The following is a 55083-nucleotide window of genomic DNA, read 5'->3' on the forward strand; positions in this document are numbered from 1 at the left end:
CACCGCCGGTGACTTCGCCTCCGCCAGGGAGATGGGCTGCACCATCAAGCTGCTCGCCATCTGCGAGCGGGCCGAGGACGGGGCGTCGGTCACCGCGCGGGTGCATCCGGCGATGATCCCGCTCAGCCATCCGCTGGCCTCCGTGCGCGGCGCCTACAACGCGGTGTTCGTCGAGTCGGACGCCTCCGGGCAGCTGATGTTCTACGGGCCCGGTGCCGGCGGTGCGCCGACCGCCTCCGCCGTGCTCGGTGACCTCGTCGCCGTGGGGCGGAACCGGATCGGCGGGACGACCGGACCCGGTGAGTCCGCGTACGCCGCGCTGCCCGTCTCGTCGATGGGCGAGGTCGTCACGCGGTACCACATCAGCCTCGACGTGGCCGACAAACCGGGTGTTCTCGCCCAGGTCGCGACCGTGTTCGCCGAACACGGTGTCTCGATCGATACGGTTCGCCAGTCGGGCAAGGACGGTGAGGCCTCCCTCGTCGTCGTCACCCACCGTGCGTCCGACGCGGCCCTCGGCGGGACCGTCGAGGCGTTGCGCAAGCTCGACACCGTGCGCGGTGTCGCCAGCATCATGCGGGTTGAAGGAGAGTAACCAGCAATGACCCACCAGTGGCGCGGAATCATCGAGGAGTACCGGGACCGGCTGCCGGTATCCGACACCACGCCGGTCGTGACGCTCCGCGAGGGCGGCACGCCGCTCGTGCCCGCGCAGGTGCTCTCCGAGCGCACGGGCTGCGAGGTGCACCTCAAGGTCGAGGGCGCGAACCCGACCGGGTCCTTCAAGGACCGCGGGATGACCATGGCCATCTCCAAGGCCAAGGAGGAGGGCGCGCAGGCCGTCATCTGCGCCTCCACCGGCAACACGTCCGCCTCCGCCGCCGCCTACGGCGTGCGCGCCGGCATGGTCTCCGCCGTCCTCGTGCCGCAGGGCAAGATCGCGCTCGGCAAGATGGGGCAGGCGCTGGTCCACGGGGCGAAGATCCTCCAGGTCGACGGCAACTTCGACGACTGCCTCACGCTGGCCCGCGCGCTGAGCGACAACTACCCGGTGGCGCTGGTCAATTCGGTCAACCCGGTGCGGATAGAGGGGCAGAAGACGGCCGCCTTCGAGATCGTGGACATGCTGGGCGACGCGCCCGACATCCACGTCCTTCCGGTGGGCAACGCGGGCAACATCACCGCGTACTGGAAGGGGTACAAGGAGTACGCCGCCGACGGGATCAGCACGAGGACGCCGCGCATGTGGGGCTTCCAGGCCTCCGGCAGCGCGCCGATCGTGCGCGGCGAGGTCGTCAAGGACCCGTCGACCATCGCCACCGCCATCCGCATCGGCAACCCCGCCTCCTGGGACTTCGCGCTCGCCGCGCGGGACGAGTCGGGCGGCGCCATCGACGAGGTGACGGACCGTGAGATCCTGCGCGCCTACCGGCTGTTGGCCTCGCAGGAGGGCGTCTTCGTCGAGCCCGCGTCCGCCGCGTCGGTCGCCGGTCTGCTGAAGGCCGCCGAGCAGGGCAAGGTCGACCCGGGGCAGAAGATCGTGTGCACCGTCACCGGCAACGGTCTGAAGGACCCGGACTGGGCCGTCGCCGGCGCCCCGCAGCCGGTCACCGTCCCCGTGGACGCCGCGACCGCCGCCGAGCGGCTCGGTCTGGTCTAGTACCTGATCCAGTGCCTGATCCAGTGACTGGCCCGGTACCGGGCCAGTACCCGGTCCGGTACCGGCGCCGCGACCCGCGACGCCGTCCGCAAAACGGGCGTAAGGGCGCGTCCACCTGGGGAAGTTCTCCACAGGGGGTGCACGGGGGGCTTGCGACACGCATCGTGCGCCTCCTGTGCGCCCTATGTCGCCACTGAACCTTCCTTCGATAGGCTGTACCGAACCCGCCCGCCGCATATGCCGCGGTATCGCGGCGTCTCCGTGGTCCGGAAAGCGGCCCGGAGCGGCCCGGAGAGCGGCCGGCCATCCCGGTCGGCGGCGATCCCGGGAGTCGACCCCGGAGGGTTGACCCAGGGGGTTTCGTACGCCCTCGAATGTCCATCGAATGCACTCGAACGTTCATCGAATGTCATTCGACAGTCACGCAGCTCAAGGAGAGTCTTCGAGCGATGGCCGGTCCCGCGTTCCGCGCCGCCGCCGTCCGGGTGCGCGTCCCCGCCACCAGCGCCAACCTCGGCCCGGGCTTCGACGCCCTCGGCCTCGCGCTGGGTCTCTACGACGACGTGGTCGTCCGGGTGGCCGAATCCGGACTGCACATCGACATCGCCGGTGAGGGCGGCGAGACCCTCCCGCGCGACGAGCGCCATCTCCTCGTACGCTCCCTGCGCACCGCCTTCGACCTGCTCGGCGGACAGCCGCGCGGCCTGGAGATCGTCTGCGCCAACCGCATCCCGCACGGCCGGGGCCTCGGCTCCTCCTCCGCCGCCATCTGCGCCGGGATCGTCGCCGCCCGCGCCGTGACCATAGGCGCCGAGGCCAGGCTCGACGACACCGCGCTGCTCGAACTCGCCACCGAGATCGAGGGCCACCCCGACAACGTCGCGGCCTGTCTGCTGGGCGGTTTCACCCTGTCCTGGATGGAGCGCGGCGCGGCCCGGGCGATCAGGATGGAGCCCGCCGATTCCATCGTTCCGGTGGTTTTCGTGCCCGGGAAGCCGGTTCTCACCGAGACCGCGCGCGGTCTGCTCCCGCGCACCGTGCCGCATGTCGACGCCGCCACCAACGCGGGCCGTGCCGCCCTGCTCGTCGAGGCCCTGACCAGGCGCCCCGAGCTGCTGCTGCCCGCCACCGAGGACCGACTGCACCAGGAGTACCGCGCCCCGGCCATGCCCGAGAGCGCCGCCCTGGTGGAGCGGCTGCGGGGGGACGGGATCCCCGCGGTGATCTCCGGCGCCGGACCCACGGTCATGGCGCTGGCGGACGCGGAAACGGCCGACAAGGTCGAAGCGCTGGCCGGCAACGACTGGGCCGCAAACCGGCTCGGTCTCGACGCTCAGGGCGCGAGCGTGCTTCCGCTCGCCACCTGACACACGGTTGCCGGATTTGGAGAGGGGGAATGTTTGTTGGATCCGGTAGTGTTAACCTCAAGTCTGCACCCGACCCCACCATGGCGAGGTGCCTCGTGTCCCCGTCCGGGACAGACATTCTTCCGGGAGCCCCCCAAGCCGCACTGTGTTCTCTGCTACGTACGCGGGCAGTACGTCGTACGCGGACGCTGAACGGCCCGCGGGGCGGGCTTCGGAACCGGTGCGACCACGCCACGTGACACTGGATGCCACGGCTCGGGGAAGCGCCATCACCAGATATCTCTTCCGCCGCTCAGGCGGACAACCGCCCCGGCACGGTTCACACAGCAAGGACCGATGCCGGACAGCACAACCGGTCGCCGAGCCAGACAGGCCGACGTCCGCTCCAGGGAAGGACCCTTCGTGAGCGACACCACCGATCTGATGGGCGCACGTGTCGAGGAGACCGCTGCCGCGCCCGCCACGGACGCTTCCGCGCCTGCCACCGGTGCCGGCTCCCGGCGGCGCCGCGGTACCGGCCTCGAGGGCATGGTGCTGGCCGAGCTGCAACAGGTCGCGTCCGGCCTCGGAATCAGGGGCACCGCGCGGATGCGCAAGAGCCAGCTGATCGAGGTCATCAAGGAGGCGCAGGCCGCCGGAGGCGCCGCCCCGGCCAAGGCCGAGTCCGCCGCCGAGACCAAGCCCAAGCGCCGTGCCACCTCCCGGACCCGTACGGGTGAGGCCGCGGAGAAGAAGGCCGACGCCAAGGCCGAGCAGGCCCCCGCCGAGAAGGCTGCGGCCCAGCAGCAGATCGAGATCCCGGGCCAGCCCTCCCCGAAGGCCTCCGGCCAGTCCGAGCAGGCCGAGGAGGCCGCTCCCGTCGAGCGCCGCCGCCGTCGCGCCACCGCCGAGGCGGGCGCCCCGGCCGCCGCCGCGGCCGAGACGGTCACCGCCGAGGCGAAGGCCGAGCCCAAGGCCGAGACCCCGGCCCAGCAGCAGGGCGACGCCAAGTCCGACCACGACGGCGAGGGCCGCCGCCGCGACCGCCGTGAGCGCGGCCGCGACCGTGACCGCGGTGAGCGTGGCGATCGCGGTGAGCGTGGCGACCGCGGGGACCGTCGCGGCAAGGGCGACGACCAGCAGAGCCAGGGCGGCCAGGGCCGTCAGCAGAACCAGCAGGGCGGCGGCGGCCGGCAGGACCGTCAGCAGCACGACGACGACGACTTCGAGGGCGGCCGTCGTGGCCGTCGCGGGCGCTACCGCGACCGCCGTGGCCGTCGTGGCCGCGACGAGATGGCCTCCGAGCCGCAGCTCACCGAGGACGACGTCCTGATCCCGGTCGCGGGCATCCTGGACATCCTCGACAACTACGCGTTCATCCGGACCTCCGGCTACCTGCCCGGTCCGAACGACGTGTACGTCTCCCTCGCCCAGGTCCGCAAGAACGGCCTGCGCAAGGGTGACCACGTCACCGGCGCCGTGCGCCAGCCCAAGGAGGGCGAGCGCCGCGAGAAGTTCAACGCGCTGGTCCGCCTGGACTCCGTCAACGGCATGGCGCCCGAACACGGCCGTGGCCGCCCGGAGTTCAACAAGCTCACCCCGCTGTACCCGCAGGACCGCCTCCGCCTGGAGACGGACCCCGGTGTCCTCACCACCCGGATCATCGACCTCGTGTCGCCGATCGGCAAGGGCCAGCGCGGTCTGATCGTGGCCCCGCCGAAGACCGGCAAGACCATGATCATGCAGGCGATCGCCAACGCGATCACCCACAACAACCCCGAGTGCCACCTGATGGTCGTCCTCGTCGACGAGCGTCCGGAAGAGGTCACCGACATGCAGCGGTCGGTGAAGGGCGAGGTCATCTCCTCGACCTTCGACCGCCCGGCCGAGGACCACACCACGGTCGCCGAGCTCGCCATCGAGCGCGCCAAGCGTCTGGTGGAGCTGGGTCACGACGTCGTCGTGCTGCTCGACTCGATCACGCGTCTGGGCCGTGCGTACAACCTCGCCGCCCCCGCCTCCGGCCGCATCCTGTCCGGTGGTGTCGACTCGACCGCCCTGTACCCGCCGAAGCGGTTCTTCGGTGCGGCCCGCAACATCGAGGACGGCGGCTCGCTGACCATCCTCGCCACCGCCCTGGTGGACACCGGGTCCCGCATGGACGAGGTGATCTTCGAGGAGTTCAAGGGCACCGGCAACATGGAGCTCAAGCTCGACCGGAAGCTCGCCGACAAGCGCATCTTCCCCGCGGTGGACGTCGACGCGTCCGGTACCCGCAAGGAGGAGATCCTGCTCGGCAACGAGGAACTGGCCGTCGTCTGGAAGCTGCGCCGGGTGCTGCACGCGCTCGACCAGCAGCAGGCGATCGAGCTGCTCCTCGACAAGATGAAGCAGACCAAGTCGAACGCCGAGTTCCTGATGCAGATCCAGAAGACGACGCCGGGCAACGGCGACTGACGTCGCGCTTTCCACCGGAAGGGCCGCTCCCGCGAGGGGGCGGCCCTTCCGCGTACGGCGAGAGCTCCGCCCGGTCCCGCGTTTTCCCGTCCGTCCCGACGGCGGGACGATGGATGTCGTACGGCGGTGAGGCCCGGGTCCGACACCGGGCGCGGGGGGTGGCCGACCGGGGACGAGCCGAGGAGCACATGTCTGGCGAGAGCACACCGGGCCACCGGGGCAAGGGGCGCCGGGGCCTGAAGGTCGCGGCCTGGACCGCCGCCGGCGTCGTCGCCCTCGGCGGCACCGGCGCCGGATACGTGTACGTCAAGCTCAACGGCAACATCGAGAGCCTCGACATCGACCGGGTCCTCGGCACCGACCGGCCCGAGAAGGCCGGCAACGGCTCCGAGAACATCCTCGTCCTAGGCTCCGACACCCGCTCCGGCGGCAACAGGGAACTCGGCGGCGGCACCGACGACGGAAGCGCCCGCTCCGACACCGCGATGATCGTGCACGTCCACGATGGCCGCACGAGGGCGAGTGTGGTCTCCGTCCCGCGCGACACCGTCGTCGACCGCCCCGAGTGCACCGACACCGACGGCGGCACCCACCCCGCGGCGCGCGGTGTGATGTTCAACTCCGCCTACGCCACGGGTGGGGCGGCCTGCGCGGTGAAGACCGTCGAGTCGATCACCGACCTGCGCATGGACCACTACCTGGAGGTCGACTTCACCGGCTTCCGCGAGGTCGTCGACGAACTCGGCGGCGTCGAGGTCACCACCGGCGAGGACATCGAGGACCCGGACAGCCACCTCGACCTGAAGGCCGGCACCCACCGGCTCGACGGCGAACAGGCCCTCGGCCTGGTACGCACCCGGCACGGCGTCGGCGACGGCTCCGACCTCGGCCGCATCCAGCTCCAGCAGGCCTTCGTCAAGGCCCTGGCACGGCAGGTCGGGGAGGTCGGCGTCCTCACCGGCCCCAAGAAGCTGTACGACCTCGCCGACACCGCCACCAGGACCGTCACCACCGACTCCGACCTCGGCTCGGTCAACGCCCTGATGTCCTTCGCGGCGGGCCTGAAGAACATCACCCCCGCCGGCCTGTGGATGGTCACCATGCCGGTGACCTACGACCCGGCGAACGGCAACCGGGTCCTGATCGAGAAGACCAAGGCCCAGCAGGTCTGGAACGCTTTGAAGAACGACCGGCCGATCCCGAGGAGCGCCACGGAGAACACGGCCACGGGTGAGGCGAGGGGCGTCGTGAGCGCCCCTTGACGGGCACGGGGCTGTATCGGTGTGCGGCTCCGCCGCGTGGGCGCGACAAGCCCCACCGGCCCGCAGGGAACAAAAAACGGCAACCCCCGGTTTTGGGAGAGGACGCCAGTCCTGGCAGACTGGTGAGTCGGCCCCGGTTCACGCCCCCGCACCCCGCGGCAGCGACCCGGTGCCCTCCCGAACCTAGGAGACACCTTGAAGCGCGACATCCACCCCGAGTACGTCGAGACGCAGGTCAGCTGCACCTGTGGCGCGTCGTTCACCACCCGCAGCACGATCTCCGGCGGCGCCATCCGCGCCGAGGTCTGCTCCGAGTGCCACCCGTTCTACACGGGCAAGCAGAAGATCCTCGACACCGGTGGCCGTGTGGCCCGCTTCGAGGCCCGCTTCGGCAAGGCCGCCGGCTCCAAGAAGTAGCGAGCCCCATTCCGCCGGTCCACGGCCGCGTCCCTCCCGGGGGACTCGCCGGGACCGGCGTTTTTGGTCGCCCGCCCTTCACCCACGTAATCGCAGGAGCCCAAGATGTTCGAGGCCGTCGAGGAACTCGTTGCCGAGCACGCCGACCTGGAGAAGAAGCTCGCCGACCCGTCGGTCCACGCCGACCAGGCCAACGCGCGCAAGCTGAACAAGCGCTACGCCGAGCTCACCCCGATCGTCGCCACGTACCGCTCCTGGAAGCAGACGGGCGACGACATCGAGACCGCGCGCGAACTGGCCGCCGACGACCCCGACTTCGCCGCCGAGGTCAAGGACCTGGAGCGGCAGCGCGAGGAGCTCACCGAGAAGCTCCGCCTGCTGCTCGTCCCGCGCGACCCCAGCGACGACAAGGACGTCATCCTCGAGATCAAGGCGGGCGCGGGCGGCGACGAGTCCGCCCTGTTCGCCGGCGACCTGCTGCGCATGTACCTGCGGTACGCCGAGCGCGTCGGCTGGAAGACCGAGATCATCGACGCCACCGAGTCCGAGCTGGGCGGCTACAAGGACGTCCAGGTGGCCGTGAAGACCAAGGGCGGGCAGGGTGCCACAGAGCCCGGTCAGGGCGTGTGGGCCCGGCTGAAGTACGAGGGCGGCGTGCACCGCGTGCAGCGCGTGCCGGCCACCGAGTCGCAGGGCCGTATCCACACCTCCGCCGCCGGTGTCCTGGTGACCCCCGAGGCGGAGGAGGTCGACGTCGAGATCAACCCGAACGACCTGCGCATCGACGTCTACCGGTCCTCCGGCCCCGGCGGGCAGTCCGTCAACACCACCGACTCCGCCGTGCGCATCACGCACATCCCGACCGGAGTCGTCGCCTCCTGCCAGAACGAGAAGAGCCAGCTGCAGAACAAGGAGCAGGCCCTGCGTATCCTGCGCTCCAGGCTGCTCGCGGCGGCGCAGGAGGAGGCGGAGCGGGAGGCCGCCGACGCCCGGCGCAGCCAGGTCCGTACCGTCGACCGCTCCGAGAAGATCCGTACGTACAACTTCCCGGAGAACCGCATCTCGGACCACCGCGTCGGCTTCAAGGCGTACAACCTCGACCAGGTCCTGGACGGCGACCTCGCCGCGGTGATCCAGGCCTGCGTCGACGCGGACTCCGCCGCCAAGCTCGCCGCCGCGTAAATCCCGTAGACAGCCCGGAGGACCGTCGTGAACCTGCTGCTCGCCGAGGTGGCCCAGGCCACCCAGCGGCTCGCCGACGCCGGCGTGCCCTCGCCGCGCACCGACGCGGAGGAGCTCGCCGCGTTCGTGCACGGCGTCAAGCGCGGCGAGCTGCACACCGTGAAGGACTCCGACTTCGACGCCCGGTACTGGGAGGTCACCGCCCGCCGCGAGGCCCGCGAGCCGCTCCAGCACATCACCGGGCGCGCGTACTTCCGCTACCTGGAGCTCCAGGTCGGCCCCGGGGTGTTCGTCCCGCGGCCCGAGACCGAGTCGGTGGTCGGCTGGGCGATAGACGCCGTCCGCGCGATGGACGTCGTCGAGCCCTGCATCGTCGACCTGTGCACCGGCTCGGGCGCCATCGCGCTCGCGCTGGCCCAGGAGGTGCCGCGCTCGCGCGTGTACGCCGTGGAGCTGTCCGAGGACGCCCTGAGGTGGACCCGCAAGAACATGGAGGGGTCACGGGTCGAGCTGCGCCAGGGAGACGCCCTGACGGCCTTCCCGGACCTCGACGGCCAGGTCGACCTGGTCGTCTCCAACCCGCCGTACATCCCGCTCACCGAGTGGGAGTACGTCGCCCCGGAGGCCCGCGACTACGACCCCGACCTCGCGCTGTTCTCCGGTGAGGACGGCCTCGACCTGATCCGCGGCCTGGAGCGCACCGCGCACCGGCTGCTGCGGCCCGGCGGGGTGGTCGTCGTCGAGCACGCCGACACCCAGGGCGGACAGGTCCCGTGGATCTTCGCCGAGGAACGGGGATGGGCCGACGCGGCCGACCACCCCGACCTGAACAGGCGCCCCCGGTTCGCCACCGCCCGCAAGGCGCTGCCGTGAGCACCCCGCATACTTCATTCCCCCAGCAGCACCCGTACGAGGAGGCCCGCTAGATGGCTCGGCGATACGACACCAACGACGCGACCGACCGCACGACCGGTCTGCGCGAGGCCGCGTCCGCCGTCCGCCGGGGCGAGCTCGTGGTGCTGCCGACGGACACCGTGTACGGGATCGGCGCCGACGCGTTCACCTCGGAGGCCGTCGCCGATCTGCTGGACGCCAAGGGCCGGGGCCGCAACATGCCCACGCCCGTCCTCATCGGCTCCCCGAACACCCTGCACGGCCTGGTCACCGACTTCTCCGAGCTGGCCTGGGAACTGGTCGACGCGTTCTGGCCGGGCGCGCTGACGCTGGTCGCCAGGCACCAGCCGTCGCTGCAGTGGGACCTCGGGGACACCCGGGGCACGGTCGCCGTGCGGATGCCGCTGCACCCGGTCGCCATCGAGCTGCTCACCGAGGTCGGGCCCATGGCCGTGTCCTCGGCGAACCTGACCGGGCACCCGGCGCCGGAGAACTGCGACGCCGCGCAGGAGATGCTCGGCGACTCCGTCTCCGTGTACCTGGACGGCGGTCCCACCCCGGGGAACGTGCCCTCCTCCATCGTCGACGTCACCCGGCCCGTGCCCGTGCTGCTGCGCGAGGGCGCGATCTCGCCGGAGGAACTGCGCAAGGTGGTACCCGACCTCGAGGTGGCGAATTGACGGCCCCTGAGTCGGGGCGTGGCATAGGCAACGGGGAATCCAGCGCGGAGATCACGACGACCTTCGGATTTCCGCGCGACACCTTCCGCATCCTCCACGTCAGTACCGGAAACGTGTGCCGCTCGCCCGTCACCGAGCGGCTGACCCGGCATTTCGTGAGCCAGCGGCTGGGGATCCTGGGCGGCGGGCTGATCGTGGAGAGCGCGGGGACCTGGGGGCACGAGGGTGCGCCCATGGAGGCCCACGCGGAGACCGTGCTGGCGGAGTTCGGGGCGGACGCTTCGGGGTTCGTGGGGCGGGAGTTGCTGGACGAGCATGTGATCCGGGCGGATCTCGTGCTGACCGCTACGCGGGACCACCGGGCGCAGGTCATTTCCATGGGGCATTCCGCGGGGCTGCGGACGTTCACGTTGAAGGAGTTCACGCGGCTGGTCAACGCGATCGATCCGGCGACGCTGCCTCCGCTGGACGAGGGGTTGGTCATGCGCGCCCGGGCGCTTGTGCGGGCTGCTGCGGCTCTGCGCGGGTGGCTGTTGGCGCCGACTGCCGAGGCGGATGAGGTGTACGACCCGTACGGGGCGCCGCTGACGTTCTTCCGGTCGATCGGGGACGAGATATTCGAGGCGCTGGACCCTGTGGTGACGGCGTTGACCGGGGTGCCTGCTCGGGCGTAGGCGTCCGGCTGCTGGGGTGGGTTCACAGGGCCTCCGGCGTTGTTCCGCTGTGCCCACCCGTTCCGCCCTGCGGAACGATTGCCCACAGCGGGGTGGCGGACGGTTGTCCACGGCGGGGTGGCGGGCGGTTGTCCACGGCGGGGTGGCGGGCGGTTGTCCACGGCGGGGTGGCGGGCGGTTGTCCACGGCGGGGTGGCGGACGGTTGTCCACGGCGGGGTGGCGGACGGTTGTCCACGGCGGGGTGGTGGGCGGTTGCCCGTAGCGAGGCGGTGGACGGTTGTCCACGGTGGGGCGGTGGACGGTTGTCCATGGTGGGGCGGGCGGTCGTAGCGGGGGCGTTTTCGGGGTGTTCGGCCTACATTGGGCGGTATGACGGTCGGGCATGCCCTTGAGGTCGATGCGGTGCGGCGGCAGGATCCCGAGCTGGCCGATGTGCTGCTTGCGGAGTGGGAGCGGCAGTCGAGTTCGCTTCAGCTGATCGCCGCCGAGAACTTCATGTCGCCGGCCGTGCTGGCCGCGCTCGGGTCGCCGCTGGCCAACAAGTACGCCGAGGGGTACCCCGGCAACCGGTACCACGGCGGCTGCGAGGTCGTCGACGTCGCCGAGCGCCTCGCCGTGGATCGGGCGAAGGCGCTGTTCGGCGCCGAGCACGCCAACGTGCAGGCGCACTCCGGCTCGTCCGCCGTGCTCGCCGCGTACGCCGCCCTGCTGCGCCCCGGCGACACCGTCCTCGCCCTCGGCCTGCCCCACGGCGGTCATCTCACCCACGGCTCGCCCGCCAACTTCTCCGGCCGCTGGTTCGACTTCGTCGGCTACGGCGTGGACGCGGAGAGCGGGCTCATCGACCACGACCAGGTCCGCGCCCTCGCGCACACGCGCCGCCCCAAGGCGATCGTGTGCGGCTCCACCACCTACCCCCGCCACATCGACCACGCGTTCTTCCGCGAGGTCGCCGACGAGGTGGGCGCGTATCTGATCGCCGACGCCGCACACCCCATGGGTCTGGTCGCCGGGGGAGCGGCGCCCAGTCCGGTGCCGTACGCGGACATCGTGTGCGCGACGACGCACAAGGTGCTGCGGGGTCCGCGCGGCGGGATGATCCTGTGCGGCGGCGAGCTGGCCGAGCGCGTCGACCGTGCCGTCTTCCCCTTCACCCAGGGCGGCGCCCAGATGAACGCCGTCGCGGCCAAGGCCGTCGTGTTCGGGGAGGCGGCGACACCGGCGTTCGCCGCGTACGCGCACCAGGTGGTCGCCAACGCGCGGGCCCTGGCCGCCGCCCTGGCCGCCGAGGGGCTGGCCGTCACCACCGGCGGCACCGACACCCACCTGATCACCGCCGACCCGGCGCCGCTCGGCGTCGACGGACGCACCGCGCGCGGCCGGCTCGCGGCGGCCGGGCTCGTCCTGGACTGCTGTGCGCTTCCGCACGACGACCGCGGGCTGCGCCTGGGCACGGCGGCGGTGACCACGCAGGGCATGGGGGCGAGGGAGATGACGTTCGTCGCGGGGCTGCTGGCGAGCGTCCTGCGGGGCGGTACCGAGCCCGCGCGGGCCCGGGAGGACGTACGGGAACTGGCCGCGGCGTTCCCGCCGTATCCCCGCTGAGCGGACCGGTTCCGGGGCAGGTGGCACGGATGCACAGTCACGCGTGCAACCATCGTCGCTACCCGGAAGTCCCCACTCGTATGCGTGCCTCGCTAGGGTGTGGGGCTGTGATGGCCAGCGAGACCTGTGGGGAAGCCCGTGCGTGAATACCTGCTGACGCTCTGCATCACGGCCGCGGTGACGTACCTGCTGACAGGGCCGGTACGGAAGTTCGCGATCGTGGCGGGGGCGATGCCGGAGATCCGGGCACGTGACGTGCACCGGGAACCCACTCCGCGGCTCGGCGGTATCGCCATGTTCTTCGGCCTGTGCGCGGGCCTGCTGACCGCGGACCACCTCACCAACCTGGGCCAGCTCTTCGAGAAGTCCAACGAGCCGCGGGCGCTGCTCTCCGGGGCCGCGCTGATCTGGCTGATCGGTGTGCTGGACGACAAGTTCGAGATCGACGCGCTGATCAAGCTGGGCGGCCAGATGATCGCCGCGGGCGTGATGGTCATGCAGGGTCTGACGATCCTGTGGCTGCCCATCCCGGGCGTCGGCACGGTCGCGCTGACCCAGTGGCAGGGCACCCTGCTCACGGTGGCGCTGGTCGTCATCACCATCAACGCGGTCAACTTCGTGGACGGCCTCGACGGCCTCGCCGCCGGCATGGTGTGCATCGCGGCGGCCGCGTTCTTCATGTACGCCTACCGCATCTGGTACTCGTACGGCATCGAGGCCGCCGCCCCCGCGACGCTGTTCGCGGCCGTCCTGATGGGCATGTGCCTGGGCTTCCTGCCGCACAACATGCACCCCGCGCGGATCTTCATGGGCGACTCGGGCTCGATGCTGATCGGTCTGGTCCTGGCGGCGGGCGCGATCTCCATTACGGGACAGGTGGACCCGGACAGCCTGTTCGGCGGGTCCGAGCGCAGCACGGTGCACCAGATGGTGCCGGTCTACATCCCGCTGGTGATGCCGTTGACGATCATCGCGATCCCGGCCGCCGACCTGATCCTGGCGATCGTGCGGCGCACCTGGCGGGGCCAGTCGCCGTTCGCGGCGGACCGGGGGCATCTGCACCACCGGCTGCTGGAGATCGGCCACTCGCACAGCCGGGCGGTACTGATCATGTACTTCTGGTCGGCGCTGATCGGCTTCGGCGCGCTGACCTACTCCGTGAACTCGGCGTCGATGTGGATCGTGCTGGGCGTCGTCATCCTCTCCGCGCTCGGCCTCGTCCTGCTTCTGCTGCCCCGCTTCACGCCGCGCGCCCCGCGCTGGGCGGAGGCCTTCGTCCCGCCGCGCTACCGGCGCCGCCGGCAGGCCGCCCCGGCCGCCGCCCCGGCCGCGTCGGTCCCGGCGGACCCCGAGTCCGACGACGAGGACCGCACCCCGGTCGCCGCGGGTGTCTCCGGCGTCAACGGCGCGACCGCCGTCGGCCCCCGCGCACGCCTGGTCGACCGATCACGGTCAAGGTAAGAATCCGACTAGAGCATTGCCAAGTCGTGGGGTCCCGATGGGACCCCATTGGGTGTGCGAACCGCCCCAATATCAGACAAAGGGGCCGTGTTCTCGCTCAGACGCGCAGATTCACTCTCATGTGTGACGGCGAGCACACCGGGCAGGTAAAGACTGCATCAAATAGTTTGTGATACCGTTCACGAGAACCCCGGAGAGAGCCAATGAGCCGCAGTGCGACGGCTCACCGGTGCGAGGAATTCTCACTCGGCCCGGGGGTCTACGCTCGTCCATGACGACACCCTGCCCCCTGTGAATTGCGGAGCTGCCGCCATGCCGTCCCAAGACGTCCGGATCCTGGCCCAGGCCGCCGTGCCCACGGCTGCCGTCGGCGCCGTAGCCGCGCTCGTCAGTGGCTTGACGGCCGGCGGCAAAGGCGCTGTCGGCGCGATCGTCGCGACCGTAGTCGTGGTCCTCTTCATGGGGATCGGTCTCTACGTGCTGCAGCGCACCGCCAAATCGCTTCCTCATTTGTTCCAGGCGATGGGGCTGCTGCTCTACGCGACGCAGATCCTCCTGCTGTTCGTCTTCCTCGCCGTGTTCAAGAACACCACGCTGTTCCATCCCAAGGCCTTCGCGTTCACGCTCGTCGCCGGCACCCTCGCGTGGATCGCCGCGCAGACGCGCGCCCACATGAAGTCAAAGATTCTTTACGTCGAACCCGAGTCGACGACGGACACGAAGTCCGAAAAATCGGGGCACTCGTCGTGACGGGTAGGGCCGGGATAAAGAGGCATGCAAGACCCTGCTATCGTCCGGTGCCAACTGCGGCATCGCGGGCGCGGGCATCTCGACTGACGCCTGCACCATCGCGAGGCGAGATGCCCCCCAGCCGCCCCCACATCCGTAAGACCAGTCCCGTGCCGAACCGCGGCTCAGCGCCGCGCCGACACAACGAGGTTGCCGTACCTATGCGCCACGCTGAAGGAGCCCGCGGTGAGTGCTGACCCGACGCAGGTGCTCGCCTTCGACACCAACTGCCACCTCTTCGACGGGTGTGGCTTCGCCGACGTGTCCCCGGGCCTGCACTCGTTCATGTTCCAGCCCCTGTGGGGTGACGGCGACAGCAACCTGTACTTCAACAAGACGATGCTGCTGGCGCTGCTCGGCTCGATCATCATCGTCGGCTTCTTCTGGGCCGCCTTCCGCCGGCCGCAGGTCGTCCCCGGCAAGCTCCAGATGGTCGCCGAGGCGGGCTACGACTTCATCCGCCGCGGCGTCGTCTACGAGACGATCGGCAAGAAGGAAGGCGAGAAGTACGTCCCGCTCGTCGTCTCGCTCTTCTTCTTCGTCTGGATGATGAACCTCTGGTCGATCATCCCGATCGCCCAGTTCCCGGTCACCTCGATCATCTCGTACCCGCTGGTCCTGGCCCTCCTCGTCTACATCACGTGGGTGGTGCTGACCTTCAAGCGGCAGGGCTTCGTCGGCTTCTGGAAGAACGTCACCGGCTACGACAAGTCGCTCGGCCCGGTGCTGCCGCTGGCCATGCTGATCGAGCTCTTCTCGAACCTGCTGATCCGGCCGTTCACGCACGCGGTGCGACTGTTCGCGAACATGTTCGCGGGCCACACCCTGCTGCTGCTGTTCACGATCGCCAGCTGGTACATGCTGAACGGCATCGGCATCGCCTACGCGGGTGTCTCGTTCGTGATGGTCATCGTCATGACGGCCTTCGAGCTGTTCATCCAGGCCCTTCAGGCGTACGTGTTCGTGCTGCTGACCTGCACGTACATCCAGGGCGCTCTCGCCGAGCACCACTGAGCCACCGCCCTCCCACCTCCACAGATCGTCCGGTGGCCAACCCCCACCGGTCCGTAAAGAAAAGGAAGAACTGGCATGTCCCAGACCCTTGCTGCTGTCGAAGGCTCCCTCGGCTCCATCGGTTACGGCCTCGCCGCGATCGGCCCGGGCGTCGGCGTCGGCATCATCTTCGGTAACGGCACCCAGGCCCTGGCCCGTCAGCCCGAGGCCGCCGGCCTGATCCGTGCCAACCAGATCCTCGGCTTCGCCTTCTGTGAGGCGCTCGCGCTGATCGGTCTGGTCATGCCGTTCGTCTACGGCTACTGAGCCACCAGACCAGTCCAGCCGACTAGACGAAAGGCACTCACATGAGCCAGCTGCTCATCGCGGCGAGCGAGGGGGAGAACCCCCTCATCCCGCCGATCCCTGAGCTTGTCATCGGCCTCCTCGCCTTCGTCATCGTCTTCGGCTTCCTCGCCAAGAAGCTCCTCCCGAACATCAACAAGGTTCTGGACGAGCGTCGCGAGGCCATCGAGGGCGGTATCGAGAAGGCCGAGGCCGCGCAGACCGAGGCCCAGAGCGTCCTTGAGCAGTACAAGGCTCAGCTCGCCGAAGCCCGGCACGAGGCCGCGCGTCTGCGCCAGGAGGCGCAGGAGCAGGGTGCGACGCTCATCGCCGAGATGCGGGCCGAGGGCCAGCGTCAGCGCGAGGAGATCATCGCCGCCGGTCACGCGCAGATCGAGGCCGACCGCAAGGCCGCCGCGTCCGCGCTGCGCCAGGACGTCGGCAAGCTCGCCACCGACCTGGCCGGCAAGCTCGTCGGCGAGTCCCTCGAGGACCACGCCCGGCAGAGCCGCGTGATCGACCGCTTCCTCGACGAGCTCGACCAGAAGGCCGAGGCCACGCGATGAACGGAGCGAGCCGCGAGGCCCTGGCAGCCGCACGCGAGCGTCTCGACGCGCTGACGGACTCCACGTCCGTGGACGCCGGCTCGCTCGCCGCCGAGCTGGCCGCCGTCACCACGCTGCTCCACCGCGAGGTATCGCTGCGTCGGGTCCTCACCGACCCGGCGCAGGCCGGTGAGGCCAAGGCCGACCTGGCCCGGCGCCTGCTCGGCTCGCAGGTCAGCGGCCCGGCCGCGGACCTGCTGTCCGGCATGGTGCGTTCCCGCTGGTCGCAGTCGCGCGACCTGGTGGACGCGCTGGAGGAGCTGGCCGATGTGGCCGACCTCACCGCCGCCCAGAAGGCCGGCGCGCTCGACGACGTCGAGGACGAGCTGTTCCGGTTCGGCCGGATCGTCTCCTCCAACACGGAGCTGCGCGCCGCGCTGACCAGCCGGAGCGCCACCGCCTCCGCCAAGGGCGAGCTGCTGCGCAGCCTGCTCGGGGGCAGGGCGAACGCGGCCACCGAGCGTCTGGTCACGCGCCTTGTGACCGCGCCGCGGGGACGTAGCCTGGAGTCGGGACTGGAGTCCCTGTCCAAGCTCGCCGCCGAGCGCCGTGACCGCATGGTGGCCGTCGTCACCTCCGCGGTGCCGCTGAGCGACCAGCAGAAGCAGCGCCTGGGCAACTCCCTGGCGAAGCTCTACGGCCGCCGGATGCACCTCAACCTCGACGTCGACCCCGAGGTCGTCGGCGGGATCCGGGTGCAGGTCGGTGACGAGGTCATCAACGGCTCCCTGGCGGACCGGCTCGAGGACGCCAGCCGTCGGCTGGCCGGCTGAGCAGCACATTTCTTCATAGCAGTACGTTAATTACGGCCCTGGTTGGGCCGTGCAGAGGATTCACCTCGTATCGGGGGGAGTCCCCATACCCCCCAAGTGAAACTTCGGGCCCAACAAGGAGAGCAGGGAACTCAGATGGCGGAGCTCACGATCCGGCCGGAGGAGATCCGGGACGCGCTGGAGAACTTCGTCCAGTCGTACAAGCCGGACGCGGCCTCGCGCGAGGAGGTCGGTACGGTCACCCTTGCCGGCGACGGCATCGCCAAGGTCGAGGGCCTTCCCTCGGCCATGGCCAACGAGCTGCTGAAGTTCGAGGACGGCACCCTCGGCCTCGCCCTCAACCTCGAGGAGCGCGAGATCGGTGCCATCGTCCTCGGTGAGTTCAGCGGCATCGAGGAGGGCCAGCCGGTCACCCGTACCGGCGAGGTGCTGTCCGTCGCCGTCGGCGAGGGCTACCTCGGCCGCGTGGTCGACCCGCTCGGCAACCCGATCGACGGCCTCGGCGAGATCGAGACCGAGGGCCGCCGCGCCCTCGAACTGCAGGCCCCCACGGTCATGCAGCGCAAGTCGGTGCACGAGCCGATGGAGACGGGCTACAAGGCCGTCGACGCCATGACCCCGATCGGCCGTGGTCAGCGCCAGCTGATCATCGGCGACCGCCAGACCGGCAAGACCGCCCTGGCCGTCGACACGATCATCAACCAGCGTGACAACTGGCGCACCGGCGACCCGAAGAAGCAGGTCCGCTGCATCTACGTCGCCATCGGCCAGAAGGGCTCCACCATCGCGTCGGTCCGCCGCGCGCTGGAGGAGAACGGCGCGCTGGAGTACACGACCATCGTCGCCGCCCCGGCGTCCGACCCGGCCGGCTTCAAGTACCTGGCGCCGTACACCGGTTCGGCCATCGGCCAGCAGTGGATGTACGAGGGCAAGCACGTCCTGATCATCTTCGACGACCTGTCGAAGCAGGCCGACGCCTACCGCGCCGTGTCCCTGCTGCTGCGCCGCCCGCCGGGCCGTGAGGCCTACCCGGGTGACGTCTTCTACCTGCACTCCCGCCTGCTGGAGCGCTGCGCCAAGCTCTCCGACGAGATGGGCGCGGGCTCGATGACCGGTCTGCCGATCGTCGAGACCAAGGCCAACGACGTGTCGGCGTTCATCCCGACCAACGTCATCTCCATCACCGACGGCCAGTGCTTCCTGGAGTCGGACCTGTTCAACGCCGGTCAGCGCCCCGCGCTGAACGTCGGTATCTCCGTCTCCCGAGTCGGTGGTTCCGCGCAGCACAAGGCGATGCGCCAGGTCTCCGGCCGTCTGCGCGTGGACCTCGCCCAGTTCCGTGAGCTGGAGGCGTTCGCCGCCTTCGGTTCCGACCTGGACGCCGCGTCGAAGGCGCAGCTGGAGCGCGGTCAGCGCATGGTCGAGCTGCTGAAGCAGAACCAGTACGAGCCGATGGCCACCGAGGACCAGGTCGTCTCCGTCTGGGCCGGCACCACCGGCAAGATGGACGAGGTGCCGGTCGCCGACATCCGCCGCTTCGAGAAGGAGCTGCTGGAGTACCTGCACCGTCAGGAGCAGGGCCTCATGACCTCCATCAAGGAGGGCGCCAAGATGTCCGACGACACGATCCAGGCGATCGGCGACGCCGTGGCGGAGTTCAAGAAGCAGTTCGAGACGAGCGACGGCAAGCTGCTCGGCGAGGACGCCCCGTCCGCCGCCAAGTGACGTAAGGAAGGGACCTGACTCATGGGAGCTCAGCTCCGGGTCTACAAGCGTCGCATCCGATCCGTCACCGCGACCAAGAAGATCACCAAGGCGATGGAGATGATCGCCGCCTCGCGCGTCGTCAAGGCGCAGCGCAAGGTGGCGGCCTCCACGCCGTACGCGCGGGAACTCACCCGCGCGGTCACGGCGGTCGGAACCGGGTCGAACACCAAGCACCCGCTCACCACGGAGGCGGAGAACCCGACCCGTGCCGCGGTCCTGCTCCTCACGAGCGACCGCGGTCTGGCCGGCGCCTTCAACTCCAACGCCATCAAGGCGGCGGAGCAGCTGACCGAGCGCCTGGAGCGCGAGGGCAGGCAGGTCGTCACGTACATCGTCGGCCGGCGTGGTGTCGCCCACTACAACTTCCGTGAGCGCAAGATCGCGGAGACGTTCACGGGCTTCACCGACGAGCCCTCGTACGCGGACGCCAAGAAGGTCGCGGCCCCGCTGATCGAGGCGCTCGAGACGGAGACGGCGGACGGCGGCGTGGACGAACTCCACATCGTCTACACCGAGTTCGTGTCGATGATGACGCAGACGGCGGTCGACTCCCGGATGCTTCCGCTGCGCCTCGAAGAGGTCGCGGAGGAGACGTCCACCAAGGGCGAGATCCTGCCGCTGTTCGACTTCGAGCCCTCGGCGGAGGACGTCCTCGACGCGCTGCTGCCGCGGTACGTCGAGAGCCGGATCTACAACGCGCTGCTCCAGTCGGCCGCTTCGAAGCACGCCGCCACGCGGCGCGCGATGAAGTCGGCCACCGACAACGCGGGCGAGCTGATCAACACGCTCTCCCGTCTTGCCAACGCGGCCCGCCAGGCCGAAATCACCCAGGAAATCAGCGAGATCGTCGGTGGCGCCAGTGCCCTGGCCGACGCGAACGCGGGGAGTGACAACTAATGACCACCACTGTTGAGACCGCGACGGCCACGGGCCGCGTCGCCCGGGTCATCGGCCCGGTCGTCGACGTGGAGTTCCCCGTCGACGCGATGCCGGAGATCTACAACGCCCTGCACGTCGAGGTCGCCGACCCGGCCAAGGAGGGTGAGCTCAAGACGCTGACCCTGGAGGTCGCCCAGCACCTGGGCGACGGCCTGGTCCGCACCATCTCCATGCAGCCCACCGACGGTCTGGTCCGCCAGGCCCCGGTGACCGACACGGGCTCCTCCATCTCGGTGCCGGTCGGCGACTTCACCACCGGCAAGGTGTTCAACACCCTCGGTGAGGTGCTGAACGTCGACGAGCAGTACACGGGTGAGCGCTGGCCGATCCACCGCAAGGCGCCCAACTTCGACGAGCTCGAGTCGAAGACCGAGATGTTCGAGACCGGCGTCAAGGTCATCGACCTCCTCACCCCGTACGTCAAGGGTGGAAAGATCGGTCTGTTCGGCGGTGCCGGCGTCGGCAAGACGGTGCTCATCCAGGAGATGATCTACCGCGTCGCCAACAACCACGACGGTGTGTCGGTGTTCGCCGGCGTCGGTGAGCGCACCCGTGAGGGCAACGACCTCATCGACGAGATGAGCGAGTCGGGCGTCATCGACAAGACCGCCCTGGTCTTCGGCCAGATGGACGAGCCCCCGGGCACCCGTCTGCGCGTGGCCCTCGCCGGTCTGACCATGGCGGAGTACTTCCGCGATGTGCAGAAGCAGGACGTGCTGTTCTTCATCGACAACATCTTCCGCTTCACCCAGGCCGGTTCCGAGGTGTCGACCCTGCTCGGCCGTATGCCCTCCGCGGTGGGCTACCAGCCGAACCTGGCCGACGAGATGGGTCTCCTCCAGGAGCGCATCACCTCGACCCGTGGTCACTCGATCACCTCGATGCAGGCGATCTACGTCCCCGCGGACGACCTGACCGACCCGGCCCCGGCCACCACCTTCGCCCACCTCGACGCGACGACGGTGCTCTCCCGTCCGATCTCGGAGAAGGGCATCTACCCGGCCGTGGACCCGCTGGACTCGACGTCCCGCATCCTCGACCCGCGGTACATCGCGGCGGACCACTACAACGCCGCGATGCGCGTGAAGAACATCCTGCAGAAGTACAAGGACCTGCAGGACATCATCGCGATCCTCGGTATCGACGAGCTCGGCGAGGAGGACAAGCTCGTCGTCCACCGTGCCCGTCGCGTGGAGCGCTTCCTGTCCCAGAACACCCACGTCGCCAAGCAGTTCACCGGCGTCGACGGGTCGGACGTCCCGCTGGACGAGTCGATCGCGGCCTTCAACGCGATCTGCGACGGCGAGTACGACCACTTCCCGGAGCAGGCGTTCTTCATGTGCGGTGGCATCGAGGACCTGAAGAACAACGCCAAGGAGCTGGGCGTCTCCTGAGCATCAGGCTCACCGTGAACCCCTGAGGTTCACACCTGAGGGGGCGGGTACGTCCCGCCCCCTCGTTCACGCCCCTTAGACTTGTAACCAACACCCGGCACAACCGCCGGGTGGTGACCCGAGGAGCCACCTTGGCTGCTGAGCTGCACGTCGCGCTGGTCGCGGCCGACCGAGAGGTCTGGTCCGGCGAGGCCACCCTGGTCGTCGCGCGCACCACGTCCGGCGACATCGGCGTCATGCCCGGTCACCAGCCGCTGCTCGGTGTGCTGGAGTCGGGCCCGGTGACCATTCGTACGCGTGAGGGCGGGACGGTCGTCGCCGCGGTGCACGGCGGTTTCATCTCGTTCGCGGACGACAAGCTGTCGCTGCTGGCCGAGATCGCCGAGCTGTCGGACGAGATCGACGTCCAGAGCGCGGAGCAGGAACTCGCCCGTGCGAAGGCGGAGGACGACGCGGAGGCCGAGCGCCGCGCGGACGTCCGTCTGCGGGCGGCGTCGGCAGGGCGCTGATACCGGCGCGGTGGGATGACGTCACTCAGCCGCGGCCGGCACCGGAGCGATCCGGAGCCGGTCGCGGCTGAGGCAGATCTGGATGATTTTTCCGTTCCGTTACCTAGGAGACGAGGAGGTCGGTGCCGATGGTCCTCGCTCTGACTGTGTGCGGAATCGTGGTGGCCCTCGTGGTGGTGGGGCTCTTCGTCTTCGGCCTGCGCCGCCGCCTCATCCAGCGTTCCGGAGGAACGTTCGACTGCAGCCTGCGCTGGGACGCGCCCGAGTCGGGTGACTCCGGCGGCAAGGGCTGGGCGTACGGGGTGGCACGTTACAACGGTGACCGGGTCGAGTGGTTCCGGGTCTTCTCCTACGCGCCCCGCCCGCGCCGCGTCCTGGAGCGTTCCGCGATCGAGGTGGCCGGCCGCCGGCTGCCCGAGGGCGAGGAGGAGCTGGCGCTGCTGTCGGACTCGGTGATCCTCGCCTGTCTGCACCGGGGCACGCGTCTCGAGCTCGCCATGAGCGAAGACGCGCTGACCGGTTTTCTCGCGTGGCTTGAGGCAGCCCCGCCCGGTCAGCGCGTCAATGTGGCTTAGCTGATCTACTTGAGTCCGCCGTCGATGGCGGTCACCAGCTCACCGTTCGTGGTGTCGCCGCTGAACTCCCAGAAGAAGGCACCGCCCAGGCCCTGGCTCTTGGCCCAGGCCATCTTGCTGTTGATGGTGGCCGGGGTGTCGTAGGACCACCAGTTGGTGCCGCAGTGGGCGTACGCCGTGCCGGCGATGGTGCCGGTGGCCGGGCAGGAGTTCTTCAGGACCTTGTAGTCCTCGATGCCCGGCTCGTAGGTGCCGGGGGCCGCGCCGGTCGCCGAGCCGCCGGGGGCGGACTGGGTGACGCCGGTCCAGCCGCGGCCGTAGAAGCCGATGCCGAGCAGCAGCTTGGCGGACGGGACGCCCTTCGACTTCAGCTTGGCGATCGCGTCGGCCGAGTTGAAGCCGGCCTGCGGGATGCCGTTGTACGAGGTGAGCGGCGAGTGCGGGGCGGTCGGGCCCTGCGAGTTGAAGGCGCCGAAGTAGTCGTACGTCATCACGTTGTACCAGTCGAGGTACTGGGCGGCGCCGCCGTAGTCGGCCGCGTCGATCTTGCCGCCGTTCGAACCGTCGGCGGTGATGGCGGCGGTGACCAGGTAGTCCTTGCCGAACTCGGCGCGCAGGGCCTGCGAGAGGTTCTTGAAGGCCGCGGGTCCGCTGCTGTCACAGGTGAGACCGCAGGCGTTCGGGTACTCCCAGTCGATGTCGATGCCGTCGAAGACGTCGGCCCAGCGCGGGTCCTCCACGACCTGCTTGCAGGACTTGGCGAACGCGGCCGGGTTCTGCGCGGCCTGGCCGAAGCCGCCGGAGTAGGTCCAGCCGCCGAAGGAGTAGAGCACCTTGATGTGCGGGTACTTCGCCTTCAGCTGGCGCAGCTGGTTGAAGTTGCCGCGCAGCGGCTGGTCCCAGGTGTCGGCGGTGCCGCTGACGGACTGGTCGGCGGTGTAGGCCTTGTCGTAGGCGGCGTAGGTGTCGTCGACGGTGCACTGGCCGTTCTTGACGTTGCCGAACGCGTAGTTGATGTGGGTGATCTTGGCGGCCGAGCCGGACGTCACCAGGTTCTTGACGTGGTAGTTGCGGCCGTAGACGCCCCACTCGGTGAAGTAGCCGAGCTTGACCTTGTCGCCGGTGGGCGGCGGCTCCTCGGTGGTGCCGGTGGTGCGGACCTTCACCGCGCCGCTCACCGGGCCGGTCTGGTCGGCGGTGTCACGGGCCTGCACGGTGTACGAGTAGTCCGTGCCCTTGCTGAGGCCGGTGTTCGTGTACGAGGTGCCCGTCACGGTGGCGACCTTGGCGCCGTCGCGCAGCACGTCGTAGTTCTTGACGCCCTTGTCGTCGGTCGCCGCCGACCAGGACAGCTTCACCGAGGTGTCGGTGATGTCCGAGGCGGTGGGGGTGCCGGGCGCGGACGGGGCCGCGTCGCCGGGGACGGAGGTGCCGTCGCAGCTGCCGCCGTTGAGCTTGCAGCCGGCGGGGGCGCCGGAGCCGCTGCCGTTGAAGCCGAAGGAGACCGACGCCCCGGGGGCGAGGGTGCCGTTCCAGCCGAGGTTCTTGGCGGTCCAGTGGTCACCGGAGTTGGTGACCGTGGCGTCCCAGGCGGAGGTGACCTTGGTGCCGGAGGGGAAGTCCCACTCGACGGTCCAGGAGCTGAGGCTCGTGGTGCCGGTGTTCTTCACCGTCCACTTGCCCTCGAAGCCGGAGCCCCAGTCCTGGGTCTTGGCGTAGGTGGCGGTCGCCGAGGTCGCGGCCTGGGCGGGGCTCGCGAGGGCGACGAGGCCGGAGAGGGGGAGCAGCAGGGTCGCGAACCCTGCGGCGGCTCTGTGTCTGAAGCGCATGCTGCGCCTCCTTATGGGGGAGAAGCCGTCGGGGGCGTGACTGAGCCATCACGCCCGCAGTGTCCGCGAGAATAGAAAGGTCTGGACCACGGGTCAATAGGTCTGGACCACTGTCCCCGGAACTCGTGCCGGCTTCCGTCAGATCCCCAACTCCTGAGCCAGCACCGCCGCTTGCACCCGGCTGCGCAGCTCCAGCTTGCCCAGCAGACGGCTGACGTGCGTCTTCACCGTCGCCTCGGCCATGTCGAGGCGGACCGCGATGTCGGCGTTGGACAGCCCTTCGCCGACACAGGACAGCACCTCGCGCTCGCGCCGGGTGAGGGCGTCCAGCACCGCCGGATCGGCGGTCGCCCGGGGAGCCGGCTTCGCGGCGAACTCCGCGATCAGCCGCCGGGTGACGGCCGGGGCGACGATGCCCTCCCCGCGCGCCACCGTGCGCACCGACGCGATGAGGTCCTTCGCGTCCGTGTTCTTCAGCAGGAACCCGGCCGCCCCGGCCCGCAGCGCCCCGAACACGTACTCGTCGAGGTCGAAGGTGGTCAGCACCAGCACGTCGGCGAGCCCTTCCCCGACCACCTGCCGGGTCGCCGACACCCCGTCCAGGCGCGGCATCTGTACGTCCATCAGCACCAGGTCGGGGCGGAGTTCACGGGCGAGGGCCACCGCCTGCTCGCCGTCGCCCGCCTCGCCGACCACCTCGATGTCGGGCGCGCTGCGCAGGATGAGGACCAGTCCGGCACGGACGGCGGACTGGTCCTCGGCGACCAGGACCCGGATCATTCCACTTCTCCTTGGGCGATGTCGGTGACGGGAAGGGAGGCGCGTACGACCCACAGTCTGCCGTCCGGGCCGCTCTCCGGCGCCGCCTCGAACGTGCCGTCCAGCAGGGCCGCCCGCTCCCGCATGCCGACGAGCCCGGCCCCGGACCCCGGCGCTCGCGGGGTGTCCCGGCCGCCGTACGGGCTGGCCACCCGGATGTCGAGGCCGCCGTCGAGGCGGCGCAGCAGCACGGTGACCCTCCCCGGCGCGGCGTGCTTCAGCGCGTTCGTCAGTGATTCCTGCACGATCCTGTACGCGGCGAGCTCGACCGGTGCGGGAACCGAGTCGTAGGTGGCGTCGAGGACGACGTCCAGGCCGTTGGCGCGGGCGCCCTCGACCAGCGCGCCGAGACTGTCGAGGGTGGGGGTCGCGGCCGGTTCCCGGTCGTCGGACCCGTCGCGCAGGATGCCGATGAGCCGTCGCATCTCGGACAGTCCCTGGACGCTGTTCTCCCGGATCACGGCGAGCGCGTCGCGGGAGGTCCTCTCGTCGTCCAGGGAGAGCGCGGCCGTGGAGTGGATGGCGATCGCGGAGAGGTGGTTGGCGACCATGTCGTGCAACTCCCGTGCCATCCGTGCGCGTTCCGCGATCACCGCCTGGGTGCGGTCCATCTCGGCGAGCAGCGCGGTCTGTTCGGCCCGCAGCCGGGCGGACTGGGCTGCCTCACGGTGATTGCGGACGATCAGGCCGGTCGAGGCGGGCGCGAAGGCCACCACACCGATCGCGAACCCGATCAGCAGCGCCTCGGGCACCCGCCACACCGCGTACGGCACCAGCGTCCCGGCGATGCTGAGCAGCCCGGCGATCCACGGGATGCGGCGGGCGGAGCCGGGCGTCCCGTACAGCACGGCGGCGTACACCAGGTCGGTGTACATCACGACCGTGGCGATGCTGCCCTGGGTCATCGTGTCCGCGGCCAGCGCCAGCGTGCCCGTCAGCAGCGCGGCGCGCGGAGCGGCGCGGCGCAGCAGCTCGCAGCCGGCCATCACGGCGAGCGGCACCAGGAGCGGCCAGCGGCCGTCGAACAGCACGATCGGGTCGCCGGCCCTCCGCACGCCCAGCCCGAGCCCCCACAGCAGCAGCCCGCCGGAGAGTCCGGCCAGCGCGGCCCACACGTCGAAGCGGTGGGGACGGGGCGGTCGTACGGCCATGGCACCATCCAACACGCTGCGCGCACCCGGCGCCTGATCCCCGCGGACGGTCCTGGACTGCATCTTTCGATGTACCGCGGGTTCATCGGTGGCGACGACGAAACGGGCCGCTTCGCACGGGAGCCTGAAAGGGTGACCGAAGGGAGCGAACCGTGATCGTCGCCTTGATCGCCGCCTGTGAGATCGGCTTCTGGGTGCTGCTGGCCGCCGGACTGGCCTGCCGCTACCTGCTGAAGATGCCCCGCACCGGTCTGGCGCTGCTGCTGTGCGAGCCGCTGCTGGAGGTCGTCCTGCTGGTCGCCACCGCGCTGGACCTGAAGAACGGCGCCGAGCCGAACTGGACCCACGGCCTGGCCGCGCTCTACATCGGCTACACCGTGGGGCACGGCCACCGCACGGTGAAGTGGCTCGACGGCCACGCCGCCCACCGGCTGGGCGGCGCCCCGAAGCCGTTGGGCCCGCCGCGCTACGGCACGGCCCGCGCCCGGCACGAGACCAAGGTGTGGCTGGGCACGCTGATCGGCGCCGCCGTGGCGACCGCGCTGCTCCAGCTCGCCATCCGGTACGTCGACGACCCGAGCCGCGTCACCTCCCTGGAGGACTGGCGCTTCGTGGCCTGGCGGGCGGCCGGCCTCCACGGCCTGGTGGCCCTGGCCTACTGGATCTGGCCGAAGAAGGCCCCGGCGGGCGGGTCCCCGGCCGAGCCGGACCTCGGCAAGGAGCGTGTCGGCCGATGAAGCGGGCTTCCAGGAACCTCCTCGCGGGGACCGCGACGCTGACGGCCGGCCTGGGGCTGTGGCTGTTCGCCGGGAGCGTGGACCTGCCGGCGGTCGATCCCGTCAAGGTCGGCGTGGTGATGACGTGCGTCGGCGGCGCCGAGCTCCTCCTGGGTCTGTACCGGGCCGCGCGCCGGTAGGCCTCAGCGCTCCCCGCCCGGCACCCACAGCACGTCCCCGGTCTCCTTGTTCGCGATGCGGGCCAGGATGAACAGCAGGTCGGAGAGGCGGTTGAGGTAGGTCGCGGTGAGCGGGTTCATGGTGTCGCCGTGGGCTTCCAGCGCCGCCCAGGTGGAGCGCTCGGCGCGGCGTACGACCGTGCAGGCCTGGTGGAGCAGGGCCGCGCCGGGCGTGCCGCCGGGCAGGATGAAGGAGCGGAGCTTCTCCAGCCGCTCGTTGAAGCGGTCGCAGTCCGCCTCCAGCCGGTCGACGTAGAACTGCTCGACCCGCAGCGGCGGGTACTCCGGGTTCTCCGCCACCGGTGTCGACAGATCGGCGCCCACGTCGAACAGGTCGTTCTGGACGCGGGTGAGGACCTGTACGACCTCCTCCTCGAGACCGCCCAGCGCGATCGCCGTACCGATCACCGCGTTCGCCTCGTTGGCGTCGGCGTAGGCGGAGATCCGCAGATCGGTCTTGGCGACCCGGCTCATGTCACCGAGCGCGGTGGTGCCCTTGTCGCCGGTCCGGGTGTAGATACGCGTCAGGTTGACCATGGGGCCAGCCTAGGGGGTGTCGTTTGGATCAGGCCGGCTCCGGTGAGCGGTGCTTTGCAGCTGAGCCGAGCGGGGTCTGGTGCCGTGCGTCACAAGGCGGAGGAGGGCGACAGGGCGGAGCCCTGGCAACCGACGACAACGCGGCGAGGTGTGGTGCCAGGGCCCGCGACTCCGGCAGGATCCAAACGGCACCCCCTGGTTACGCTCCGGCCGTCCGGAACACGCGTGTGCCCACTGTCAGGGCGAGGACCGCGAAGCCGACGGCGACGACGGCGCCGTACAGCATGTGGGCCGTCGCGTAGGCGCCGACGTAGGCGTCCCGTACCGCGTCGACCAGATAGCGGAACGGCATCAGGTGGGACAGCACGTCGAGCCAGGCGGGCCCCAGGGTCATCGGGAGCATCAGGCCCGACAGCAGCATCGACGGCATGGTCAGGGCGTTGATCGTCGGCCCGAACGTCTGCGGGGTGTCCATCCTCATGGCGAGTGCGTAGGACAGCGCGGCCAGGGACATGGTCAGCAGGGCGACGAAGGCGAAGCCGATCAGCACGCCGGCCAGTGGAGCCCGCAGCCCCATCACGAGCGCGGCCAGCACCAGCAGCACCGCCTGGAAGACGAACAGCGTGGCGTCCCGCAGGACCCGGCCCAGCAGCAGGGCGAGGCGGCTGACCGGCGTGACCCGCATCCGCTCGACCACCCCCTGCCCCTTCTCGATGATGATCGAGAAACCGGCGAACGAGGCCCCGAACAGGCCGAGTTGCAGCAGCAGCCCCGGCACCAGCAGTTGCCAGGAGCTGCCCTGTCCGCCGAGCGGCAGACCGGTCAGCAGCGGGCCGAAGAACAGCAGGTACAGCAGCGGCATCAGCACGCCGAAGAGCAGCGCGAAGCGGGAGCGCAGGGACTGGCGCAGATAGCGCCCGTAGATGAGCGCGGTGTCGTGGAGCAGCATCGTGGACGTCCTATACGGCTACGGGGGCGGCGTCGGCCGGGGAGGCACTGCGGCCCGTGATGGCGAGGAAGGTGTCCTGGAGCGAGGCGTCGACCGAGCCGCCGTACTCCAGCTTCAGGGCGCCCGGTGTGCCCTCGGCGACGACCGTGCCCCGGTCGACGACGACCAGCCGGTCCGCGAGGGCGTCCGCCTCGTCGAGGTAGTGGGTGGTCAGGAACACGGTGGTGCCGTGCTCGTCGCGCAGCCGCCGCACCAGGTCCCAGAGGCCGGCGCGGCTGCCGGGGTCGAGCCCGGTCGTCGGTTCGTCCAGGAACAGCACCTTCGGGCGGTGGGTGAGCGCCATCGCGATGTCCAGGCGGCGCCGCTGGCCGCCGGAGAGCGCGGCGCACTTGCGGTCCAGCAGCCCGGTGAGGTCCAGGTCGCGGGCCAGTTCCTCGGCGCGCTCGGCGGCCCGCGCCGTGCCGAGCCGGTACAGGCGGCCCTGGGTGACCAGCTCCTCCCGCACCGTGATCTGCGGATCGACCCCGCCGGACTGCGCCACATAGCCGCAGGCCCGCCGCACCCCGGCGGGGTCGGTCGCCAGGTCGTGGCCGGCCACGGTGGCCGCGCCGCCGGTGGGGGCGAGCAGGGTCGTGAGCATCCGCAGGGTGGTGGTCTTCCCGGCCCCGTTGGGCCCCAGGAAGCCGAGGATCTCCCCTTCGCGGACGGTGAGGTCGACACCGCGCACGGCCTCCACCGGGCCGCGCTTGGTCTGGAAGGTACGGGCCAGTCCGGCCGTACTGATGATTGCCATGACCCCAGAAAAACAGAGGGACTTAAATTTTGCAATGGCTCCAAAATTTCAGGAAGCCCAAGGATCATCGGGCCGACCTACGATGAGGGCATGGCAGAGGGGCTCAGGGAGCGGAAGAAGCGCGAGACCAGGCAGCGGATCTCGGACATCGCCACCGGACTGTTCCTGGAGCACGGCTTCGTGACCGTGACGATGGCGGAGGTGGCGGAGGCCGCCGACGTCTCCGTGAACACGGTCTACAACTACTTCCCCGCCAAGGAGGACCTCTTCTTCGACCGCTCCAAGGGCGTCGTCGACCAGCTCGCCCGCTGGGTCCGGGGCCGGGACGCGGGGGAGTCGGCCGCCCACGCCGTACTGCGCGAACTGCGCGCCGACATCGAGGCGGTGTCACCCCGGGTGGGCCTGCTGGAGGGCTACGACCGCTTCATGCGCGTCATCCACGACTCCCCGCAGCTCCGCTCCCGGCTGTGGAGTCTGCAGCAGGAGGTCCAGGACAGCCTGGAGGCGGCGCTCCGCGAGGAGACGGGCGCCGCCCCCGACGACCCGCTGCCGGGCCTGGTGGCCGGCCAGATCTGCTGGATCCACAGCACGGTGTTCACCGCGGTCGGCCGGGAGATGATGAAGGGCCGCGCACCGGCCGAGGTGTCCCGCGAGGCGCTCGTCCTGGTCGACGACATCGAGGAGCTGCTGAGCGACAGGGTGCTCGGTTACGCGGTGCGCGGCTGAACCGGGTTACGCCGGAGGGGTCGTGTGCAGGACGCACAGGAGGCCCCGCGCGCGGGTGCCGTCGGGCAGCTCCCACGCGCCGGCGACATGACCCGCCGCCCCCGGCCCGGGAAGCGGCGAGCCGTCCGGAGCGGGCAGCAGGGTGCGCAGGACCCGCAGGGCGGTGCCGTCCGGCGCGGACAGCTCGGTGTGCTCCGGGGTGTCCTCGACGGTGGTGAACTCCGCCGGGACCGGGGTCTCGCCCGCGCAGGCGCGGGTGACCTCCTCGTCCGGGGTGTCGCTGACGCTCTGGGCCTGGGCCCGCACGCGGCCCTCGATCAGCGCGGCCAACTCGGCGACGGCCACCGGGTCGTGGCAGCCGTCGTAGACCCAGCGCCGCCCGAGGACACCGTGTTCCGCGGTGCCGACGAGGGCGTGCTCCGCCCCGTCGAGCGGAGCGCCCCGGTAGGTGAGCGGCACCAGGTAGGCGGCCGGCTCGGCGCCGGAGGCGTCGGTGACGACCATGAACTCGACACCGACCTCCCCCTTCGGGTCGTCGAGCCGGAAACCGCCGGCCCTGGTCAGCCGCGGACCTTCCGTGCCCCCGTGGTACCAGGGGCGCGAGGGCAGCCAGGCGGCCAGCAGTTCGAGCTTGGTCGGCTCAAGGGTGGTGCGGTGGATCACGGCCATGCCGAGGTTCTCCTCCGTCGATCGGACACCGGCCCTCCTACCCTCGCATCACGGTGCGGCCCCTGACGGTCCGTCGGATCCACCGGCGCCTGCCGTCGGTGTGATGTCCGTCATGTGAGACGTGACGCGCGTTACTTACCGGTCACACAGGGCCCCGCGAACGCTAATGTCCGCTCCTGGAGAACAAGACAGCGCGTATCAGGGGAGTCGCACAGTGGCACGCAAGCTCGCCGTCATCGGGGCCGGTCTCATGGGGTCCGGCATCGCCCAGGTGTCCGCCCGGGCGGGCTGGGACGTCGTCCTGCGGGACGTCACCGACGAGGCGCTCACGCGCGGCACCGACGGGATCAAGGCGTCGTACGACAAGTTCGTGAGCAAGGGCAAACTGGAGGCGCACGACGCCGACGCCGCCCTCGCCCGGATCACCGCCACCACCGACCTGGACGCCTGTGCGGACGCGGACGTCGTGGTCGAGGCGGTGTTCGAGAAGCTCGAGGTCAAGCACGAGATCTTCCGGACCCTCGACAAGATCGTGCGTGAGGACGCCGTACTCGCCTCCAACACCTCCGCCATCCCGATCACCAAGATCGCGGCCGTGACGGAGCGCCCGGAGCGGGTCGTCGGCACCCACTTCTTCTCGCCGGTCCCGATGATGCAGCTGTGCGAACTGGTCCGCGGCTACAAGACCAGCGACGAAACCCTCGCCAGGGCCCGGGAGTTCGCCGAGTCGGTCGGCAAGACCTGCATCGTCGTCAACCGCGACGTCGCCGGCTTCGTCACCACCCGCCTCATCACCGCCCTCGTCGTCGAGGCCGCCAAGCTGTACGAGTCGGGCGTGGCGAGCGCCGAGGACATCGACGTGGCCTGCAAGCTGGGCTTCGGCCACGCGATGGGACCGCTGGCCACCGCCGACCTCACCGGCGTGGACATCCTGCTGCACGCCACCGACAACATCTACACCGAGTCCCAGGACGAGAAGTTCGCCGCTCCCGAGCTGATGCGCCGGATGGTTGACGCCGGTGACATCGGCCGCAAGAGCGGGCAGGGCTTCTACGAGCACTGACACCGCGCACTCGCCCCGGCGCGCATCACACGCCGGAGTGAATTCGGTATCGGTTCGCTTACAGGCAGCAACCTCGGACGCCGCCACGCAGTCAGAGGTTGCATCACCGGCCATTCGGAAAACGCGGAGCACGAGACGCATATCGGGGAGCGCATATGTACATCAAGGGCGACCACGCCGGGCTGGTCGTCGGGGGCCGCCTCGACGTCCGCAGCGCGGCGGACGCCCGTACGGTCCTGCACTCGGCCGTCGACGACGGAGTCGGCGACCTGGTGCTGGACCTGTCCGACCTGGACTCCTGGGACGCCACCGGACTCGGTGTGATCATGGGGGCCCACCGACGGGCCGGCCGCTGCGGCCGGCGCCTGGTGCTGCGGGACGTGCCGCCGCAGATGCAGCGCCTGTTGGTGGCCACCCGGCTGCACCGGATCCTGGCGATCGAGGGGGGTATCGGGGTGGAGACGCTGCCCCGCGTATGAGGGCGTACGGGTGCGGGACGGACGACCCCCGAGAACCCGGACCGACCTCGACGAACCCTTCGACGCGCGCACAATCCTCACGAGACCGTGACGTCCGGGACCGCGCGGTACCCCGGACTGTCGTAGATACTGGGCGAAGGTTTAGGGTTCGGCTGCCTGCTGCCCTGCAAACCCTGAGCGGGCCCGGACCAGAAGCGACAGCGCGGTGTGCGATGAGGCCGGGAGGGGCTTCCACCACACGACGCTTTTGGGGGGCTAGGACCTATGGACCCGAACAACCCGGGACCCGAGGAGTACGGCCACGAGGGTGACGGCCGTGCGCCGCGCCAGCGTCCGCCCCGGGAATCCCTCACTTCCGACTTCGGACAGCACGCGCCCGCGCTCGCCCGCACGGTGCAGCTCGTCTCCGGCGACTTCCTGCTGACCGTCAACCCGGTCGACGGCAGCGAGATCGAGCCCTGCCCGCCCGCCGAACGGCCGGCCCGCCCCGCGAAGCTGCCCGAGGCCGAGCGCGCCGAGGCCGAGCGGGCCGCCAGGCCGCCCGTCCCGCCGGGACCCGCGCAGCTCCCGCTGCCGCTGCTGGCCCGCCAGGACGAGCGCGAGAAGCTGGTCCGGCTGCTGGCGCGCGGCCGCTCGGTGCGCCTCACCGGCCCGGCCGGCTCCGGCCGCACCCGGCTCCTCGACACCGTCGCCGAGGACTGCGCGGACCTCGCCCCCGACGGCGTCGTCCGGCTGAACGGCCACCGCCGCTCCGCCGACGACCTGCTGCACGACCTCTTCTACGCCGTCCACGACGCCCCGCTGCACCGCCCGGACCGGGACGAACTCACCGGCCACGTCCGCGAGATCGGCGCCGTCGTCGTCCTCGACGACCTGGAGTTCGGCGGCGCCGCCCTCGACGAGCTGCTGGACGCCACCCCCGAGTGCGCCTTCCTGCTCGGCGCCACCCCGGACGTGCCCGAGCCGTCCGCCGACGCCGGCATCGAGGAGGTCGCCCTCCCCGGTCTCGACCGCGCGGCCGGTCTCGACCTGCTCAAGCACGCCGTCGGCCGGGACCTCACCGAGGACGAGTCGAACTGGGCCGGCGACCTCTGGTTCGAGTCCGAGGGCCTGCCGCTGCGCTTCGTCCAGGCCGGCGCCCTGCTGAGGCAGCGCGACCGGCTGCGGGCCGGCGCCGACGCCGTCGACGAGTTCGGCGTCTTCGAGGACGTACGGCCCGACGAGACGTCCTACGACCCCGCGGACGGCGACGAGGTGCCGCTGCCCTCGCTCGGCGAGGCCGCCGCCCCCGCCCCGCTGCTCGCCTCCCGGCTCAGCGCCTCCGCCCGCGCCACCCTGCGGTTCGCCGTCGCGCTCGGCGGCGAGGTGCCCCACCAGGCGCATCTGCCCGCCCTGGTGGGCGACACCCACGCCGACGCCGCGCTCGGCGAGCTGGCCGCCTGCGGACTGGTCTCCCCGGCCGGCGCCCGCTACCGGCTCGCCGCCGGGGTGCCGGCCCAGCTGGAGGCCGCCGGATACGCCGACGAGGCCGAGGACCGGGCCCGTGCCGCCGCCCAGCACTACGCCTGGTGGACCGGGCACCCCTCGGTCACCCCGGAACGGGTCTGCGCCGAGGCCGACGCGGTGCTCGCCGCGCTCGCCGTGCTGTCGCCGCTCACCACGGCCGTCACCGAGGGCGAGCAGAGCACGGCCGTACAGCTCGCCCGTACCGCCGCGCCCGCGTTCGCCTCGGGCCTGCACTGGAGCGCCTGGGAGAAGGCGCTGCGGGCCGGCGCGGAGGCCGCCCGGCTCGCCGGGGACGTGGCGGAACAGGCCTACTTCCACCACGAACTCGGCATCCACGCGCTGTGCGCCGGACAGCTCGACCGGGCGCGCGCCGAACTGGAGGCGTCCATCGGGCTGCGCGGCGCCCTCGCCGACAAGCGCGGCACCGTCGCCGGACGCAGGGCGCTGGCCCTCGTCGCGGACCGCTCCGGAACCCCGCTGTCGCTCATGCCGACCGCGGGGGAGGAGGTGCCCGAGGCCCGCTACGAGGAGTCGGCCTCGCCGCCCCGCGGGGTGCCGACGGCCTTCCCGGACCTCCAGCTGCCCTCCGACACCGGTCTGGTCGTCCACCGCACGGTGCCGTCGCCGTCCACGCCGCGCTCCACACCGCAGGCCAGGCCGGGCGGCGGTCTCAAGGGGCTGGCCAGGCGCAACCTGGTGGCGGCCGGCGCGGGCGCGCTGCTCGTCGCCGTGCTGGGCACGGTGGTCACCCTGGGCGCCACGTCGGAGAACGACGCCGGCACCCCGTCCGAGAACGTCGGCGTCAACCCCTCCGCCAGCCAGGGCGTCGACGACGGCAGCCTCGGAGCCGATCCGGCGACCGGGGACGAGGGCGACACCGGTGAGGCCACCAGCCGGCCGACCGACCCGGGCCCGGACGGCACGCCGGGCACGTCCGACGACCCGACGCCCACGGCCGGTTCGTCGGGGGAGCCGTCGGGCAGCCCGAGCGGGACGGCGAAGCCGGACGACCCGACCAGGTCGCCGTCCGCATCGCCTTCGAAGTCGTCGACCACGAAGCCCACGTCGCCCAAGCCGCCCACGTCCCCGGATCCGGATCCGGAGCCGACCGAGACGGAGCCGACCGAGGAGCCGACGGATCCCGGGACCACGGACCCGACCACCGACCCCGTGACCCCGCCGCCGTCCAACAGCAACTCCGCGAGCGACTCCGCCTCGTCCTCTCCCGTGGAGACGAGCGCGAGCGCCCCGCAGAGCGGCGACGCGGAACAGGTGATCTGACCCGCAGGACACACACGAGGGCCGGGTTCCCCACGGAACCCGGCCCTCGGTCCGTACCGGCGCGGCTCAGAACAGCCGCAGCTTGTCGTCCTCGATGCCGCGCATCGCGTCGTAGTCGAGGACCTGGCAGCCGATGCCCCGGTCGGTCGCGAGGACCCGGGCCTGCGGCTTGATCTCCTGCGCGGCGAAGACGCCCCGCACGGGGGCGAGATGGGGATCGCGGTTCAGCAGCTCCAGATAGCGTGTGAGCTGCTCCACGCCGTCGATCTCGCCGCGCCGCTTGATCTCCACCGCGACGGTCCGCCCCTCGGCGTCCCGGCACAGGATGTCGACGGGGCCGATCGCCGTCATGTACTCGCGGCGGATGAGGGTGTAGCCCTCGCCGAGGATCTCGATGCGGTCGGCGAGCAGTTCCTGGAGGTGCGCTTCCACGCCGTCCTTGATCAGGCCGGGGTCGACGCCCAGTTCGTGCGAGGAGTCGTGGAGGATCTCCTCCATCGTGATGATGAGCTTCTCGCCCGCCTTGTTGACGACGGTCCAGACGCCCTCTTCGTCGCCGGCGCCCTCCTTCAGGGTGCAGGGCGGCGACATCCAGTTCAGGGGCTTGTAGGCCCGGTCGTCGGCGTGGATCGAGACGCTGCCGTCCGCCTTGACCAGGATGAGACGGGGTGCCGACGGCAGGTGCGCGGTGAGCCGCCCGGCGTAGTCCACGGAGCAGCGGGCAATGACGAGACGCATGGTCGGCAACGCTACTCGACCGGCCGGGGTCGACGCGATTCGTCGCCACACCTGACCCTCGGGGCTCACCCGACGCGTCCTGAATCTCCGGGAAAACGCTTGTTTCGGCGGTGGCCGATTACCGGCCCACAGGAAGTTCCGCATCCGGGCATTCGCCTGGTGCCGTCACCGTCCGTTGCTTACGGTATTGAACGGGAGGTCGCGAACTGTGTACGCAGCGTGTCCGATACCGCGCACTCCCTTATCTGTCAGGCAACCCCTGTTCGTTGGGGGTGCGAGAGGAGAACCCATGTCGCTCGACGTCTCACCGGCCCTACTCGAACAGGCCGAGCGAGGCGAGGTCGACGAAGCTGAATTCGTCGACTGCGTCCGGACCTCCCTGCCCTTCGCATGGGAGATGATCAGCTCCCTGGTGGCACAGCTGAAGGTGGACGGCGGACCCTTCGCCGACAACCAGACGCCCCCGCCGGACGAGCACGCACGCGGTCAGCTGCTGCGTGCGCTTGCGAGTGACGCGATACGCGGCGCGCTGCAACGGCACTTCGGTGTACGGCTGGCCTTCCAGAACTGCCACCGGGTGGCGGTGTTCCCGCTCGACCCCTCGGTCGACGAGAGGCACGCCCGTTTCACCTCGGTGCGCGCTCAGATACTGAACCAGTCGCCGGAACTGCGCGACTGCTGACGCGCTCCACTGTTCGCTTGCCGCTCCGTACGCGGGAGGTGCGGTTGTACCGGGGCGGCAAGCCTGTGTGACCCCGCTCGCTCAGCCGAGCCGGGGCAGTACCTCGGCTCCGAGCCGCCGTACGTTCTCCTCGGTCGCCGCCAGGTCGCCGGAGCCCTCGACGAGCAGGGCGAAGCGGGAGATGCCGGTCCGCTCGCTGGTCGCGGCGAGCCGGTCGGCGCACAGTTGCGGGGGGCCCACCGGGTGCAGTCCGCAGAGGAGTTCGGTGTACGCCAGCGGGTCGCGCATCCGCCGCTGCCGCCCGTCCACCGTGACATGGGCTTCGAGACCCTGTTTCAGCCAGCCGGGCATCGCCTTCATCAGGGTCTCCGCCGCGTCCGTGCGCCGGTCCGCGATCTGGCAGACGCCGGCCGAGACATGGGCCGCGCGGTGGATCTCCCGGGACGGCCGCCCGCACGCGCGGGCGTGGTTGCGCCACAGGGCGACCATCTCGGCCTTCTCCTCGTCCCCGATGTGCATGCCGAGCAGCATCGGCAGTCCGCGCTCGGCGGCCAGCCGTACGCTCGCCGGGGAGGTGCAGGCGACCACCACCTCCGGGCCCTCCGTCTCGTCCAGGGACTCCGACGGGCGCGGCACGACGGGCACCTCGCGGAAGCGGAACCGCTCGCCGTCGGCCCCGACGGACGGTTCACGCAGCCAGCGCACCAGCAGATCGAGTGATTCCGGGAACCCCTTCTCGTAGGCCTCGAGACCGGCCCCGAACACCTCCAGGTCGACCCACGGCCCGCCGCGCCCGAGGCCCAGCGAGAACCGGCCGCCGCTCGTGATGTGCAGCAGCGCGGCCTGTTCGCCCAGGGCCACGGGGTGGACGGTGGGCAGCACGCTGACCGCCGTACCGACCCGCAGCCGGCGGGTGCGGCCGAGCAGTAACGCGGCCAGGGTGACGGCCGACGGACAGGTGCCGTAGGGCACGAAGTGGTGCTCGGCCAGCCAGACCGTGTCGAGGCCCGCCTCCTCGGCTACCTCGGCCGAGCGGACCGCGCGGTGCAGCGCCTCTCCCTCGCCCTGCCCGGGGAACTGGGCGGCCAACACGAAACTTCCAACGCGCATTGCTTTCCTGCTTCCTTGGCTCCGACGCGGAGCTCCCCCGCAGGGCATAACCGCCCGACACGTGCCGAGGACACGGCCGGGCGGGGGATTTTGCGGATTGTCTGCAGAATCGGGCGCTCAGGAGGGGGTGCCCCATCGACACGGAGGGGACTTGTGACGTTTGGTTCCGTACGCGTACCCCTGCGCGCGCCGCGTAGGCTGGAGGCGGCCCCAGCATCCTGTATAGCCCCGTGAGGTGTTCTGTGTCCCCGCGTCGCAACCGAGCCAAGGGAGCCGGTTCGTCCGGCCGGAGCGCCGAGGACGACCGCTCCGGCCGCTACGGCGGCTGGCAGTCCACGGAGAGCTGGCAGGACGAGGAGTGGAGCGTGCGGCACGTGGCGGGCGCCAGTGCCCAGGGCAAGGCCTACCGCTGCCCCGGCTGCGACCAGTTGATCCCGGACGGAGTGCCGCACGTGGTGGCCTGGCCGGAGCACGCGGGCGTCGACGACCGCCGTCACTGGCACAAGGCGTGCTGGAACGCGAAGGACCGCCGCACCACGCGGGTGCAGCGGTCCCGTAACGCGCCGAAGTTCTGAACCGCCCCTACACGTCCCGCTTCTGCAGCAGGGCGAAGGCGCCGCCGAGTGCGACGCCGGTGGCGATCAGCATGATCCACAGCGGGTCCCAGCCCGACGGGCCGGACTCGGTCAGCGAGTTGGCGTAGAAGATGCTCATCTGGTTCGGGATGGAGTACTCGAACAGCGCCTGCTGCACGTCCTCCAGCGAGGACGAGAACATGAACAGCGCGATCACCAGCGGGGCGAGCACGGCACCGATCATGATGGTGATGGCGCCCGCCGAGTGCCGGATGATCGACCCGATCGCCAGCGACAGGGTGCCGAGCAGCGCCACGTAGAGCGAGACGCCGACCGTGCCCTTCAGCCACTCCTCGCCGGAGGGGTCCTTGGCGTTGTACTCCTCCAGCAGCGCCACGTGCAGGAAGCCGATCAGCGACGCGCACACCAGGGTCACCACGAAGGCGAGCAGGAAGAACACCAGGGCCTTCGCCACGAGCACCCGTCCGCGCGAGGGACAGGCGACCATCGTGGTGCGGATCATGCCGGTGCCGTACTCCGACGCCGTGGTCAGCACGCCCAGCGTGATGATGCACATGCCGCCGAGGAGCAGCCCGAAGAAGCCGAGGGACAACGGGCTCTCGCCGCCCATGTCGGGGTCGGCGCTGGAGACCACCAGGCCGGTCAGCAGACCGATGCCGACCACGAGCAGCGCGAACACGCCCAGCGTCCACATCGTGGAGCGCACGGACTTGATCTTCGTCCACTCGGAGGCGAGCGCGTGCCCGAGGTGCGTACGGACCACGGGGATCGGCGAGGTGTAGCCGGGATACGGGGAGCCGGGCGCCGCCTGCCAGTCGGGTGCGGCGGCCTGCGGCATCGGGGGCGGGGGCGTGCTCATCGGGCGTCCTCGGGCTTGGTCAGGTCGGCGGCGGGAGCGGTCGGAGGCGCGGCGGGTGCGGCGGGCGGCGCCGCCGGAGCCTGGGCGGGCGGCGCCTGGGGCGCCTGCGGGGCGGGCTGCGCGTACGGGTTGGGCGCGGGGACGCCCGGGGCCGCTCCGGGGGCGCCCGGGGCGCCGTAGGGGCCCGCGGGGGCCTGCCCGGGCACACCCTGCGGCGTGGCGAAGGGCTGCCCGCCCTGCTGGGGCGGCGGCGGGGCGTACCAGCCGGGCTGGCCCTGTCCCGGAACCGGCATCGGCGGCTGCGCGCCGGGCGGCAGCGGCTGCTGGAGCCCGGCCTTCTGGTCGGTGGTCGAGCGGTAGTCGACGGCGCCCTGCGTCATCCGCATGTACGCCTCCTCCAGCGACGCCTGGTGCGGCGACAGCTCCCACAGCCGTACGTCGGAGTCGTGGGCGATGTCGCTGATGCGCGGCAGCGCCAGTCCCGTCACCCGCAGCGCGCCGTCCTGCTCGGGCAGCACGTGGCCGCCGGCCTCGGTGATCGCGGCGGACAGCTTCTCGCGCTGCTGCGGCTCGGTGTCGGGGGTGCGCACGCGCGCGAAGTCGGCGGAGTTGGCGGAGATGAAGTCCGTCACGCTCATGTCCGCGAGCAGCTGTCCGCGCCCGATGACGATGAGGTGCTCGGCGGTCAGCGCCATCTCGCTCATCAGGTGCGAGGAGACGAAGACCGTACGGCCCTCGGCGGCCAGCGCCTTCATCAGGTTGCGCACCCAGAGGATGCCCTCGGGGTCGAGGCCGTTGACCGGCTCGTCGAACAGCAGCACCTGGGGGTCGCCGAGCAGCGCGGCGGCGATGCCGAGCCGCTGGCCCATGCCCAGGGAGAAGCCCTTGGACCGCCTGCGCGCCACCTCGTGCAGGCCCACCACACCCAGCACCTCGTCCACCCGCCGGGCCGGGATGCCCGAGAGCTGGGCCAGGCTCAGCAGGTGGTTGCGGGCGGACCGGCCGCCGTGCACCGCCTTCGCGTCCAGCAGCGCGCCGACCTGACGGGGGGCGTTGGGCAGCTTGGCGTACGGGTAGCCGCCGATCGTGACCCGTCCCGCGGTGGGGTTGTCCAGACCGAGGATCATCCGCATCGTCGTCGACTTGCCCGAGCCGTTGGGACCCAGGAACCCGGTGACGGTACCCGGACGCACCTGGAAGGAAAGGTTGTACACAGCGGTCTTGTCGCCGTACCGCTTGGTCAGGCCGACTGCCTCGATCATGCTCCGCACCCATCGAAAGGTTCAGGACAGCGGGGCACACGCCCCCGTAAGGGTTAGGAGCTTATCGAGGCGCTGACGGTTCCGCTCAAGCCGAGGTAAAAACCGGTCCCGCGCGGTCACTCACTGCGCGTCGCGCCGCTTCAGCAGCACGTACCCGCCGGCGACCGCCGCGAGCACCCAGAGCACCATGATGCCGAGGCCGCCCCAGGGCCCGTACGGGGTGTCGTCGTCGAGGGGCGTCACCACCTGCATGATCCTGCTGCCGGCCTGGTCGGGCAGGAACTGTCCGACCTTCTTCGTGGCGTCGACGTTGCCGAGGATGTTGGAGATCAGGAAGAAGAACGGCATCAGGATGCCCAGCGACAGCATGGGGGAGCGCAGCATCGCGGCGACGCCCATCGAGAACAGCGCGATCAGCGTCATGTAGAGGCCGCCGCCGATGACCGCCCGCAGCACCCCGTCGTCCCCGAGGGACGCCTTGTGCTCGCCGAGCATCGCCTGGCCCAGGAAGAACGTGGCGAAGCCGGTCGCCATGGAGACGACCAGGGCGAGCGCGGTGGCGACCGCCAGCTTGCTCAGCAGGAACGTGCCGCGCCGCGGTACGGCCGCCAGCGAGGCGCGGATCATGCCGGTGCTGTACTCGTTCGACACCACCAGCACCCCGAACACGATCATCGCGAGCTGGCCGAGGCTCATCCCGGCGAAGCTGATGAAGGTCGGGTCGAAGGAGAGCCGGTCCCGTGCGCTCATGGTCTCGAACTCGTTCCTCGACAGCGCCGAGATCAGCATGCCGAGCGCGATGGTGACGACCACCGCCAGGGAGAGCGTCCACACCGTGGACGCCACCGACCGGATCTTGGTCCACTCCGACCGTACGACCTGCGTCACCGCCATGCTCAGCCCCTCTTCCAGTCGTCGCCCCACCGCTGCGGGGCCTGGGGGGTGCCGGTGTGCGCGTGGTACTCCACCGACTCCGCGGTCAGCCGCATGAACGCCTCCTCCAGGGAGGCCTGCTGCGGGCTCAGCTCGTGCAGCACCAGCTGCTGCCGGGCGGCCAGCTCCCCGATGTACTCGGCCTTGGAGCCGGCCACCTCCAGCGCCCCGTCGCCGCTCTCCACGGCGGTGACCCCGGCCTGGCGCAGCACGTCGAGCAGCCGCTCGCGCTGCGGGCTGCGGACCCGGACGTACGAGCGGGAGTTGTGCTCGATGAACTCGGCCATGGAGGTGTCGGCGAGCAGCCGGCCCTGGCCGATGACGACGAGATGGTCGGCGGTCAGCGCCATCTCGCTCATCAGGTGGGAGGAGACGAAGACCGTACGGCCCTGGGCGGCGAGCGATTTCATCAGCGTGCGGATCCAGTGGATGCCCTCGGGGTCGAGCCCGTTGACCGGCTCGTCGAACATCAGGATCCGCGGGTCGCCGAGCAGCGCGGCGGCGATGCCGAGCCGCTGGCCCATGCCGAGCGAGAACCCCTTGGCCTTCTTCCGCGCCACCGCCGTCAGCCCGACCGTGTCCAGCACCTCGTGCACCCGCTGCCGCGGGATGCCGTTGCTCTGCGCGAGGCACAGCAGATGGTTGTAGGCACTGCGGCCCGGGTGCACGCCCTTGGCCTCCAGCAGGGCGCCGATGCGGGTCAGCGGGTCCTTGAGCCGGTCGTAGCGCGTGCCGTCGATCCGTACGTCCCCGGCGGTCGGGTGGTCCAGGCCCAGGATCATCCGCATGGTGGTCGACTTGCCGGCGCCGTTCGGGCCGAGGAAGCCAGTGATGATGCCCGGTCTGACGGTGAAGGTCAGATCCTTGACCGCCACCTTCTCGCCGTACCGCTTGGTCAGCCCCTCGAGCTCGATCATGCGGCCACGCTAGAACGGGACAAAGCCCTCTGCCACCTCAGTGGCAGAGGGCTTCGCCGCTGTGCGTCGGTCGCCGTTACCGGGACTGCTGGGCCGGGACCCCGCGGGAGATCGGCTCGTCCTCGGTGGCGGGCGCGCCGGTCGCCGCCACCGCGGCACCGGTGAGCGTCGCCAGCATCTCGCGCACGTTCGTCAGCTGGGCGTTGATCGAGTCGCGGCGGTTGGTCAGCGCCGCGAGCTCGCGCTCGGATTCCGAACGGATCCGGTCGGCCTTGGCGTTGGCGTCGGCCACGATGTCCTCCGCCTGACGCTGGGCCGTCTCCACCGTCTGGCGGGCACGGCGCTCGGCGTCGGTGCGCAGCTTCTCGGCCTCCAGCCGCAGCTGCTCCGCGCGGTGCTCGATCTCCGCGAGGCGCTTCTCGGCCTTCTGCTGGCGCGAGGCCAGGTCGCGCTCGGACTGCTCACGCCGCTTGGCGAGGTTCGTCTCGAAGTCGGCGGCGGCCTGCGCGGCCTTGGCGCGGGTCTCCTCGAAGAGGGCGTCCGCCTCCTCCCGCTTGGACTGCGCGTCCTTCTGCGCCTCGGAACGCAGCTGGGCGGCGTCGCCCTGGGCCTTCTCGACGATCCGCGCGCCCTCGTCCTCGGCCTTCGACTTGCGCTCGGCGGCGTACGACTCGGCGTCGTTGCGCACCTGCTGGGCGGCCGACTCGGCGAGCTCGCGGTGCTGCTCCGCCGCGCGCCGGGCCTCCTCGCGCAGGTCCTTCGCCTCCTCCTCGGCGAGGCGGAGGATCTTCTCCACGCGCGCGCCGAGACCCGCGTACGACGGCTCGGCGTCGTTGACCTGGGCCTGGGCGTTCTGCGTCTCGAGGTGGAGCTCTTCGATGCGCTTTTCCAGAGCGGTGATGCGGGCGAGAGCGCTGTCACGGTCGGAGACGAGCTTGGAGATACGTTCGTCCACCTGAGCGCGGTCGTATCCACGCCGCACAAGCTCGAAGCCGTAGGGGGAAGTGTCGCTCATGGGGTTCCTGTCGAATGAGACCGGTGAGGTGATAGGTGGAATCCTAGGGGCCGAAGCGCTGTGTCATCGAGCGGATGCACGTTTGATACGGAGAATGACACCCCTTTTGAGTGGCTCGCCGTCGGAATGCTTGCCAAAAGCATGATCAAAGCCCTCACCCTACAAGGGACTTCGTCCGCTTTGTCGGCTATTCCGATGACTTGCCACCCGTACGGGTACCACCCGCGGCGGCCCCCGCCTTGACCCCGTTGTCCTTCGCGCCCCCCGGCGCCTCGAAGGACTCCAGCGCCTCCAGCACGTCCTGCACGCGGGAGATCTCCGCGTTGATGTCCTCGCGGCGCCGCACCAGCACCTCCAGCTCGCGCTTGCCCTCCTCGACCGTGCGCCGCGCCTCCCGGACCGCCTCGGCCTTCAGCTCCTCGGCCTCCTTCACCAGGCTGGCCTTCTTCTGCTCCGCCTCCTTCAGCAGGCCCTCGGCCTTCTTCACGGCGGCGATCCGCACCTTGCCGGCCTCGGAGTTGGCCTCGGAGACGATCTCCTTGGCCTTCGCCTCCGCCTTGGCGAGCTGCTCCTCGGCGGCCTTGATGAGCGCGTCGCAGCGGTCGCCCGTCGACTTCATCGTCTCCGCCGCCTCACGGCGGGCCCGCTCGTGCAGCTCCTCGATCTCACTGGTGAGCCGGTCGCGCAGCTCCTCCGCGCGCTCCCTGATCTGCGTGGCGTCCCGGCGCGCGCCGATCAGCAGCTCGTCCGCGTCCGCACGGGCCTTCTCCACCCGGGTGTTGCCCTCGACGGTCGCCTCGGCGACCAGCCGGTCGGCCTCACTGCGGGCCGCGCCGACCATCGTGTCCGCCTGCGACTCGGCCTCCGCCGTCGTCTTCAGCGCCTGCTGCTGCGCCTCGGTGAGCAGCTTGTCCGCCTCGGCGGTGGTCTCCGTGATGAGCGTGTCCACCTGCTCGGCCGCCTCGGAACGCCGCTTGTTGGCGTCCTTGCGGGCCTCGTCCAGCGTCCGCTCCGCCTCCTCGCGCGCGGCGGACACCACCCGCTCGGCCTCCGACTCCGCACCGGACCTGACCCGCTCGGCCTCCTGGCGCATCCGCTCCGCGTGCGCCTGCGCCGACCCGACCGTCTCCGCGGCCTCGGCCCGCAGCCGCTCCGCGTCCCCGGCGGCGTCCGCGATCAGCTTCTCCGCCTTGGACACCGACTCCGACCGCACCCGCTCGGCCTCGGCGACCGTCTCCGTGCGCAGCCGGTCGGTCTCCGCGAGGGTGTCGTCGGTGAGCCGCTCCGCCTCACTGCGGGCCTCGGTGATGAGGGTGTCCGCCTGCGTCGCCGCGTCCGAACGGATCCGGTTGGCGTCCTCACGGGCGTCCGCCCGGGTGCGCGCGGCGGCCTGCTCCGCCTCGGCGATCGCGTCCGACGCCTCCGTACGCACCCGCTGGGCGTGCTCGGACACATCCGTACGGATCCGGTCGGCCTCCGTGATGGCCTCGGACACCGTCCGCTCGGCCAGCGCCTTCGCGGCCTCCGTCTCCTCCTGCGCCTCACGCCGCAGCCGGCCCGCGTCCTCGCTCGCCCGCTCCCGCTCCGCGTAGGCGTCGGAGCGGACCCGGTCCGCCTCCTCCTCGGCCTCGCGACGCGTCCGCTCCGCCACGTGCTCGGCGGCGGACCGCAGCCCGGCGATCTCCTCCTGCGCCTGCTCGTGCAGCCCCGCCACGGAGTCACGCACCTGCTGGGCGTGGAGCTCGGCCGCCGACACCATCTCGGTGGCACGCCGGTCGGCCTCCTCGACCAGCCGTACGGCCTCGGCCTGCGCCTCCTCCACACGGGTGCGCGCCGACGCCAGCAGCTCCTCGCTCTGCTCGCGGGCCCGCTCGCGCTCCTGGTCGGCCTCCTGCCGGGCCGCGCCGAGGAGTTCCTCGGCCTCGCGGCGGCGCCGGGCGGCCTCCTCCTGCGCGGCGGCCAGCGTCTCCGAGGCCTCCGCGGAGATCCGCTCGGCGGCGGCCTGCGCCTCCGCGCGCATCCGGTCGGCGCTGTCCTGCGCCTCCGACTTCAGCCGCTCCGCCTCGGCCGCGGCCTCCGACCGCAGCCGCACGGCGACGGACTCGCCCTCCGCGCGGGACGCCGACGCGTCCGCGGCGGCCTCGTCACGCAGCCGCTCGGCCTCCGCCTCCGCCTGCTGCCGCAGCGTCCGGATCCGCTCGGCGGCCTCCGCGCGCAGCCGCTCGCTCTCCTCGGACGCCTCCCGGCGGATCCGGCCGGCCTCCTCACGCGCGTCGCTCAGCGCCTGCTCGGCCGACGCGAGCCGCTCCTCGGCCTCCGTGTGCAGCCGCGTCAGCTCCCCGGCGGCCTCCGCGCGGCGCGCCTGAACGGCCCGCTCGGTCTCCTCGCGCAGCTCGCGCGCGGCCCGCTCGGCGTCCTCCTTGAGCGCGTCGGCCTGCTCGACGACCTCCGCGCGGTGCCGCTCGGCCTCCTGACGGGTGCGTTCCAGCGTCTCCTCGGCCTGCCGGCGCAGCGTCGTGGCGCGCTCGATGGCCTCGGTGCGGACCTTCTCGCTGTCGCCCTGCGCGGTGGAGCGCAGTTCGTCGGCGTCCGCCTTCGCCTTGGCGAGCAGCTCCTCGGCGGACTTCGCCGCCTCCTCGATCTGTGCCACGGCCTCCTTGCGGGCCTCCGCGCGGATCTTCTCGCCCTCGGCGACCGCGTCGGCGCGCAGCTGCTCGGCCTCGCCGCGCAGCCGGCGGGCCTCCTCCTGCAGCTCGACCGTCTTGGCGCGGTACTCCTTGGTGTCGTCCTTCGCCGCGCCCTTGAGCTGCTCGGCGATGTCGTGCGCCTCGGCGCGCAGCCGGTCCGCCTCGGCCTCGGCCTCGCTGCGGATCCGCTCGGCCTCCTCGGCCGCCGCCCTGGTGGTCCGCTTGGCCTCCTCGGACGCCTTGTTGAGCACGTCCTCGGCGGTCTTGGCCGCCTTGGAGAGCTGGGTGGCGGACTCCTCGGCGGTGAGCGCGCGGGCCTTCTCGGAGGCCTCGGCGACGATCTTCTCGGCTTCCGCGCGGGCGTCCGCGACCAGTTGCTCGGCGTCCGCCTTGGTGGCCTCCGCCTCCTTGGTGGCCTCGCTGACCAGCCGCGCCACCTGCTCCTTGGCGGTGCGCGTACGGGTCTCGTTGGCGGACTCGGCGGAGGAGAGCGCCTTCGAGGCGGCCTCCTTCGCCTCGGCGAGCACCTTCTCCGCCTCCGCGCGGGCCTCGCGCAGCGCGGAGTCCGCCTGGGACATCCGCTCCTCGGCGGCCCTGCTGAGCTCCTGCGCCGCACGGCGCGCGGACTCCGACTCGCTGGCCGTGGACGTCCGCAGCTGCTCGGCGTGGTCGGTGGCCTCCTGGGCCTGCGTCGAGGCCGCGTTCAGCAGCCGCTCCGCGTCCGCGCGGGCCCGGCGCAGGATCTGCTCCGCCTCCGCGCGGGCCGACTCCGCCTCGCTCTGCAGCCGCTGCCGCGCCTCGGCCGTCAGCCGCTCCGCCTCCGCGCGGGCGGCGGCCATCGCCTGCTCGGTCTCCGCGCGGGACTCGTCGAGGAGCCGGCGGGCCTGCTGCTCGGTGCGGGCGCGCAACTGCTCCGCCCACGCCACGTTCTCGTTGACGTGCGACTCGACGGTCTGCCGGCGCTCCGCCAGCTCCTGGTCGAGCTGCTGGCGCCGCGTCACCGCCTCCTGGTGCAGCTCCGCCTGGAGCCGGGCCGCCTGCTCCGCGTGCTCCTGGAGGATCCGCTGGGTCTGCGCCCGCGCCTGGCTCAGCTCCCGCTCGGCGTCCGCGCGGAGCTGGTCGGCCTGCACCTGCGCGTTGCGCAGCAACTGCTCGGCCTGGTAGCCGATGTCACCGCCGTCGTACGCGGGCCGGGACATGATGGTGCGCCGCGCCTCGTGCAGCTTGGCGCGCAGCACCTCGACCTGGTAGCCGAGGTCCTCGGCGTGCTGGATCGCCTTTTCCCGCTCGGTCTTCAGCCGCTTCATCTCGGCTTCGAACCGAGAGAGGTGGTCGACGTCAGCCGCCGGCTCTCGCTCCTGGCTCTCGTAGCCCCGCACTGCGCGGTCCCATCCGTCCCCTGGTCGCAAGTCTGGCCGAGCTCCGTCCATCCGCCGAACGGGGCCCCCGGGGAATGGTGTCAGATCAACGGCGGAGCATGGGCTGCCGCCCCGCGCTCGCCCCCCGAAAACCGGACCCCGGCGATCCCGCCGCCGAAGACGACGGGACATCGGTCCTTCCGTCTGGATCGGGCCGGGCTCACGGGGCCTGGCACGCACATCTGCGGCGTTGTCGTCGGTAGCCAACGCTCCGCGTTGACTCCCTCCTCCGCCTTGCAGCTGCACGCACCAGGCCCCGCTCCCTGATCCGGCCTGATCCAAACGAAAGGACCATGGTCACCACGCATCGAGCGGCGACCAGACCCAACCCTACCGGCCCTTATGTACGTGGGTCAGTGCCCGGACGACTCAACGGGCGCCGAAGTGACCAGTTCTGTCAGTACGCCGTGGCAGTCCTTGGGGTGCAGGAAGGTGATTCGTGACCCCATGGAGCCGCGCCGGGGCTCTTCGTACAGAACGCGTACGCCCTTCTCCTTGATGTCCGCGGCCTCCGCGTCCACATCCGCCGTACCGAAAGCGATGTGGTGGACGCCCTCGCCGTTCTTCGCCAGCCACTTGGCGACGGTGGAGTCCTCCCGGGTCGGCTCCAGGAGCTGCAGGTAGGAGGCCCCGCCGTCGGAGGTGTCGTTGATCTTGAGCATGGCCTCGCGCACGCCCTGCTCCTCGTTGACCTCGGAGTGGAACACCTCGAAGCCGTACGTGGCCCGGTAGAACTCGACAGTCCTGTCGAGGTCGAAACAGGCGATCCCGATGTGGTCGATTCGCGTCAGCATGGATTCAGTGCAGCGTTCCCGCGATGGTTACGCAACGTGCGCGCGATCACACCGAAAGGGCGATGACGTGGTCCACCGCACGTCAGTACATTCGAAGTAAACCCTCGTTCACTCCTCGGCTGTGCAGCCGGAAGGGGATCGCAGCTCATGTCTTCCGAAACTTCCGCACCATCCGCAACGAACGGCACGACCTCCGTCATCGTCGCGGGCGCCCGCACCCCCATGGGTCGGCTGCTCGGCTCACTCAAGTCCTTCTCCGGAGCCGACCTCGGCGGCTTCGCGATCAAGGCCGCCCTCGACCGTGCGGGGATCGGCGGCGACCAGGTCCAGTACGTGATCATGGGCCAGGTGCTCCAGGCCGGGGCGGGGCAGATCCCGGCCCGCCAGGCCGCCGTCAAGGCCGGCATCCCGATGAACGTCCCGGCGCTCACCGTCAACAAGGTGTGCCTCTCCGGCCTCGACGCCATCGCGCTCGCGGACCAGCTGATCCGCGCCGGCGAGTTCGACGTGATCGTCGCCGGCGGCCAGGAGTCCATGACCAACGCCCCGCACCTGCTCCCGAAGTCCCGCGAGGGCTTCAAGTACGGCGCGGTGCAGATGCTCGACGCCATGGCGTACGACGGTCTGACCGACTCCTTCGAGAACATCGCCATGGGCGAGTCCACGGAGAAGCACAACACCCGCCTCGGCATCGCCCGCCCCGAGCAGGACGAGATCGCCGCCCTGTCCCACCAGCGGGCCGCCGCCGCGCAGAAGAACGGCGTCTACGAGGCCGAGATCACCCCGGTCGAGATCCCGCAGCGCAAGGGCGACCCGGTCCTGTTCAGCAAGGACGAGGGCATCCGCGGCGACACCACGGTCGAGTCGCTCGGCAAGCTGCGCCCGGCCTTCTCGAAGGACGGCACGATCACCGCGGGCACCTCCTCGCAGATCTCGGACGGCGCGGCGGCCGTGGTCGTGATGAGCAAGGCCAAGGCGCAGGAGCTGGGCCTGGACTGGATCGCCGAGATCGGCGCCCACGGCAACGTGGCCGGTCCGGACAACTCCCTCCAGTCGCAGCCGTCCAACGCGATCCGGCACGCCCTGAAGAAGGAGGGCCTGGAGGTTTCCGACCTCGACCTCATCGAGATCAACGAGGCCTTCGCGGCGGTCGCCGTGCAGTCAATGAAGGACCTGGGCGTTTCCACCGAAAAGGTGAACGTCAACGGCGGCGCCATCGCGCTGGGTCACCCGATCGGGATGTCCGGCGCCCGGCTCGTACTGCACCTGGCGCTGGAGCTGAAGCGGCGCGGCGGCGGCGTCGGCGCGGCGGCGCTGTGCGGCGGTGGCGGCCAGGGCGACGCGCTGATCGTGCGGGTCCCCAAGGCCTGAGCCGGGTTTTGCCGATTTCCCTCTCGTGAACGGAGCTGTGATGCAGGACGTCTCCTCGCTGGTCGCCCAGGCCAGGGAAGGCAGGCCACGGGCCGTGGCCCGGCTGATCTCCCTGGTGGAGGGGGCGTCCCCGCAGCTCAGGGAGGTCATGGCGGCCCTGGCGCCGCTGACCGGGAACGCGTACGTGGTCGGCCTGACCGGCTCCCCGGGCGTGGGCAAGTCCACCTCGACCTCGGCCCTGGTGACCGCGTACCGCAAACAGGGCAAGCGGGTCGGCGTCCTTGCGGTGGACCCCTCCTCGCCCTTCTCCGGAGGCGCCCTGCTCGGCGACCGCGTCCGCATGTCGGAGCACGCCTCCGACCCGGGCGTCTACATCCGCTCGATGGCCACGCGAGGCCACCTGGGCGGCCTCGCGTGGTCGGCCCCGCAGGCCATCCGCGTCCTGGACGCGGCCGGCTGCGACGTGATCCTGGTCGAGACGGTGGGCGTGGGACAGTCGGAGGTGGAGATCGCCTCCCAGGCCGACACGTCGGTGGTGCTCCTGGCTCCCGGCATGGGCGACGGCATCCAGGCGGCCAAGGCCGGAATCCTGGAGATCGGCGACGTCTACGTCGTCAACAAGGCCGACCGCGACGGCGCCGACGCCACCGCCCGCGAGCTGAACCACATGCTGGGCCTGGGCGAGTCCCGGGCCCCCGGCGACTGGCGTCCCCCGATCGTGAAGACGGTCGCCGCGCGGGGCGAGGGTGTCGACGAGGTCGTCGAGGCCCTGGAGAAGCACCGGGCCTGGATGGAGGAGGGGGGCGTCCTGACGGAGCGCCGCCTGGCCCGTGCCTCCCGCGAGGTCGAGACCATCGCGGTGACGGCCCTGCGCGAACGCATCGGCGACCTCCACGGCGACCGCCGCCTGGACGCGCTGGCGGAACGCATCATCGCGGGCGAGCTGGACCCGTACCGAGCGGCGGACGAACTGGTGGAGGGCCTGACCACAACCAGCCCGTCCGGCACCGACTAACCCGTCCGACACAGACCAGCCCGTCCGGCGTTTGAGGACGAGGCCCGTTCAGGGCCGAAAAAAAAGGGGGGTCCGGGGGCGCAGCCCCCGGGGAACGGGACGGGAAGGGGCGGCGGGGGCGAAAACAATCAGTCGTCGTCGGAGTTGCCACCGTCGTCGTCACGGTCCGCCGTGACCTTCCCGCCGCTCGGATCGACCCGCCAGTCCCGCTCACCCCCGCCGGAGGCGCGGGTCTCGGTCTCCCACCCCTTGTCATCGTCGTCGTCCAGCTCCACCGACGTCACCGTCCCCTTGGCGGCAGCCGCCTTCGCGGCCTCCTCGGCCGTCACCGACGCGCCCTTCAGCGCGGTCCGCACCTCATCGGCGTCGTCCTCGTCGTCCTCCGAGGCGCCCAGGACCTTCCCGCTGCCCGGGTCGACCCGCACGCTGTGCCAGGTGTCCCCGCCACCGAGGACGTCGACCTCCCAGACCGCCTTGCCGCCGTCGTCGTCATCGTCGTCCAGCTCGGCGGAGACGGCCGCGCCCGGTGTGTGCTTCAACGCGGCGGCGATGGCGTCGGCGGCGGTCACGTCACCGGAGACGACACGCTCACCACGGTCGTCGTCGCGGTCGTCCCGCCCGTCGTCGTCACGGGCGTCGTCCTCCCGCCCGTCGTCGTCCCCCACCCGCTTCTCCGTCTGCGCCACCGACGCCGCCCCGTCGTCGTCCCCCGAGACCGCGAGGGCCGTGGCCGTACCGCCCCCGACCAGGGCCGCGGCCGCGACGACGGCGATCACGATGTTGCGCTTCATGGTGTTTCCTCCCGAGTCGGTTCGTTCTCGACGTCTTCAATCTCGCCGACCGACGCTGAGGGGAACCTGAAACCGCCTGAAGGGATCTTCAGGTTCGCTTTGCGACCCTTGACCCATGCGCCCGCCCGTCTCCCACCACCACCCTGCCGGAGGCGCTTCGCGCCGCCCCTTTCGACTCCTGATCGTCGAGGACGAGAAACGCCTCGCCCTCTCCCTCGCCAGGGGCCTCACCGCCGAGGGCTACGCCGTGGACGTCGTCCACGACGGCCGGGAGGGCCTGCACCGGGCCACGGAGGGGACGTACGACCTGCTCGTCCTCGACATCATGCTGCCCGGCCTGAACGGCTACCGGGTCTGCGCCGCCCTGCGCGCAGCGGGCCACGACGTGCCGATCCTGATGCTCACGGCGAAGGACGGCGAGTACGACGAGGCCGAGGGCCTCGACACCGGCGCCGACGACTACCTCACCAAGCCGTTCTCGTACGTCGTCCTCGTCGCCAGGATCAAGGCGCTGCTGCGCCGCCGGCCGGCCGGCGGGGCCTCCCCGGTCCATGTGCACGGCGACCTCAAGGTGGACACCGCCGCCCGCAGGGTCTTCCTGGGCGAGGACGAAGTGACCCTGACCGCCAAGGAGTTCTCGGTCCTCGAACACCTGGTGCTGCGGGCCGGCGAGGTGGTCTCCAAGGCCGACATCCTCGAACACGTCTGGGACTTCGCCTACGAGGGCGACCCCAACATCGTCGAGGTCTACATCAGCGCCCTGCGCCGCAAACTGCGCGCCGGTCTCATCCGCACCGTGCGCGGCGCCGGTTACCGCCTGGAGACGGCGCCGTGAGCCGCCTGTTCGGCTCGGTCCGCGCACGGGCGACGCTCGGCGCCACCCTCGTGGTCGCGGTCGCCCTCGTCGCGGCCGGCACCGCCGTACTGCTGTCGCTGCGCTCCAACCTGATCGGCGAGGCCGGCACCCGGGCGGAACGCTCCGCGCGGGCGGTCGCCTCCGAACTCGCCGCCCGGACCCCGTACGACAAACTGTCCGGGCTGGACGGAGACGACAGCCCGGTGCAGATCGTCGACGAGGACGGGAGGCTGGTCGCGGCCTCCGAGGACCTGCGACGGATCACCGGTACGGCGACGACCGACGTGACCCCGCAGTCGCCGGAGCCGGACGGCGACGACGACTCCGGCGACGACTCGGACGACTCGGACGACGATTCCGGTGAGGCCCTCGCCCCCGGCGGGATCGCCGCCGAGACCACCTTCAGCAACGGCTCCGCCACCGTCGACGGCGACACCGAGGACTACCGCTTCGCCGCCGTGGAGGTGGAGACCGACGGCCGGGGCCGCCTCACCGTCCACGCGGGCGCCCCCCTCGCCGCCGAGCACAGCGCCGTACGGACCGCGCTGACCGTGATGCTCATCGGCTTCCCGCTGCTCCTGGCGGTCGTCGGTGCGGTGACCTGGCTGGTCACCGGCCGGGCGCTGCGTCCGGTGGAGGGCATCCGGAGCGAGATGGCAGCGATCACCGCCTCCGAGGACCTCGCCCGCCGCGTCCCCGAACCGGCGACCCACGACGAGATCGCCCGTCTCGCCCGCACCACCAACGAAACACTGGCCGCGCTGGAGGCGTCCGTGGAGCGGCAGCGGAGGTTCGTCGCCGACGCCTCGCACGAGCTGCGCAGCCCGATCGCGTCCCTGCGCACCCAGTTGGAGGTGGCCGCCGCCCATCCCGAGCTGCTCGACCTGGACGGCGCCGTCGAGGACACCGTGCGGCTCCAGCACCTCGCCGCCGACCTGCTGCTGCTCGCCCGCCTTGACGCGGGGGAGCGGCCCGCCGACGCCCGGGTCGACCTGTCCGCACTGGCCCGCGAGGAGACCGCGGGCCGTACGGGCGTGACGGTGGACGCGGAACCGGCGGAGGTCACCGGATCCCGGGGGCAGCTGGCGCGAGTGCTCGCCAATCTGCTGGACAACGCCCGGCGGCACGCCCGCGAGCGGGTCATCGTGACCGTACGGCGGGAGGGCGACCGGGCGGTCCTGGGGGTGGCCGACGACGGCGAGGGTGTGGCCGAGGCCGACCGGGAACGGATCTTCGAGCGGTTCGTACGGCTGGACACCGCCCGCAGCCGCGACGACGGCGGCGCGGGGCTGGGCCTGGCGATCGCGCGTGATGTCGCCGTACGGCACGGCGGGACGCTCACGGCGTCCGCGGCGCCGACCGGCGGAGCCCTCTTCGAACTCCGCCTGCCGCTCGCCCGCTGAGCCCGAGGACCGTCAGTGACGCCCCCGCTGCCCCCGCAGATGCTCGGCGATGGGCTTGAGGGCCTTGTCGAGCTCGATGAGGGCCTCGGGGGAGAGCAGGTCGATGAAGTGCCGGCGCACGGACGCCACATGATGCGGCGCGACCTTCTGCATGGTCTCCATGCCGTGGTCGGTGAGGACCGCGTACAGCCCGCGGCGGTCGGACTCGCAGTTCTCCCGCCGGACCAGGTCCGCGTTCTCCATGCGGGTGATCTGGTGCGAGAGGCGGCTCTTGGACTGCATGGTGGCGGAGGCGAGGTCGCTCATCCGCATCCGCCGGTCCTCCGACTCGGACAGATTCACCAGGATCTCGTAGTCGTTCATCGTCAGGCCGAACGGCTGCAGATCCTTCTCGAGCTGGTACGTCAACAGCCTGTTGACCTCCAGGTGGGTGCGCCAGGCGCACTGCTCCGCATTGGTCAGCCAGCGGGTGGCCGTCTCGGTCTCCATGAATGAAGTCTACCTAAGAAAGTTGAATGGCGAACTAATAAGGCTTCCGTGTGACACCGTGCGCAGGCGTTCGATGTCACACCCCGCACACTACCGCTCACAGCCCGAAGCGACGCTGGAGGTCTCCCAGCTGTCCGGGAAGACGCGGTGCGCCCGCCCCCTGCCCGTGGCCACCCGCGCCCCCGCCCCCGGGCACTCCCGGCTCGTGGGGAGTCACCCCCGTGGCCTGCTCCGCCATCAACGTCTCGGACGACTGGAGCAGTACCGTGCCCGCCCCCACGAACTCGAACTGGTGCTCCTCGCCGGAGGCCCCGCCCAGGCCCGTCATCGCACGTAGGCCGCCCATCAGGCCGGTCATGTAGCCATGGTCGTAGTGGTGGCACGGAGAGGGGCAGTCCGCCCATCCGACCAGCGCCTGCGGATCCACCCGGATGGGGGGCTCCATGAACACCACCGGACCGTTGGAGGCGGCCACGAACTTCCCGGTTCCGATCAGCGTCAGAAAACCCGGCACGATCGACTGCTTGAGCGCGAGACTTGGCTGAAAAGCGAGAAGGTTGCCCGAGCGAATGGTCAGATTGCCGTCGTCCAAGTCGTACGAATTCACGTCGAAGGCCCGGTCGGCGAGGAGCATCTTGCCCGAGCCCTCCGCCACGACCCAGTCGCTCGCGTGCAGTGGCGAATGGAACGACGTACGGACGAGTCGGTCGAGTCGCCCGTGCCCGATCCCGTTGAACTCGATCGAACCGTAGTAGGCGATCATCTTCCCCTTCTGCATGAACCACTGGGTGCCCTTGAGCTCCACGCAGAAGGTGTAGTGATCGACGTTGTCGTCGGACGGCAGTGTCGCCGGGTCGTGGACGGTGTTGCTCACAGCTTCTCCTCCGACGCCTGGACGTACACGGCACCGCTGCCGCTCAGCTCCAACTGGAACGCCTCGCCGGAACCCCGGCCCACCATGTCCCGCCAGCCGAGAGCGGTCGACAGCTTGTTGCGGACGTCGCCGTGGTGGGCGACGTAGGCCTGCGGGTCGACGCGCACCGGCCGTTGCGGGGTGATCGG

54 protein-coding genes (2 of these 54 cut by a window edge) are annotated in these 55083 nt (G+C 70.9%); 34 read left to right on the forward strand and 20 right to left on the reverse strand.

All coding sequences use genetic code 11. From position 1 onward, the window contains the following. The 22 genes from ACFV5H_RS12410 to ACFV5H_RS12515 all read left to right on the forward strand — a co-directional run. A protein-coding gene (locus tag ACFV5H_RS12410) for a homoserine dehydrogenase (RefSeq protein ID WP_385047721.1) crosses the window boundary here: on the forward strand, positions 1-595 show its final stretch. The gene continues 698 nt to the left of window position 1, outside the view; the window shows 595 of its 1293 coding nt (coding positions 699-1293); its start codon lies off the left edge, out of view; the stop codon is at positions 593-595. Between the two features lie 6 nt (positions 596-601). Beyond that, complete coding sequence (gene thrC, locus ACFV5H_RS12415; protein WP_385047723.1) at positions 602-1660, forward strand: threonine synthase; 1059 nt, start codon at positions 602-604, stop codon at positions 1658-1660. A 449-nt stretch (positions 1661-2109) separates the two neighbouring features. Beyond that, positions 2110-3027, forward strand: coding sequence for a homoserine kinase (gene thrB, locus ACFV5H_RS12420; RefSeq protein WP_385047725.1), 918 nt, complete (start codon positions 2110-2112; stop codon positions 3025-3027). A gap of 402 nt (positions 3028-3429) precedes the next feature. Beyond that, positions 3430-5463 carry a transcription termination factor Rho gene (gene rho / locus ACFV5H_RS12425; RefSeq protein WP_385194455.1) on the forward strand — a complete coding sequence of 678 codons (2034 nt, stop codon included), beginning with the start codon at positions 3430-3432 and terminating at the stop codon, positions 5461-5463. A gap of 188 nt (positions 5464-5651) precedes the next feature. Continuing rightward, positions 5652-6725 (forward strand): LCP family protein, encoded by a 1074-nt coding sequence (locus tag ACFV5H_RS12430; protein WP_385194458.1) that lies wholly within the window; start codon positions 5652-5654, stop codon positions 6723-6725. 195 nt (positions 6726-6920) lie between these two features. Then, positions 6921-7142, forward strand: a complete 222-nt coding sequence (gene rpmE / locus ACFV5H_RS12435) for a 50S ribosomal protein L31 (RefSeq protein WP_085572322.1) — start codon at positions 6921-6923, stop codon at positions 7140-7142. Between the two features lie 105 nt (positions 7143-7247). Continuing rightward, entirely contained in the window at positions 7248-8324 is a 1077-nt protein-coding gene (gene prfA / locus ACFV5H_RS12440; RefSeq protein ID WP_385194461.1) for a peptide chain release factor 1, read from the forward strand. A gap of 27 nt (positions 8325-8351) precedes the next feature. Then, the gene (prmC, locus tag ACFV5H_RS12445; RefSeq protein ID WP_385047735.1) at positions 8352-9197 is read left to right on the forward strand and encodes a peptide chain release factor N(5)-glutamine methyltransferase; all 846 of its coding nucleotides are present in this window, start codon (positions 8352-8354) and stop codon (positions 9195-9197) included. A 53-nt stretch (positions 9198-9250) separates the two neighbouring features. Continuing rightward, a complete protein-coding gene (locus tag ACFV5H_RS12450) occupies positions 9251-9898 on the forward strand; it encodes an L-threonylcarbamoyladenylate synthase (protein ID WP_073932492.1) in 648 nt (215 codons plus the stop codon). Further along, on the forward strand, positions 9895-10572 hold the full coding sequence (locus ACFV5H_RS12455; RefSeq protein WP_344568752.1) for a protein-tyrosine-phosphatase: 678 nt from the start codon (positions 9895-9897) through the stop codon (positions 10570-10572). The genes ACFV5H_RS12450 and ACFV5H_RS12455 overlap by 4 nt, the downstream gene beginning before the upstream one ends. A gap of 370 nt (positions 10573-10942) precedes the next feature. Next, on the forward strand, positions 10943-12178 hold the full coding sequence (gene glyA / locus ACFV5H_RS12460; RefSeq protein WP_385194464.1) for a serine hydroxymethyltransferase: 1236 nt from the start codon (positions 10943-10945) through the stop codon (positions 12176-12178). Between the two features lie 138 nt (positions 12179-12316). Then, positions 12317-13639 (forward strand): MraY family glycosyltransferase, encoded by a 1323-nt coding sequence (locus tag ACFV5H_RS12465; RefSeq protein WP_385194467.1) that lies wholly within the window; start codon positions 12317-12319, stop codon positions 13637-13639. A 312-nt stretch (positions 13640-13951) separates the two neighbouring features. Continuing rightward, the gene (locus ACFV5H_RS12470; RefSeq protein WP_385047746.1) at positions 13952-14389 is read left to right on the forward strand and encodes a hypothetical protein; all 438 of its coding nucleotides are present in this window, start codon (positions 13952-13954) and stop codon (positions 14387-14389) included. Positions 14390-14614: 225 nt separating this feature from the next. Continuing rightward, positions 14615-15442 (forward strand): F0F1 ATP synthase subunit A, encoded by an 828-nt coding sequence (gene atpB, locus ACFV5H_RS12475; RefSeq protein WP_385047749.1) that lies wholly within the window; start codon positions 14615-14617, stop codon positions 15440-15442. A gap of 75 nt (positions 15443-15517) precedes the next feature. Then, positions 15518-15748, forward strand: coding sequence for an ATP synthase F0 subunit C (gene atpE, locus ACFV5H_RS12480; protein WP_009321656.1), 231 nt, complete (start codon positions 15518-15520; stop codon positions 15746-15748). A gap of 41 nt (positions 15749-15789) precedes the next feature. Then, on the forward strand, positions 15790-16332 hold the full coding sequence (locus ACFV5H_RS12485) for a F0F1 ATP synthase subunit B (RefSeq protein ID WP_385047752.1): 543 nt from the start codon (positions 15790-15792) through the stop codon (positions 16330-16332). Beyond that, the gene (locus ACFV5H_RS12490; RefSeq protein WP_385047754.1) at positions 16329-17144 is read left to right on the forward strand and encodes a F0F1 ATP synthase subunit delta; all 816 of its coding nucleotides are present in this window, start codon (positions 16329-16331) and stop codon (positions 17142-17144) included. The genes ACFV5H_RS12485 and ACFV5H_RS12490 overlap by 4 nt, the downstream gene beginning before the upstream one ends. Before the next feature lie 135 nt (positions 17145-17279). Next, positions 17280-18869 (forward strand): F0F1 ATP synthase subunit alpha, encoded by a 1590-nt coding sequence (gene atpA, locus ACFV5H_RS12495; RefSeq protein ID WP_385047757.1) that lies wholly within the window; start codon positions 17280-17282, stop codon positions 18867-18869. Between the two features lie 21 nt (positions 18870-18890). After that, complete coding sequence (locus tag ACFV5H_RS12500) at positions 18891-19808, forward strand: F0F1 ATP synthase subunit gamma (RefSeq protein WP_385047760.1); 918 nt, start codon at positions 18891-18893, stop codon at positions 19806-19808. Beyond that, entirely contained in the window at positions 19808-21244 is a 1437-nt protein-coding gene (gene atpD, locus ACFV5H_RS12505) for a F0F1 ATP synthase subunit beta (protein ID WP_004925486.1), read from the forward strand. Before ACFV5H_RS12500 ends, atpD begins: the two co-directional genes overlap by 1 nt. A 131-nt stretch (positions 21245-21375) precedes the next feature. Then, positions 21376-21753, forward strand: a complete 378-nt coding sequence (locus ACFV5H_RS12510; RefSeq protein ID WP_030860424.1) for a F0F1 ATP synthase subunit epsilon — start codon at positions 21376-21378, stop codon at positions 21751-21753. 128 nt (positions 21754-21881) lie between these two features. Further along, positions 21882-22328: a DUF2550 domain-containing protein gene (locus ACFV5H_RS12515; RefSeq protein ID WP_030860426.1), complete on the forward strand. Its 447-nt coding sequence runs from the start codon at positions 21882-21884 to the stop codon at positions 22326-22328. Positions 22329-22333: 5 nt separating this feature from the next. Here the strand turns inward: ACFV5H_RS12515 and ACFV5H_RS12520 are convergent, their stop codons facing one another. The 3 genes from ACFV5H_RS12520 to ACFV5H_RS12530 all read right to left on the reverse strand — a co-directional run bounded on the left by ACFV5H_RS12520 (position 22334) and on the right by ACFV5H_RS12530 (position 26127). Next, complete coding sequence (locus tag ACFV5H_RS12520; RefSeq protein ID WP_385194469.1) at positions 22334-24157, reverse strand: glycosyl hydrolase family 18 protein; 1824 nt, start codon at positions 24155-24157, stop codon at positions 22334-22336. A gap of 138 nt (positions 24158-24295) precedes the next feature. Continuing rightward, positions 24296-24937, reverse strand: coding sequence for a response regulator (locus tag ACFV5H_RS12525; protein WP_385047767.1), 642 nt, complete (start codon positions 24935-24937; stop codon positions 24296-24298). Next, complete coding sequence (locus tag ACFV5H_RS12530; RefSeq protein WP_385194472.1) at positions 24934-26127, reverse strand: sensor histidine kinase; 1194 nt, start codon at positions 26125-26127, stop codon at positions 24934-24936. The genes ACFV5H_RS12525 and ACFV5H_RS12530 overlap by 4 nt, the downstream gene beginning before the upstream one ends. Before the next feature lie 152 nt (positions 26128-26279). On the opposite strand from ACFV5H_RS12530, the gene ACFV5H_RS12535 reads away from it, so the two are divergent. Next, positions 26280-26864, forward strand: coding sequence for a hypothetical protein (locus tag ACFV5H_RS12535; RefSeq protein ID WP_385047773.1), 585 nt, complete (start codon positions 26280-26282; stop codon positions 26862-26864). Further along, positions 26861-27043, forward strand: coding sequence for a DUF5708 family protein (locus ACFV5H_RS12540; RefSeq protein WP_385194475.1), 183 nt, complete (start codon positions 26861-26863; stop codon positions 27041-27043). The genes ACFV5H_RS12535 and ACFV5H_RS12540 overlap by 4 nt, the downstream gene beginning before the upstream one ends. Before the next feature lie 3 nt (positions 27044-27046). Here ACFV5H_RS12540 and ACFV5H_RS12545 read toward each other — a convergent pair whose 3' ends face one another. The 3 genes from ACFV5H_RS12545 to ACFV5H_RS12555 form a co-directional block, all read right to left on the reverse strand. Next, entirely contained in the window at positions 27047-27619 is a 573-nt protein-coding gene (locus ACFV5H_RS12545) for a cob(I)yrinic acid a,c-diamide adenosyltransferase (protein WP_385047778.1), read from the reverse strand. A gap of 199 nt (positions 27620-27818) precedes the next feature. Beyond that, complete coding sequence (locus tag ACFV5H_RS12550; protein ID WP_385047781.1) at positions 27819-28568, reverse strand: ABC transporter permease; 750 nt, start codon at positions 28566-28568, stop codon at positions 27819-27821. A gap of 10 nt (positions 28569-28578) precedes the next feature. Further along, a complete protein-coding gene (locus tag ACFV5H_RS12555; RefSeq protein ID WP_385047783.1) occupies positions 28579-29361 on the reverse strand; it encodes an ABC transporter ATP-binding protein in 783 nt (260 codons plus the stop codon). Between the two features lie 90 nt (positions 29362-29451). On the opposite strand from ACFV5H_RS12555, the gene ACFV5H_RS12560 reads away from it, so the two are divergent. Continuing rightward, the gene (locus ACFV5H_RS12560) at positions 29452-30087 is read left to right on the forward strand and encodes a TetR/AcrR family transcriptional regulator (protein WP_385047786.1); all 636 of its coding nucleotides are present in this window, start codon (positions 29452-29454) and stop codon (positions 30085-30087) included. A 6-nt stretch (positions 30088-30093) separates the two neighbouring features. On the opposite strand, the gene ACFV5H_RS12565 is transcribed toward ACFV5H_RS12560, so the two are convergent. Next, complete coding sequence (locus tag ACFV5H_RS12565; RefSeq protein WP_385047789.1) at positions 30094-30756, reverse strand: 1,4-alpha-glucan branching protein; 663 nt, start codon at positions 30754-30756, stop codon at positions 30094-30096. A 214-nt stretch (positions 30757-30970) separates the two neighbouring features. Between ACFV5H_RS12565 and ACFV5H_RS12570 the strand changes: the two genes are divergently transcribed. From ACFV5H_RS12570 to ACFV5H_RS12580, 3 genes are all read left to right on the forward strand, one after another. Beyond that, a complete protein-coding gene (locus ACFV5H_RS12570; protein WP_385047791.1) occupies positions 30971-31819 on the forward strand; it encodes a 3-hydroxyacyl-CoA dehydrogenase family protein in 849 nt (282 codons plus the stop codon). A 155-nt stretch (positions 31820-31974) separates the two neighbouring features. Then, positions 31975-32298 carry an STAS domain-containing protein gene (locus ACFV5H_RS12575; RefSeq protein ID WP_385047794.1) on the forward strand — a complete coding sequence of 108 codons (324 nt, stop codon included), beginning with the start codon at positions 31975-31977 and terminating at the stop codon, positions 32296-32298. Positions 32299-32562: 264 nt separating this feature from the next. Next, positions 32563-35085: an ATP-binding protein gene (locus tag ACFV5H_RS12580; RefSeq protein WP_385194477.1), complete on the forward strand. Its 2523-nt coding sequence runs from the start codon at positions 32563-32565 to the stop codon at positions 35083-35085. A 66-nt stretch (positions 35086-35151) separates the two neighbouring features. Here ACFV5H_RS12580 and nucS read toward each other — a convergent pair whose 3' ends face one another. After that, positions 35152-35823, reverse strand: a complete 672-nt coding sequence (gene nucS / locus ACFV5H_RS12585) for an endonuclease NucS (protein ID WP_385047799.1) — start codon at positions 35821-35823, stop codon at positions 35152-35154. A gap of 289 nt (positions 35824-36112) precedes the next feature. Between nucS and ACFV5H_RS12590 the strand changes: the two genes are divergently transcribed. Next, complete coding sequence (locus tag ACFV5H_RS12590) at positions 36113-36505, forward strand: SCO5389 family protein (RefSeq protein ID WP_030860456.1); 393 nt, start codon at positions 36113-36115, stop codon at positions 36503-36505. A gap of 81 nt (positions 36506-36586) precedes the next feature. Here ACFV5H_RS12590 and ACFV5H_RS12595 read toward each other — a convergent pair whose 3' ends face one another. Continuing rightward, positions 36587-37615 carry an LLM class flavin-dependent oxidoreductase gene (locus ACFV5H_RS12595; protein ID WP_385047802.1) on the reverse strand — a complete coding sequence of 343 codons (1029 nt, stop codon included), beginning with the start codon at positions 37613-37615 and terminating at the stop codon, positions 36587-36589. Positions 37616-37857: 242 nt separating this feature from the next. Here ACFV5H_RS12595 and ACFV5H_RS12600 point away from each other — a divergent pair, with 242 nt between their 5' ends. After that, positions 37858-38190 (forward strand): ATP/GTP-binding protein, encoded by a 333-nt coding sequence (locus ACFV5H_RS12600; protein WP_385047805.1) that lies wholly within the window; start codon positions 37858-37860, stop codon positions 38188-38190. A 7-nt stretch (positions 38191-38197) separates the two neighbouring features. On the opposite strand, the gene ACFV5H_RS12605 is transcribed toward ACFV5H_RS12600, so the two are convergent. From ACFV5H_RS12605 to mce, 7 genes are all read right to left on the reverse strand, one after another. Continuing rightward, the gene (locus ACFV5H_RS12605) at positions 38198-39070 is read right to left on the reverse strand and encodes an ABC transporter permease subunit (protein ID WP_385194480.1); all 873 of its coding nucleotides are present in this window, start codon (positions 39068-39070) and stop codon (positions 38198-38200) included. Continuing rightward, positions 39067-40332, reverse strand: coding sequence for an ABC transporter ATP-binding protein (locus tag ACFV5H_RS12610; RefSeq protein WP_385047810.1), 1266 nt, complete (start codon positions 40330-40332; stop codon positions 39067-39069). Before ACFV5H_RS12610 ends, ACFV5H_RS12605 begins: the two co-directional genes overlap by 4 nt. Positions 40333-40452: 120 nt before the next feature. After that, positions 40453-41226 carry an ABC transporter permease gene (locus ACFV5H_RS12615; protein ID WP_385194482.1) on the reverse strand — a complete coding sequence of 258 codons (774 nt, stop codon included), beginning with the start codon at positions 41224-41226 and terminating at the stop codon, positions 40453-40455. A 2-nt stretch (positions 41227-41228) separates the two neighbouring features. Beyond that, entirely contained in the window at positions 41229-42182 is a 954-nt protein-coding gene (locus ACFV5H_RS12620) for an ABC transporter ATP-binding protein (protein ID WP_385194485.1), read from the reverse strand. A gap of 76 nt (positions 42183-42258) precedes the next feature. Next, positions 42259-43197 carry a cellulose-binding protein gene (locus tag ACFV5H_RS12625; RefSeq protein ID WP_073932521.1) on the reverse strand — a complete coding sequence of 313 codons (939 nt, stop codon included), beginning with the start codon at positions 43195-43197 and terminating at the stop codon, positions 42259-42261. Positions 43198-43384: 187 nt separating this feature from the next. Continuing rightward, complete coding sequence (gene scy / locus ACFV5H_RS12630; protein ID WP_385194488.1) at positions 43385-47263, reverse strand: polarized growth protein Scy; 3879 nt, start codon at positions 47261-47263, stop codon at positions 43385-43387. A gap of 392 nt (positions 47264-47655) precedes the next feature. Further along, on the reverse strand, positions 47656-48096 hold the full coding sequence (gene mce, locus ACFV5H_RS12635) for a methylmalonyl-CoA epimerase (protein ID WP_385194490.1): 441 nt from the start codon (positions 48094-48096) through the stop codon (positions 47656-47658). 147 nt (positions 48097-48243) lie between these two features. Here mce and ACFV5H_RS12640 point away from each other — a divergent pair, with 147 nt between their 5' ends. Together ACFV5H_RS12640 and meaB are read left to right on the forward strand one after the other, a co-directional pair. After that, on the forward strand, positions 48244-49467 hold the full coding sequence (locus ACFV5H_RS12640) for an acetyl-CoA C-acetyltransferase (protein WP_385047825.1): 1224 nt from the start codon (positions 48244-48246) through the stop codon (positions 49465-49467). A gap of 40 nt (positions 49468-49507) precedes the next feature. Continuing rightward, positions 49508-50482 (forward strand): methylmalonyl Co-A mutase-associated GTPase MeaB, encoded by a 975-nt coding sequence (gene meaB, locus ACFV5H_RS12645; protein WP_385047828.1) that lies wholly within the window; start codon positions 49508-49510, stop codon positions 50480-50482. A gap of 128 nt (positions 50483-50610) precedes the next feature. Here meaB and ACFV5H_RS12650 read toward each other — a convergent pair whose 3' ends face one another. Then, positions 50611-51273, reverse strand: coding sequence for a PepSY domain-containing protein (locus tag ACFV5H_RS12650; RefSeq protein ID WP_385194493.1), 663 nt, complete (start codon positions 51271-51273; stop codon positions 50611-50613). 115 nt (positions 51274-51388) lie between these two features. On the opposite strand from ACFV5H_RS12650, the gene ACFV5H_RS12655 reads away from it, so the two are divergent. After that, positions 51389-52108, forward strand: a complete 720-nt coding sequence (locus ACFV5H_RS12655) for a response regulator transcription factor (RefSeq protein ID WP_385047834.1) — start codon at positions 51389-51391, stop codon at positions 52106-52108. Next, positions 52105-53532, forward strand: coding sequence for a sensor histidine kinase (locus ACFV5H_RS12660; protein ID WP_385194495.1), 1428 nt, complete (start codon positions 52105-52107; stop codon positions 53530-53532). The genes ACFV5H_RS12655 and ACFV5H_RS12660 overlap by 4 nt, the downstream gene beginning before the upstream one ends. A 12-nt stretch (positions 53533-53544) precedes the next feature. Here ACFV5H_RS12660 and ACFV5H_RS12665 read toward each other — a convergent pair whose 3' ends face one another. The 3 genes from ACFV5H_RS12665 to ACFV5H_RS12675 form a co-directional block, all read right to left on the reverse strand. Continuing rightward, positions 53545-54021, reverse strand: coding sequence for a MarR family winged helix-turn-helix transcriptional regulator (locus tag ACFV5H_RS12665; protein WP_385047840.1), 477 nt, complete (start codon positions 54019-54021; stop codon positions 53545-53547). Positions 54022-54118: 97 nt separating this feature from the next. Further along, the gene (locus ACFV5H_RS12670; protein ID WP_385194497.1) at positions 54119-54895 is read right to left on the reverse strand and encodes an AIM24 family protein; all 777 of its coding nucleotides are present in this window, start codon (positions 54893-54895) and stop codon (positions 54119-54121) included. Continuing rightward, a protein-coding gene (locus tag ACFV5H_RS12675) for an AIM24 family protein (RefSeq protein WP_385194500.1) crosses the window boundary here: on the reverse strand, positions 54892-55083 show its final stretch. 459 nt of this gene lie beyond the right edge of the window; 192 of the gene's 651 nt are visible here — the last part of the coding sequence; the start codon falls outside the window, past its right edge — the gene reads right to left on this strand; the stop codon is at positions 54892-54894. Before ACFV5H_RS12675 ends, ACFV5H_RS12670 begins: the two co-directional genes overlap by 4 nt.

Origin of the sequence: Streptomyces sp. NPDC059787 (genome assembly GCF_042732315.1) — a bacterium.
GTDB classification, from domain to species: domain Bacteria; phylum Actinomycetota; class Actinomycetes; order Streptomycetales; family Streptomycetaceae; genus Streptomyces; species Streptomyces atrovirens.

Excerpts from the sequence above, each read along its gene's own strand:
- thrC (WP_385047723.1), top strand. The coding sequence starts at position 602 with ATGACCCACCAGTGGCGCGGAATCATCGAGGAGTACCGGGACCGGCTG.
- thrB (WP_385047725.1), top strand. The coding sequence starts at position 2,110 with ATGGCCGGTCCCGCGTTCCGCGCCGCCGCCGTCCGGGTGCGCGTCCCC.
- ACFV5H_RS12430 (WP_385194458.1), top strand. The coding sequence starts at position 5,652 with ATGTCTGGCGAGAGCACACCGGGCCACCGGGGCAAGGGGCGCCGGGGC.
- prfA (WP_385194461.1), top strand. The coding sequence starts at position 7,248 with ATGTTCGAGGCCGTCGAGGAACTCGTTGCCGAGCACGCCGACCTGGAG.
- ACFV5H_RS12450 (WP_073932492.1), top strand. The coding sequence starts at position 9,251 with ATGGCTCGGCGATACGACACCAACGACGCGACCGACCGCACGACCGGT.
- glyA (WP_385194464.1), top strand. The coding sequence starts at position 10,943 with ATGACGGTCGGGCATGCCCTTGAGGTCGATGCGGTGCGGCGGCAGGAT.
- ACFV5H_RS12470 (WP_385047746.1), top strand. The coding sequence starts at position 13,952 with ATGCCGTCCCAAGACGTCCGGATCCTGGCCCAGGCCGCCGTGCCCACG.
- atpE (WP_009321656.1), top strand. The coding sequence starts at position 15,518 with ATGTCCCAGACCCTTGCTGCTGTCGAAGGCTCCCTCGGCTCCATCGGT.
- ACFV5H_RS12485 (WP_385047752.1), top strand. The coding sequence starts at position 15,790 with ATGAGCCAGCTGCTCATCGCGGCGAGCGAGGGGGAGAACCCCCTCATC.
- ACFV5H_RS12490 (WP_385047754.1), top strand. The coding sequence starts at position 16,329 with ATGAACGGAGCGAGCCGCGAGGCCCTGGCAGCCGCACGCGAGCGTCTC.
- atpA (WP_385047757.1), top strand. The coding sequence starts at position 17,280 with ATGGCGGAGCTCACGATCCGGCCGGAGGAGATCCGGGACGCGCTGGAG.
- ACFV5H_RS12500 (WP_385047760.1), top strand. The coding sequence starts at position 18,891 with ATGGGAGCTCAGCTCCGGGTCTACAAGCGTCGCATCCGATCCGTCACC.
- atpD (WP_004925486.1), top strand. The coding sequence starts at position 19,808 with ATGACCACCACTGTTGAGACCGCGACGGCCACGGGCCGCGTCGCCCGG.
- ACFV5H_RS12515 (WP_030860426.1), top strand. The coding sequence starts at position 21,882 with ATGGTCCTCGCTCTGACTGTGTGCGGAATCGTGGTGGCCCTCGTGGTG.
- ACFV5H_RS12520 (WP_385194469.1), bottom strand. The coding sequence starts at position 24,157 with ATGCGCTTCAGACACAGAGCCGCCGCAGGGTTCGCGACCCTGCTGCTC.
- ACFV5H_RS12525 (WP_385047767.1), bottom strand. The coding sequence starts at position 24,937 with ATGATCCGGGTCCTGGTCGCCGAGGACCAGTCCGCCGTCCGTGCCGGA.
- ACFV5H_RS12530 (WP_385194472.1), bottom strand. The coding sequence starts at position 26,127 with ATGGCCGTACGACCGCCCCGTCCCCACCGCTTCGACGTGTGGGCCGCG.
- ACFV5H_RS12540 (WP_385194475.1), top strand. The coding sequence starts at position 26,861 with ATGAAGCGGGCTTCCAGGAACCTCCTCGCGGGGACCGCGACGCTGACG.
- ACFV5H_RS12545 (WP_385047778.1), bottom strand. The coding sequence starts at position 27,619 with ATGGTCAACCTGACGCGTATCTACACCCGGACCGGCGACAAGGGCACC.
- ACFV5H_RS12550 (WP_385047781.1), bottom strand. The coding sequence starts at position 28,568 with ATGCTGCTCCACGACACCGCGCTCATCTACGGGCGCTATCTGCGCCAG.
- ACFV5H_RS12555 (WP_385047783.1), bottom strand. The coding sequence starts at position 29,361 with ATGGCAATCATCAGTACGGCCGGACTGGCCCGTACCTTCCAGACCAAG.
- ACFV5H_RS12560 (WP_385047786.1), top strand. The coding sequence starts at position 29,452 with ATGGCAGAGGGGCTCAGGGAGCGGAAGAAGCGCGAGACCAGGCAGCGG.
- ACFV5H_RS12565 (WP_385047789.1), bottom strand. The coding sequence starts at position 30,756 with ATGGCCGTGATCCACCGCACCACCCTTGAGCCGACCAAGCTCGAACTG.
- ACFV5H_RS12575 (WP_385047794.1), top strand. The coding sequence starts at position 31,975 with ATGTACATCAAGGGCGACCACGCCGGGCTGGTCGTCGGGGGCCGCCTC.
- ACFV5H_RS12580 (WP_385194477.1), top strand. The coding sequence starts at position 32,563 with ATGGACCCGAACAACCCGGGACCCGAGGAGTACGGCCACGAGGGTGAC.
- nucS (WP_385047799.1), bottom strand. The coding sequence starts at position 35,823 with ATGCGTCTCGTCATTGCCCGCTGCTCCGTGGACTACGCCGGGCGGCTC.
- ACFV5H_RS12590 (WP_030860456.1), top strand. The coding sequence starts at position 36,113 with ATGTCGCTCGACGTCTCACCGGCCCTACTCGAACAGGCCGAGCGAGGC.
- ACFV5H_RS12595 (WP_385047802.1), bottom strand. The coding sequence starts at position 37,615 with ATGCGCGTTGGAAGTTTCGTGTTGGCCGCCCAGTTCCCCGGGCAGGGC.
- ACFV5H_RS12605 (WP_385194480.1), bottom strand. The coding sequence starts at position 39,070 with ATGAGCACGCCCCCGCCCCCGATGCCGCAGGCCGCCGCACCCGACTGG.
- ACFV5H_RS12610 (WP_385047810.1), bottom strand. The coding sequence starts at position 40,332 with ATGATCGAGGCAGTCGGCCTGACCAAGCGGTACGGCGACAAGACCGCT.
- ACFV5H_RS12615 (WP_385194482.1), bottom strand. The coding sequence starts at position 41,226 with ATGGCGGTGACGCAGGTCGTACGGTCGGAGTGGACCAAGATCCGGTCG.
- ACFV5H_RS12620 (WP_385194485.1), bottom strand. The coding sequence starts at position 42,182 with ATGATCGAGCTCGAGGGGCTGACCAAGCGGTACGGCGAGAAGGTGGCG.
- ACFV5H_RS12625 (WP_073932521.1), bottom strand. The coding sequence starts at position 43,197 with ATGAGCGACACTTCCCCCTACGGCTTCGAGCTTGTGCGGCGTGGATAC.
- mce (WP_385194490.1), bottom strand. The coding sequence starts at position 48,096 with ATGCTGACGCGAATCGACCACATCGGGATCGCCTGTTTCGACCTCGAC.
- ACFV5H_RS12640 (WP_385047825.1), top strand. The coding sequence starts at position 48,244 with ATGTCTTCCGAAACTTCCGCACCATCCGCAACGAACGGCACGACCTCC.
- meaB (WP_385047828.1), top strand. The coding sequence starts at position 49,508 with ATGCAGGACGTCTCCTCGCTGGTCGCCCAGGCCAGGGAAGGCAGGCCA.
- ACFV5H_RS12650 (WP_385194493.1), bottom strand. The coding sequence starts at position 51,273 with ATGAAGCGCAACATCGTGATCGCCGTCGTCGCGGCCGCGGCCCTGGTC.
- ACFV5H_RS12655 (WP_385047834.1), top strand. The coding sequence starts at position 51,389 with ATGCGCCCGCCCGTCTCCCACCACCACCCTGCCGGAGGCGCTTCGCGC.
- ACFV5H_RS12665 (WP_385047840.1), bottom strand. The coding sequence starts at position 54,021 with ATGGAGACCGAGACGGCCACCCGCTGGCTGACCAATGCGGAGCAGTGC.